Raw genomic sequence first — 55,527 nt, forward strand, 5'->3', positions numbered from 1 at the left:
AGCACTGGACAGCTCTGAAGGACATGGCCGCTGAGGGCCAAACCGACAATTCGGATTGCGCCGCGTTGCCTTCCTTCAACCCGGTGAGGATACCGCATGCTCAACCCCTCTTGACGGATGGAATGCGATTATACAACGGAGCGCTACTTCAATGAGAAGTTCGCCGAATACGACCTCACCGCCAACATTGCCTTCAGCTGCGATGACACCTATGCGCTGGTGTCACTGGTCTCTGCCGGGCTTGGCATCGGCTTTGCACCGGAATGGACGCTTGATCTTCCCAATCGCGGCTTTGAACTGAAGAAGGTAAGCGGGATCGACTTCCGGATCGGGCTTGGGATCGCCTGGAGCAAGGAAGATCCAACCGCTGGCCGCGACGACATCGTCGACATCGCAAGGTCGCTGGCAAGGGCAGGGCGGTAAGGCAACCTTCCTGGACGTCGACGACTGTGTTCTTGCAGCTCTAGAGCTGTCGCGGACATGTCCGATTGGTCTGTTAGGACTGGAAGGTTAGTTGCGGTATCAGCGCCCGCCTTAATGTGGACGTTCTCAAAGATGAGACTGGCTGGAAGGTGCGGCCGAGGGAGTCTGACCGCACTGCGCGCGATCTCGTCGTCAATGGCTTCAGCTCCATGACGTCGCAGAAAGTGCACTGCGAAGAAAGCCTTTGGCTAGTCAAGGAGGGTGCAATGCAGCGAAACGGCGAGCTCGATTTCAGAACGATGTCCAAAGCCGTTCGGGCGTGGTTTCTTTACTACGAGGAGAGCCCTGATGAGAGGGCGTCGAACGTGCTATCCAGCGCGGCGATAGAATTTTACAACGACGGCTATCGTAGTGCTGAGGACATCGCAGCAATGCTGATCGGTACCTACGTCGGACTGTTTTCGACGAGAGTTAACGCTCCAACCTCGCTGGCCATCCACTAGGTAATTTGGGCACTCGAAGCCGACATCGCGCGGTTTGCCAACTTCGACTGGATTGCCTCAAGTGATTTGACGCTGAGCGAAAATTGCCGGCAGAGCATCTCCTGAGTCCTGTCGTCAGGGGGCAACTTGCCCGCCAGCGCCACAAATATCTTTCCCGTCCGCCACGCGTCGAGCGAGCTCGAATGGACTGTTTTCCGCCTTAGGCCGTCTGGCATTTCTCGGTCGATGCCTAGCCATGCACTCAGACTTGTGACGCCCGGCGTCACGGGCTGCCGCGCGGGAAGGGCGCACTTTGCCATACGGTAGGTGCAAATTATCCGTGCTGGGAATTCGATAATCGATGGGTCACCTTCGCCGAGCATAAGCAAGTCGCCAGTCATATCGTGGGCGACAACGACCCGGCCAGAAAGTTTGCAATCTCCTCTTTGACTTCCGTGAATTTCGGGGCAGATCGCACCTTTCGGTCTCCAATCCCGTGCTTCACTCTCGCGAAATAGCTAATCGGGCGCTCGGGATTGATCAGCCAATGGTGCTCTCGCACGAACGCACCGTGACTAAACTCGCAAACGGAAATCTCTACGGGCCGCTGGTTTTTGTTACCGTCACCTTCAATATCCAAAGCTAGGAAATCACCTTTGGCTAGCTCGGAGAGGCGAAGCATTCTGTATCCTGGGAAACATTTCGAGGGCTGCCATACTTACAGAAAAAGTCTGCGAAGACCAACTGCCCTGACAGGCGGCCATGCGTCAGACAGCTCCGAGCATGTTTTTGCCGTTAGTGGAGCGAAGCTTCTAATGGCCAAGCGCATTCAGCTATTTGAACCGTTTCTTGTCGGGCGTCGCCATAGGGTGCCGTAAGGTCAAGATTCCACTGCGGGCCTTCGACAAGTGGCGCCGGAGAAGCGTCGACAGAGGCAGCGCCTTACGGATATGACGACACTCATTACGACATATGACGCCGCCGCCACTCGCGAGCTTCCTGGCGGTGATTGTCTAGTCCGCAGCCGAGGACTAAGCGGGCCTTCACGTTTCGGTGTTTTCACCATCATGTGTGTAACAAGGTCGGGCTTTCTCACGTAGTTCCGGTAAGTAGTATATTCAGTGGAATATATTGCTCCAAGCAAGCGGACCTAGTGTGTCACGTTAGGTTAGGAGAAGCGAATATGTTTACCAGACGTCTGTTGTTTCTTAGTGTGGGGCTCTCTGTCGTGGCATCGCGCTTTGGCTGCGATGACGGAGAAGCAGTCGCGGCGCAATTCTTCCCTGTCTCACATTCCGATGCAGAGTGGAGAAAGATTCTCACGGCCGACCAGTACTCTGTGCTGAGGCAGGAGGGGACCGAGTATCCCTTCACCAGCCCACTGTTGAACGAACACCGCAAGGGCAATTTCGCCTGTGCGGGCTGCGATCAGAATGCCTTCTCTTCGACCACGAAGTTCGAAAGCGGCACCGGCTGGCCAAGCTTCTGGGCACCGCTCAAGGGGGCGGTATCGACTAGCCAGGACAGTTCAGGGCGCATTGTGCGTACCGAAGTTCACTGCAGCCGTTGTGGCGGCCATCTCGGCCACGTCTTCGACGACGGTCCAAAGCCGACGGGGCTGCGATACTGCATGAACGGCGTTGCCATGACTTTTCACCCGGCCTGATGCTTGCGAGATAGACTTATGCTCCTTTTCATCCTTGCCTATCTCGGCGTTGCGCTGACGATTGTCAGTCCCTGTATATTGCCGGTATTGCCTTTCGTTTTCGCGCGCGTAGGCCAGCCCTTCCTTCGCAGCATGCTTCCAGTGCTCGTTGGTATGGCAGCGACCTTTGCGGCCGTAGCACACTTGCTGCGGTTGGTGGCGGTTGGGCGGTACGGGCCAATGAGTACGGCCGCCTTACTACCGCGGCTGAATGAATGGGGCCTGACTGGAAATTGGACCGTCGGTGCAGAAGACTGGGCTGAACGATATGAACGGCAGCATCTATTACCGCTTCCACGCCCGAGACCTGCATCTGGTGCTCCGGCCGGGAGCGGACGGAAAACCGAGGTGATGATCGACGGCAAGCGTCCGGGTGACAGCCATGGTGTCGATATCGACTCGGAAGGAAACGGTACGGTGACAGGTCAGCGGCTCTATCGACCCGTGCGCGAGGCCGGATCGGTCGCGGACCACACGTTTGAAATTCGGTTCTTGGATCCAGGTGTCCAAGCTTATGCGTTTACATTTGGCTAGAGGAGATCGCTACGATGCACATTTCTGACAAGAAAGCAGGAAGTTCTTTGCGTCTCATTATTCTCGGCGCGGCGGTGTTTTCGAGTGTCGGCGCCTGTTTGGTGCTGCCGGCGTCGGCCACGGAGGAGGCAACGGTGATCCCGGCGCCGGTCGAGGACGAGCCGGTCAGCGCCGCGTCCGAAACCGCCGTTCTCGCCGCAGGCTGCTTCTGGGGCGTCCAAGGCGTTTTCCAGCATGTGAAAGGGGTCGTGAGCGCGACCTCGGGCTACGCCGGTGGCCCGCAGTCCTCGGCACAGTACGAGACGGTCAGCACGGGCTCGACGGGGCATGCTGAATCCGTGGAGGTTGTCTTTGATCCAAGTAAGGTCACCTACGGCCATCTGCTACAGATCTACTTTTCGGTAGCGCACGACCCAACGCAACTCAATCGCCAGGGGCCGGATACGGGCACCCAGTATCGCTCGGCGATCTTCCCGCAGACCGACGCGCAGACCAAGGTCGCCAAAGCCTACATCGACCAGTTGAACCATGCCCGCGTCTATGATGCTGCGATCGTCACCAAGATCGAGCCAGGCAAGAGCTTCTATCCGGCAGAGGCCTATCATCAGAATTTTCTGACGAACAATCCGACCTACCCGTATATCGTGATCAACGATCTTCCAAAGATCGAGAACCTCAAGCGGCTATTTCATGAGGACTTCCGGCGCGATCCGGTTCTGGTCGCAGCCGGTGGCAATTGACGGCGCGGGTTAGCCGAGCTTTACGGAGCGCGGATGCCGGAGGCAGTCAGCAATGGCAAAACGGCATCCACCATGAATTTCAAGGCCGCAGCGTCTCTCGCGTCGTCCAGTGATGCCTCGAACTCCGCGAGTTCTATCCCCGCGATCTGTTGTGCCGGAATCCTTTCAAAGATGCCACGCAACGGAAGAAGAAAACGTAGCTTCGTTCAGTTCGTGCGAAATATTCGACGCTTATAGGCGGCCACTGTTAGGCTGCGAGGCCGCGCGCTGAGCATCCGTGTGAATTCGACACATGAAAAGTATGCCGCCGAACGCAGTGCTCGATGCCCGGATGAAACTGGTTGCGAGGCTCCCGGCGACAGCCAAGCCGACGAACACGAAGTTTTGTAGCATTTCCTAGGGCGTAGCCTTGATGTAGATTTGTCCGCACAATCCAGAACCTCGACAAATCCCGCGACAGTTTCCATAGAGGCAATCTACAGGCGAGCGGGCGACAGCGGGGAAAGAGCCTAGTTCAAGGTGGGACATGATTGTCGCTCGTCGACCTATCACGCGACGATGGCCGCATTTGATCGCAGTCGCTTTGGCGTTCTTTCTTGATTGCGGATTGCCAAAGGTTGCGGTCGCAGATCCTGTTACTGACGATGGTCGCGCTTTGATGGCGGCCATCGGGAAGAATGATTTTCTTGTCGCTCGCACGATCTTACGTCGCGGAAACGTTGACGGAAATGGATATGCTGACGGGCGGTTCAAGCGGAGCTTTTTAAAGGAAGCTTTGCTGACGCAGGCTGATGATCGTTTGATTGACCTGCTGATGGAGAATGGCGCGAACCAAGAGGGATGGGACTATTTCGCCGGTCGTTCCTCGGGTGCCTATGCTGTCGCCGTCGGTGGCGTCAAAAGACGCGGTGCAGAATCTACGCTTCGGATCATAAGGGCGCTCAGGAGCAAAAAGTTCGAACATATCCGTGGGGTGAAGGAGAACATAAGCCTCCTTTCAGTCAATGGGCTTTCACGCCCAGATTTTCTGTCCATCGTTGACGAGTTGGCTGCCGATGGAATTGACCTTAAGGGAGAGTTTCGCAACGGGACGCTCAAGATGGTTCGAGTTTTCGATACGGGCTTGGAGGCCACCTGGCCGGATCTTCTCAAGATAGTTGATGTGAATGAGGCCGATGCATCAGGCAATACCGTTGCGAGCGTATACGCCGGGGCCAATTGCACGGTGGAGAGTTGGCAAGAAGACAATCCAAACTGGTTTTGCAACGAGGATCCCGCCAGGTTGAGGAAGATTGAAACCGCCGTCCTTTCGCCAGCGTTTAAGGGAGACACCCTTCTCCAAAAGGCCGGAGGCTGGACCACGTTTGACCATCTGGGCTTCACATCCGGTCAAATTGGGAGGAATTGCTTCAGCATTCCACGCGACGTCAGTCCTGTTCAGGATGACATTCAGGACTTCCTGAAAGCCACCTTTTCTACAGAACTATCGCAGTGGACACCTGTGAAAGACCCGTCATGTTCGGTGCGCGGTTCGACCCTCATTTGCAAGTGCCCGCGGCCGTGAACCATGCAAAGGACGCTCACCACGAGAGATGCCTCACCGCCAACCGGGCACCTTGTGCCAATATTTTCAGCGCATGGGGCCAGTAACCTGGCCAGGCCTCTAGCCTACTCGGCGACCAGCCACCATTCTGAACGGTGAAGCGCCGGACTCCGACGAGGAAATGCCACCACTTCGGTAAACTTCAGCACCCACTATGTGGTCGCGAAGGGAAAGCTGCATGTCGGCAATGTCTTCATGCTTGCCTACGATCTCTATTTCGATGGGCACGCAATCCGCAGCTAGAACTCATCGCACGGCACCATAGCCTGCAAACTCTTTTTGGGGCACTGCACTGTGACTGACGGGAAGGGCAGTAACTGAAGCCAGCGCAGCGGCCAGAAGAAACATGCGCTTCATCGGTGTCGCCCCAAATTGCTGAAGACTTCAGGATACAAGCGCGATGTGAAGAGCTCAAAGTGCAAGATCCCGGCGCCCCGGGACACATCTGAAATGGAAAAGGCCCGGCACATCACGCGCCGAGCCTTTCATTGGGCTGGTCACTAGTTGGGACTGGATTCCAGCTTGCGCTGACCGGCTGAATGGCTGAATGGTCATCGCATTCCCAGAACTGCTGAGCGTGCTTTAGGTTCCCTGCGATGAGAAAGCGAAAGCCCGGCAGGGAGGGGGTCCCGCCGGGCCTACTGTGGACCAGCATTTGGGCGATGCATTGGTCCTTGCAGCGTGTTGGGATCGCTACGGTTGGAGAACTGATGGCGGCGAGAAAAGTTCCAGTTAGCTGCGAAAAGCTCGGTGAGCGTCATGATAATTCGATAATCTCAAGCGACGAACGTAAAAGAACGCAATTAAGTCAATTGGATGTCGCGGATATATGAGAGCCGCGATTGCGGCCATCGCCACAAGCATTCAGAGTGTTGGACGCCGGCCCCCCTAGTTGAGGGCCACAGAATTGAATCTTGACCAGACGTGATCAGGGATCGGCTCCTTGATCCCCGCCACCAAGCCCTTGATACGTTGGGCATCGGTGGTTCCAAGCAAAGCGGAAGCGACTGATGAATTCGCAAGAGGAAATTGCAAGGCGGCGCTTGCCAAGTTGACGCCTGACTCCCGGGCGATTTCCTGCGCTGTCTTCGCAAAAGGCGCTAGAGGATCCGAGACGTCACGCTCTTCATTGTCCTCAAGAAGCGTTCCCCCGTTCAGAATCCCTGCAACGATCAGGGGCGTTTGTGTTCGCTGGCACAGTCCCAAGAGACGAGTTCCGGCGGTCCGATCGATCAACGTGTAGCGGCCCGTGAGCATGATGCAGTCGAGCTTGGCCCGCTGCATTACGTCAAGGCATACGCCGACATCGTTCACGCCGATGCCGAAGGCGGCAATGTCTCCATTCGCCTTTAGTTCGTCCAGCGCCTTGACACCACTTTCAAGGAACTTGGCAAGGTGCCGTCGATAGTCCGCGCGACCAAGGGTAGGGGCCTCGAGATCATCAGCCAGTAGAATGTCGATTGATGACAATCCCAACCTGGCCATGCTGAACTCGAAGGAGCGCATCACGCCTTCATAGGAGTAGTCGTACGCGATGTCGAAAGGCATCACATTCGAGGGACGCCCACCGACCGGCGTCAGGATCTTGCCGACCTTGGTGGACAGGACGTAGGACGACCGTTCCTGCGTTCTGAGGAAGTCGCCGAGCCGCCGTTCGGAAAGCCCCAGCCCGTATCCGGGAGCTGTGTCAAAATAGCGGATCCCGCAATCCCAGACCGCTTCCAGAACAGCCTCGCAATCCAGAACACTGCCGAGGTCGCCAATGCGGCTGGCGCCATACCCGATTTCTGACAGTCTGAGCGGCGAGGCGCCAAGTTGACGAAATTTCATTGACGATTGATTCGAGGAGCTGGTTGACCACCTTGGTCCCAGACTTTGGAATGTTGAAGCGGGTGTAGAGCCCGAAATAGTAGCCGTCAAGGAACAGGCGATCATCAACCCGGAAAGGCGTATTGGACGTCGTCCACTTCATTTCTGGAAGCAGACAGTGGATGCAGTGGCGAAGACCGTCCTTGTCCAGGCGAGATCGTACAATGCGTTCAAAGGGGTGTCTTTACGTGCCGTCCGCCGCATCCGGCGACGCATGGCGGCGATGGCCTGTAGGTCGAGGGCCATGACGACAGACAACGACCGCTTTTCGGCGAGCTGATGGCCGTATCAAGCGCGTTGAACCCACACACGCCGGGAGGCTACCTCCATCGAAGGTAGCTGCTCGTCGACCATGTTGCTTCCGGGCGCTGACCGTTGTGATAATGTCGCACCGGAGGCGCCGATGGACCAGGATTTCATCGCATCGATCTACGAAGCAGCAGTCATTCCCGAACTGTGGAAGGGTGGCGGACTGCTCGATCAACTGGCACGTCGCAGCCATGCCCACGACGGTGTTCTGATGGGCGTCTCGCCGGACGGTGATTTTCGTTGGATCGGGAACGACTCCGCCGTTCCGAAGATGAAGGTCTACATCGCAGAGAACTGGGGCTCAAAGAATCCATATCTCCTGAGCAAGGAGCGAACCCGCAGATTCTCTGAACCGCGATTCCTGATGGATACGGACATCATGACCTACGAGGAAATGATGGCGAGCGAGTACTATCAGGGCTTCATGCGACCGCATGGATGCTTCTGGCATGCCGGAACGGGCATAACTTCACCTTCCGGAGATATCATCAAGCTCTCGATCCATCGCAGTTTCGAGGAAGGCCCGCTCCCGAGCACGGTCACCGCATCGCTGACGGAGATAAGGCCACACCTCGCTCGCGCCGCTCTCCTGGCGTCGCGGCTGAAGTTCGAGCAGATCAAGTCGACGATCGACGCAATGGAAGCGCTTGGCATTTGGGCTGGCGCCCTCAAGAACGGTCGGCTGGTCGTAGCCAATCAGAGTTTCCAACGCCTGATCCCGAATACCATGCGCGACTGTCGACATCGGCTGGTCATCGACCAGAAGACAGCCGACTTCCGCTGGGAGTCGCTGCTCGAAGCGGGCGTCACCAAATACGGCGGCTCCTTCCCGATCGCCGCACAGGAGGATCAGCTTGCAATGGTCGTCCACGCGCTTCCAATAGCCGGAGCCGCAAACGACATCTTCAATGCAGCCGATCTGCTGCTGGCCATCACGCCCCTGTCGAAGGAGGCAACGGTCGACGAAGGCATTCTTGCTGGCCTCTACGACCTCACCCCTGCGGAAGCGTCCGTCGCCCGCGAGATCGGCCTCGGGAAGAGCGTCGACGAAGTGGCGAAGACCCGCGAAGTCTCCGTGGGGACGATACGAACCCAGCTTCACGCGGTCTTCGACAAGACGGGTTCGAAGCGGCAGGCTGAGCTCGCTCGGCTGATTTTCGGTCTCGCCAAGTTCGGCGACTGAAACGTTCGTCTATCAAATGATATATGCGCGCCAACCCACCTTTTGATAGCCTGCACTGTGGTGGCCGGAGGGTGCCCTTGCGGCGTTGACGAGGGATTTCGTCGGAAAGTGTCCGGCCACCGATTTGGACAGGAATGCCCGAGCTGGGCCGTTCGAGCTGTGGCCGTTGCGCGCGCATTGTGGCGCCGTTTGTCGGTCCAGGTCGAACGCGGTTTTGATTCTGCTGACAACTGGAGGTTATCATGAGACCGATCATTGCCTTGGCAGTGCTTGCTGCCGTCCCCACCATGGCTCTCGCTCAGGCCGCGCCCAAAGGCGCCGCGCCAATTCCGGCGGCCGAGATCAAGGAAATGCTCTCCGGGAAGACATATAATTTCACCGAGAAAGGCCACAAGGGCGAGAAAGAACCGATCTCCTGGTACCTTGGCGCCGACGGCAAGATGCTGGGTTATACGGGAAACGGACCATCCCATGCCGCAGGCACTTGGTCGACAGCGGACGGGAAGCTTTGTGTCTCGGATCAGTGGGCCGGAGCATGGGGAACGAACCATTCCGACGAATGCCAGCTTTGGGCGCGCGATACCGCGAAGCCGAAGGTTCTATACCGCGCGGAGCCGAGCAAGGGCGGAAGCTGGACGAAGTTCACGCCGAAGCTGTCCAGCGGCGACACGATCACCCCGAAGATCGAGGCCTTGAAGGTAAAGCTGGCGAAGCAATAGCAAGCCGGACCTTCGCTCCCTGTCTTTTTCAGGCGCGCGCCGGACTCCCCGAAAACAAGGGAGTCTGGCGAATGTCCTAGGTCTCCTCATTTCGCTACTTGAGTGAGTAACGCAGCTTCCCGGAACTGATTGAATCCTCATGAGCTTCCTTGTGACGGAAACAGGAGGATCACACCATGGTAGCCACACCCGGAGGCCCCCGTCAGCCTTCTCTTGAGTTGTAGGGGAGCGATTCCGCAGGGTTCTCATAATTGATGTAGAACCAATCGCGGCTCGGGACCGGACACGTTGGTCGGCGTCAAGCTCCTTATCATTTTCGTCAGGCGCAACGACGAGTGACATGCCAAAGTTCTCGAGGAGATCGATCGTCCCCGTTCAGATTCTCGTCCGGGTGGTTTTCTGCGCCAAGGGAGCTAGAGGTAAGCTTCTCCCAGGTCCGATGATGCACTCGGCAGCATAGTCTGTCTTGCGACCCATCTGGCGTTCGCTACCACCGAGGGCTTAAATGCTTTAGGTTTCGATGATTGCCGCCATGACTGCTTCGCGCCGCCAGAAGCGGACATCGTGGCGTCGTAAAATTTCTCTATTTCTTCCGACAATTTAATCATGGCCGTCAGGGTATCGCCAATGGGATGGGAAGCACTCGGAGAATGGGGTGAAGACGCGGTTCGCATCGAACGACTCACGGGTGGAGTTGCCAACGACGTGTGGAGCGTTCGGGTCCACGGGCAGATCGCAGTCGCTCGCCTCGGCCCCAGGACCGACGCCGATCTTGCATGGGAAACCGTACTAATCCAATACCTCGACAGTGAAGGCATGCACGTTCCAGTGCCGATCCCGACAACTGACGGTCGGCTGTTCGTGGACGGTCTGGTGGTGATGAAATACATGGAGGGCGGACCGCCCGAGAAAGAGTCCGACTGGCGTCGAGTGGCCGACACGCTCCGCGATCTGCATCGGTTGACACAGGGCTGGCCGCAGCGCCCAGGCTGGCGATCGTCGACCGACCTCCTTCACGCTGAAACTGGAACGAGGATCAACCTTGCCGCGATGCCTCCCGAGGGCGTTATTCGATGTCGAGCAGCGTGGGCGCGGCTCATCGAACGTCAGACATGCGTTGTCCACGGCAACCCCAACAACCCTGGCAACGTCCGCATGACCGCCGATCGGGTCGCGTTGATCGACTGGGACGAGTCACATGTCGACGTTCCCGACCTCGACCTGGTGCTGCCCGGCAACGCTGCCGGTCTCGACGACGACGCGCACGACATCGCCACGCAAGCGTCAGCCGCATGGGAAGCCGCCGTCTGCTGGCAGGACGAGTACGCCGTCAAGCGGCTCGCCGAAGTTCGAGCGGTCTGAGCAGTTTCGGCGGATCGATGGGAATTGACCATCGCGCATGGCCGAAGGCTCTCCGACACGATCTGCGCCTTAACGCGTCTGGCCAATGCCGGTGCACCTCACGTCCAGACTTCCTGGTCGTGAGCTCATCCATGAAGGCGATCACAGATCAGGGTGACGAGGACAACGGGGGGCTTGAACTCCGGTTACGCTTAATCAAGGACTCCACCCCGGGTCCATATGCGCGCTTGTGCCGGCTATTGCGGGAAGGCTAGACCTGCTTAGTCTGCGTTGGGTCACCTACTGGTCGTGATCACCATCCGGAAGCGTGCCGCTCCGCTCATCATCCGCTCATAAGCCTCTGCGGCCCGCTCCAGCGGCATCGTTTCGATCATCGGACGAACGTTGGCGAGAGCGCTAAATGCCAGGGTGTCTTCCGAGTCGCTCGACGTCCCGGATGGCCATCCCTGAATTCCGCGACGTCCGCCAATTAACAGGAATGGCGAGACTTCGATTGGCTCGGATGACGCGCCAAGCACGATCATCTTGCCATTGACCGCCAGCCCACCAAGCACCTCGCTCATCGCCTTCGAATTGGTGACGGTCGACAGGATCACGCGGGCTCCACCCAGCTTTCCCAATTCGGCCGAGACGTCTTGGGTGGTGCTGTCGAGATAGAGATGAGCACCGAGCTCACGCGCCAATGGCTCCTTGTCGGCTCCCCGCGCGATAGCGACCGTGCGGCAACCCATTTTCGCGGCGAATTGTACGCCGAGATGACCGAGCCCGCCGATGCCGAGCACGGCAACCGTGTCGCCTGCCCGAACGCCGCTGTTGCGCAGCGAGTTGTAGGTCGTGATCCCGGCGCATAGCAGTGGAGCGGCCTCGGCTGCATCGAGCTCATCAGGGATTGCGGCTAGAGCTTCAAATGGTGCGACCATATACTCTGCATAGCCGCCGTCGTAACTGATGCCGGGAATTTGTGCGTTCTGGCAGGTTACGAAATCGCCGCGCCGACAGGACGGGCAATGCCCACAATGACCTCCGTGCCAACCAACACCCACCCGTTGACCGGGCTTCCAGTTGGGCACGCGCTCACCGACCTTATCGATCACGCCAACCACCTCGTGACCCGGCACGCGTGGGTAGGCGATACCGGGAAACGCTCCCATCATGGTGAAACTGTCACTGTGGCATACTCCGCATGCCTGGACCCTGATCAAGACCTGCCCAGCGGTCGGGGTCGGAATCTCGCGTTCGACCATTTGCAATGATTGATTTGCGGCTTTTACTTCAACACAGCGCATGCTCGGCATTGAACCCTCCTCAGATTTCGTTGTGCCAGGTTCCACGTGTCGCGACGTCGCCACAGCAACAGGCCTTGGTCCGCGTAGCGGCATCTAGCGCGATCGACAGCCTCTTCAATCTGGTGACTGGCGCAAAGTATAAGGACGAGGGAGCAACGAGGTGACGGTGACCAATGAACGCTGTCGTTCCTGGGCCGAGACAATGCAACTATTGCAGGTCAGCGATACGTGCCTGTCCAGGACCAATCAACGCTACCTTCACCTGCGCCCTCGGCCAAAGGAACCTGTTTCGTCAAACATCACTTGCAGGGTATCTTGCTTGTAAGCATAAGAGTTTTCATCGTAATTTTCTCGAGACATAATGAAGATGGACGCTCCTGCCGATGTGCCATCATCCCGCAGCAAACCGGCTGCCTTCACTGGTGGGGCGGTAATCGGCGCACTTGGCGGTCTAATTGGACTCGGAGGGGCGGAGTTCAGGCTTCCTCTTCTGATCGGAGTTTTCAACTTCGCGGCCCTGGAGGCCGTCATCCTCAATAAGGCGATGAGCCTGGTTGTCGTGGCGTCGGCGCTTCCATTCCGCGCGGCGACGGTGCCGTTCAGCGAAATCGGCTCCCACTGGCCGATCCTGGTAAATCTGCTGGCCGGAAGCTTGGCGGGCGCATGGTTCGGGGCCGGATGGGCGACGCGTCTCAAGTCCGAGACCCTCTACAAGATCATCGCCGCGCTTCTGGTCGCCATCGCTCTGGTCCTGATCGTCGGTCACAATGCCACTGCAGGCGAGCCGCTTCTAACGAGTGGTGCCCAGCTAGCCGCGGGCGTTGTTGCAGGCTTCGTGATCGGTCTCGTGGCGTCCCTTCTCGGAGTAGCGGGCGGCGAACTGCTGATCCCGACGCTCGTGCTTTTGTTCGGTGCGGACATCAAGCTGGCCGGATCGCTGTCGCTCACCGTCAGCCTGCCGACAATGCTCGTTGGCTTCACGCGATACAGCCGTGATCAGAGCTTTTCGGTACTGGGACGCAACAAAATGTTCGTGATTGTCATGGCGGCGGGATCGATCGTCGGCACGTTCATCGGCGGCTTGCTGCTGGGGATCGTTCCGAATGCGGTTCTTCTGCCCGCGCTCGCTGTGATCCTGCTTCTCTCCGCCGTCAAGGTCTGGCGGCACAGGTAGCCTTCAGACCGACTTCAACTGCACTCTCTGTTCGAGCTTGGCAGCGTCTTCCTTCCGCTCGCTGTAGCGGTCCGTGAGGTAGGACGAGGCGTCGCGGGTGAGCAAGGTGAACTTTACCAGTTCCTCGCAGACATCGACAACACGGTCGTAGTAGGACGACGGCTTCATCCGTCCGTCGGCGTCAAACTCCTGATAGGCCTTGGCGACAGAAGACTGATTGGGGACCGTGATCATCCGCATCCAGCGGCCGAGGATGCGAAGCTGGCCGACGGCATTGAACGACTGCGAGCCGCCAGATACCTGCATTACCGCGAGCGCCTTTCCCTGCGTCGGCCGTACTGAGCCGACGGCAAGGGGAATCCAGTCGATCTGGGACTTCATGACGCCAGTCATCGCGCCATGGCGCTCGGGGCTGACCCATACCTGGCCTTCGGACCATTCGGAAAGTTCACGAAGTTCCTGCACCTTGGGATGGCTGACGGGAGCTTCATCTGGCAGGGGGAGGCCCTTGGGATCGAACACCCGAACCTCGCATCCCAGTCGCTCGAGCAGACGGCGCGCCTCGAGAGCGAGAAACCTGCTGTAGGAAACCTCCCTAAGCGAGCCATAGAGGATCAGGATGCGCGGCTTGTGTGTCGAGAACCGCGGGCGGAGCGCTTCGAGGTCAGGCTGGCGCAGATGCCGCTCCTCGAGAGCCGGGAATTCCTCAGACAACGCGTTTTCCCTTCTCGTCGAGAACCTTCTCGCCGTCTTCCTTGGTGAAGGCACCTTTGTGGGTGTCCGGCAGGATATCGAGCACAGCTTCAGACGGCCGGCTCAACCTCGTGCCGAGCGGCGTGACGACGAACGGACGGTTGATCAGGATCGGGTCCTTGAGCATGGCGTCGAGCAATTGGTCGTCTGTGAGTGCCGGATTGTCGAGGCCAAATTCTTCGTAGGGCGTTCCTTTCTCGCGGATCGCCTGACGCACGGTGAGGCCCGCATCTGCGATCATTTTCACCAGTTCGGCTCGTGACGGCGGCGTCTTGAGGTATTCGATTACACGCGGCTCGATGCCCGCATTGCGGATCATCTCAAGCGTGTTCCGCGACGTCCCGCATGCGGGATTGTGGTAGATCGTGACGTCCATGGTCATGTCCTTTCTGTGATGGTGTTTCGGGATACGGCGGGTGCGGCCTCGTACCAGCCCTTGGTGCGGTTCACGATCCAGACCACCGACAACATAACGGGAACCTCGATGAGGACCCCGACAACAGTCGCGAGTGCGGCTCCGGACTGGAAGCCGAACAGGCTGATGGCGGCCGCGACCGCAAGCTCGAAGAAATTGCTGGCTCCGATGAGCGCGGACGGACCGGCGACGCAATGCTGTTCGCCCGATATCCGGTTCAGCAGGTAGGCCAGTCCGGAGTTGAAGTAGACCTGGATCAGAATCGGCACCGCGAGCAAGCCGATGACGGCGGGCTGCGCGATGATTTGCTCGCCCTGGAACCCGAAGAGCAGGATCAAGGTGGCAAGGAGGGAGAGAAGAGAAAGGGGCTGCAGCCTTGCCAGCAAACTGTCCAGGGATCGCGTCGTGCCATCAGCAGTCAGGCGCTTACGAACGATCTGGGAGATGGCGACCGGGATGAGGATATAGAGGACCACCGATATCGCCAGAGTATCCCATGGGACCGTGATCGCCGAGAGGCCCAATAGCAATCCGACGATCGGTGCGAAAGCGACGATCATGATGGCGTCATTGAGGGCTACCTGTGACAAGGTAAAGTGGGGCTCGCCCTTCGTGAGGTTCGACCACACGAACACCATGGCGGTGCACGGCGCGGCCGCCAGAATGATCAGACCAGCAATGTATGAGTCAATCTGGTCGGCCGGGAGCAGTGGGCGGAAAAGCCATCCGACGAAAAGCCAGCCGAGAAGTGCCATCGAGAATGGCTTGACGGCCCAGTTGACGAAGAGGGTGACGCCGATCCCGCGCCAATAGCTGCCGACCTTCGCCAGAGAATCGAAATCGATCTTCAGCAGCATCGGGATGACCATCAGCCAGATCAGCACGGCGACCGGGATGTTCACCTTGGCGACTTCGGCCGCGCCGATCGCGTGGAAAACGCCAGGCATGACATGGCCGAGCGAAATGCCCACCACGATGCAGAGGAAGACCCAGACAGTGAGGTATCGCTCGAACGTGGACATATATCACTCGGCCTTTGCGGATATGACGGACGCGCCTTCAAGCGAACCGATCTGGCGGACGTGCTGTTCGAGCGCCATGCGGTCGATGGAAGCCAAAGGCAGGTTGATGAAGGCAGTAATGCGGTTCTTGAGGAAGCGAGCCGCCTGCGCGAAGGCGCGCTGGATGTCGACCTCACTTCCCACCACGGCGGCAGGGTCTTCGACTCCCCAGTGCGCCGTCATCGGGTGACCAATCCAGACCGGGCAGGCTTCACCAGCGGCGCTGTCGCAGACGGTGAAGATGAAGTTCATTTCGGGCGCTCCGGGTTTAGCGAAGACAACCCAGCTTTTTGACGAAAAGCCTGTCGACGGATAGCCGAGGGCGTCCAGCTCCTTGAGCGCGTGCGGGTTCACTTTGTCCTTTGGTTGGCTGCCTGCGGAGAAAGCCCTGAAGCGACCAGCGCCTTCCTTGTTGAGGATGGACTCAGCGAGGATTGAGCGTGCGGAATTGCCCGTGCACAGGAAGAGCACGTTGTAAGTCTTGTCGGTCATGGTCGTATTCCGTGGTTAGGTCGCAGGCCGCCTGGTCAGTTTCATGATCGTCGCCGACGCGGGACAGAGCCCCGAGAGCTGGCGGGTGGAAAGGATCGCGTGGGGAACTTGATCGCGGTCAACAGCCGCAAAGCCGAGGTGCTCGAAAAACCGTGCAGCGTTGGTGGTCGCGAGATAGACGGCGGAACCGTTTGGCGTTCGCGCGATCGTCATTACCGTGAGGCGGCGGCCATATCCCTGTGACCTGAATGCCGGTAGGATTACCATAGACCGCAGGAGAACAGCATCGTGCGAGGCCGCTTCGATCCCGGAGTAGCCAATGATCTGGTTCTCGGTGTCAGCGAGCCGGAAGTATGATCGCCCCGGTTCGCCGATGTCGTCGATCGGTAGCCCAGCTGCCGCAAGACCGGTCGTCAGCTCGTCAGAAACACTGATCGGATGCAGTTTCAGTTCACGCACGGCCCGGTCTCCGGCGAACAGCAGGGTGTGAGATCGGCGATCAGCGGAGCGCACAGCTCTGCATTTCCGCCGCAGCAGTCCTTGAGCAGAAAGAGCGTGAGTTCGCGGAAACCTTCCAGATCCGCCCGGTAGATGATCGACCTGCTGCGTCGCTCGCTCTTGACGATGCCCGCCCTCGAAAGGGTCGCAAGATGGGCGGACATGGTGTTCTGGGGGACATCCAGCATTCGCGCCAGTTCCCCGGCCGGAATGCCGTCCGGCTCGGACTTCACAAGCAAGCGGAAGGTTTCTAGCCTTGTGGTCTGCGCCAGGGCGGCAAGCGCCGCAATTGCCACTTTCGATTCCATATATCCAGAATAACGGATGTATTTCTAGTGTCAACTGCTACCTGCGGACACGCGGCGTACCGATACGTTCATCGACGAAATGGCTCGCAACAAGTGTCTCGCCAAGCGTGATCTGCCGAGCTCTGCCGCCGAGTTTTAGGGCCTTTAAAGCGCCTTGGTCATTGACGGGTTAGGCGATCAGCACTATGCGGTCCAGGCGTCACCCTCCGGTGAATAGCGCGGCGCCGGCAACGGCAACGCCCAACTCTCCAGTCCGCACGTCAATGGGCAACCGCGCCCCGACGGCACATTCCTTTCAATACTCGTTCATCAGGCAGAAGAGGAAAGAATGTTATCGCATAACCCGCTCGAAACCCAATCCTTTGACGCGTTCCTGTTCGACATGGACGGAACGATCCTCGATTCCAGCGCTGCGTCGGAGCGCGTCTGGGGAGGCTGGGCAAGGGACAACGGAATTCCGACGCCGCCCTATCATGGTCGACGGGTGGAGGACACGATGGCTGACCTGAGGGCTTCGGGAATTGATCCGGAAAGGGCTGCCGCTGAAATCACAGAACGCGAGCTCGCGGATCTCGACGGTGTTGTTCCAATCCCCGGAGCGCTCGAGTTCCTGACATCGCTTCCAAGTGGGAAATGGGCGGTGGTGACCTCTGCTCCAAAGGAGCTCGCATTGAGGCGTATTGCAACCGCCGGCTTGCCGCAACCGAAGGCCATCATTGCCGCTGAGAATGTAAGTCGAGGAAAACCGAAGCCCGACCCGTTTCTTGCCGGCGCCGAACTTCTTTCCGTTTCTCCCACGCGATGCCTGGTGTTCGAGGATGCTGACGCGGGGATACATGCCGCGGAGGCTGCTGGTGCCTCTGTTGTTGTTATTACCCACACCAACAGTGCGACGCTGCAGAACAGGCCGGCAGTGCCTGACTACTTGAGTCTGCGCGCCCTGGTTGTGGGGGCGTCACTGGCAGTTGAGCGGACCCAGCGCTGAGTGCAATCACGGCGGGGGACCGAGGGACCATAGGCTGTTATCGGAGGCGGGCGATCGCTTAGACAGACGTTGGCTCGGGGTCTGGGTGGATCTCAAGGCGTGTCGGTCCTCGGTGGATTAACCTTCGGCCCATTGGAATCCGAAACGCGTTGATCGCAGATTGTTTAGCCATCAAATATGATATTGGCTACGGTGAAGATTTCGAACGGCAGCATATGCCGTGAGACGATTGGCGTGCGGTGCGTGTCCAGCGCCTCCGCCGTGGCCTTCACAAGGGTGTCCGCAAGCAACCGGGCAGGGTGGGAAAGGACAACCTTGATAATCCCCTCTGCCAGCCCGGCACGCGTCTCATTGGTCAGTTCGTGCGCGACAACCACGAGCCGTTTCGAGGCAGGACCTCCGTCTTCCCGAAGCGCCCGCATTACCCCCGTTACCCCGCCGCAGGCCAGTTAGAGACCAACCCAATTTTCTCCGGATTTCATCTGGGTGATCGGGACTTGCGGCATCTCGGACGTTGGTCCTGCGTCCCTGGGACTGAAGTCCGGGGGTGGAACAGTGGCCTTTGTTGGCGGTTGATCCCCAGCGGGATTGTCCGCTGTCAAAGGAGGAAAACGTCATGGATCTCAAAATGGTAGGAACTGCAGCCGCGGTGCTCGTGGCCTCGAGCGGAGCCTTTGCGCAGTCGGTAGTGGCACCGGAGAAGGTGATCACCTTCGTACAGAAGGCTCCGGCTCCGACAACGCGGGTCGTCGTCGAAGAAAAGATCGTGGTTGGCCAGCCCCTTCCGGAAACCGTCGTGGTAACGCCGATTCCGGACGACCCGGATTACGCCTATGCGATTGTCAACGACGAGCGCGTGATCGTTGAACCTACGTCGCGCAAAGTCATCCAGCTCATTCAGTAACGGCCTCATCGTCTGAATAGCAGACGGCGACCGCCTTCCTCAAACAAAGGGCACACATGCGCCGCGTCGAAGACGCGGAATGCCATGTAGTGCCCAAGAGGGTGGAAAACACCATGAAACACAATCATCTTGCCGTGCTCCTGGCGGCCCTTTCCCTCAGCGTCTCGCCGCTTGCGACCATACCTGCGGCGGCCCAGAACAGCACTAAAACCCGAGGGGGATCGCAATCCGAAACACAGACGGGCACCAGCTCGACCGACACCAAATCAGGCGCCGAGGTCGACCAGTCGCAGTCTGGCACCAGCGCCACCGGGGACTGCACCCCCGATGCTTCGGGCGCATGTCCACAAGGTAAGGGCCAGTCTTCGCAGCAAAAGAGCGGCGAAGGTTCCGACATGCAGAAGAGCACGACGCAGCAAACAAACGACAATTCCTCCACCAGTGGAAAGGCATCCGGTAAATCTTCGACTGAAACGAAGTCCAAGACCGGTGAGAAAAACGCCTCCGGCGGCACCGCCGCCGAGCAGAAGGCCAAGCCTGGCAGCAGCGACGCTGCGGCAGGCACGGGGAACGCAACGCAGGATTCCAAGACGTCCGGCACGAGTGGCGATGCCGCCAAGCAGTCCACCGATCAGAACAGACCAACGACCAACAAGAAATCGACCGAGACCAACGTCAACAACAACACGACGACGAACAGCGACACGACCAGCACCGAGACCAACGTGAACGTCACGGTCGAGCAGAAGACCGAGATCCGCCAGGTGATCAAGGAAGTTCATGTCGCGCCGGTGACGGAGGTCGACTTCATGGTGTCGGTCGGAACCAGAATTCCCAGGAAGGTCCATCTCCAACGGCTGCCGCCGCGAATTGTGAAGATCGTACCGGCGTACCAAGGCTATCGCTTTTTCATCCTTGCGGATGGCCGGATCGTCATCGTCGATCCAGATGCGCTCACGATCGTCTACGTCATCGAGGTCTAGCAGGCGGTTCCCGGCGGCGTTTTTTCGCGTCGTCGGGCCACTGGAGGATTATGAATGATTTACAACGAAGACAAACCTTCCGGAATTGCATTTCCCTTGATCATCATACTCATCGCGATGGCCGCAATCGTCGGAGGTCTCGTGATGACGGAGCAGCACACAATGTCGGCGCGAGTGTTCGTGCCGCCAGCTGCAGCAGGATCGTGACGCCCGGTGAAAATCTCATGTCATGCTTGAAGATCAGCTGCGCATATTAGGCTCAGGGTCTCTTATTGCGTCGACAGGCCCTTCACGCACCGTGCCCGGAGGACGGGCTGCGGATCGATCATAGTGATCTGGGGTTTCGCATCCTCTTGCTCACGGACGAAAATGACAAACGGCATGTTAGGCGAATGAATTGTTGGAGTGCGGGGCCGCCGTCATAACAACAGGCGCGGGCGTGACGCGGCGACGACCTTTAGCCTGTCAAGAACAGCATCGACCTTTGCAGTCAGTCCGTTGCCGCCTAATCCGATTTTTACGTCACGAATAGCCTCGCTGCTGTTCAGTCTTTCAAAGGCACCATGTCCCGAAACGTCGACGTAGCATTGGCATCATATGCCACCTCAACGGTCTCGGCGTGGGTAGCGCAGGCGCGAGCCTTCGTTGGCGGGACGGAGTTTGGCTGTACGCGTATTCTGAGTTGGCGAAGGTCCAGGTGTGCGCGAACAGCCGAACGTGGCCGATTTCGTGCTCGAGTTGCCGGGGGTGTCAGGCCGGCATCGCCGGAGGCCATTAGCCGATGTAATCTATGGACGTGCCTCGCGAGGCGCCCCAGTCAACTCGTTCTACAGCAGGATCCAACATTCTCCGTCACAGCAAAGATAAGGCACGTCGTCGAATTCGAGGATTTCGCACCCCTGGCGAGTCATTGCACTCGACTTTGCCATTCGTCTTGTGGGCGCGGACGCTTTGACCTGAGCGAATAGCTGCATGAAAAGAACCGCCTGGGCATTATCTTTGTCGGGTTCAGCGAGCGTAATCTTTGCAAGTGGATGCTGGTGATCTTTGCATTTCACATTGCGGATATGTGATACGGACGAGATCAAGGAAACGGGAATTGATATCCATTGCTCGCACGAGCGCGCAGGTGAAAAATACAAAACAGAGCTGTCCTTTTCATCGACTTTGACGAGCCCATAAAGCGTTAAGTCAAATGGCTCAACGAGCTCGTTGGCAGCCAACTGCGAAATAAACTCAGATGGTTCGTACGTACGCATACAAATAACCCTCCAGTTCGATGTTGCTCGAGTTGATTGCGGGCCGGTATCTGCTCACGGCCAAGCTATTTCGAGAGAGCCGAGGCAGTCGCGTTGCAGCGACCTGGCTATAGTCGGCACAATGGTCTCGTCGGCCGCATTTGGGCCGTGCTCATAAGAGCACAACCGGCCATAGATGACACGTACGCCAATAGCGGTACGTGCTGCCATCGCTGATTGAAAGTCGGAGAAGTCAATGGATCGCGCGAAGTTCTTCGCCGCGCTGCGCCCTCGCACGTCTGGCGTTTTCTGCCCGTCGCTCAGTCAGGCGCAGGTAGCCGGCATCACGGCAGGCGCCATGACTGAGCGCGCACGCGGATCAAGACCGAGGCCATGCAGATCTACGTCAACGCGCAGGCGCAAGTCCCAACTGGCCGCGGCTGGTGGTTTCCGCTGCTGTTCCAGGTTCCTGCTGGTCGAGGCTGCCTCTACCTCAGACGTGGCCGTAGCGGCGCTCCCACCTCCACTCGATGGCTGGATGGGGCATCGTCGATTCCCTCTTCATCGGCTGGTGACCGGATCATGGCGAAATGGCGCAAGTAGCAAGGGTCCGACCTTCACAGGTGGCCGGACCCTCCAATTGCCGCCTCGGGGCATATGAGCACGGCGGCAGCGAGATAGTCGATCGGAGGCCTCCGGTCAATTCATGAAACCAGTGCATGCGCATTTAGAAAGGGCATTCGGGGCGGCGATAGAGACCAGTGATGGATGGGCAGATCGGGAAAACGCCGACGAGCTGACAACGGTGTGGTCGTCTAATTTACACCCGCCCAATGACGGGGTAGGGTGCCTGCCGACAACAGACGCGGTCGGGGAACCGCCGAATATGGGCGATGTTTCAGGCGATGCCGCCACATCTCGCGATTTTGCCTCTCTGGTGATCGGCGCGACAGCCGCCCAGATCATCGGCGGACTCGTCCCTCAAATGTCGCCATTTGTTGTCGCTGGATTGATCGACGGTCTCTCGCTGTCGGAGCGCGATGCGGGTTTCGTTGCGTCCGTCGAATTGCTGTCTCTCGCGACTGCGGCGATCTTGATCGCACCGTTCTTGTCGCGGTTTTCCTATAGACGGACCAGCCTATTCGCGGTTGTTTTAACGCTGTCTGCGCAAGGCGCATCGATCTTCGCCGCCGGATGGAGCTGGCTCTTGCTTTTGCGTGGATTGGCGGGCATCGGGGAGGGGGTTCTCTACGCGATTTCGCTCAGTATCGTAGCTTCTCACTCCCGGAACCCCGAAAAGATTTTCGGCTACTTCCAACTCGTCTGGGCGATAGGAAGCGCTGCGCTCTTCAGCGTCGGAGGTGAAGTCACCGCCGCGTTCGCACACCGTGGCATTTTCACTCTCCTTGCGGCAACTTCCCTTGCATTCGCACCGCCACTTTTGCTCGTCCCCGGCGTCCGCGCAGTGAAGGACGGCAGTACCAGTGTTGCCGCAACCAAGCCTCTGCTCGGAGTTTTGCTTTTTGCCGCAATCGTTCTGTACGTGGCCGTTTCCGCCGGGCTGTTCGCTTTTAGCGGACCACTGGGCGAACGGGTCGGCCTTGATACCAGCGCGGTCGGATACATACTGACTGCGTCCACACTCGTTGGGCTGGTGGGAGCAGGTGCGGCCACGGTGCTTCACGTCCGCTGGGGCAGGGCAATTCCCATCACGGGATCCTGCGTTGGTTACATCCTCGTCGTTTTGGCGCTCTGCCTCTGGCCTGACCCGGTGGCCTACAGTATCGCGGTCATTGTATCGGCCGTCCTTTACTACTTCTCGCTGCCCTATCTATTCGGCCTGGCTGCCGCGCTCGATCCCAGCGGACGGTGGGCGGCAACGGCAGGTTCTGCAAATCTCCTCGGATTTGCAGCAGGTCCTGTTGTTGCGGGTGTCGTGATCGGGGCTTCCGGCTATGCGGGCTTGGCGGCGGTTTCCAGTGCAATGATCGCTGCCGCCTGGGTGCTGGCCATGTACACAATAGGACGCGGCTACAACGGTCGGAACCTTCCCGAGCACCTGCCGAGCTCGGTGGCATTAGACCTGTCTAGTCGAACACCGCGATCGGCAAAGTGAACGCGACAGTCGCGCCCACCGTCTCGTTGTTTTTTACCCAAAGACGGCCCCCGTGGGATTCCACCATTGAGCGGCAAATCGGGAGTCCCATCCCCATCCCCGTGCTCTTCGTCGTGAAGAACGGCTCGAAAACGCGGTCAGGATCGCTGAATCCGCTCCCGGAATCCTCAACGGAGATGACAACGGCCTTGGGACCATCTCGATCTGTTTTTATCATCAACGTCCTCAAGGGGTTCGTGCTGTCCATCGCCTGAATTCCATTCCGGATCAGGTCGACTAAAACCTGCAGAAGCGTTGGATCGAGTTCAGTATCGATACGGGTTGTTGTGGCGGCAATTTCGTCCGACATGAGACTCAAAACCTCGTCGATCAGATGGTTCAAATCCTCGACTGTTCGCGTTTGGGGCCTGTGCTCGAACAGGGCGCGGATTCGACCGACGACATCCGTGACCGCGCCAACGTCCGCGGTGATACGTTCCGCAGCACGCCTGCCCCTCTCCACGTTCGGTGGGTCGATCGACAGCCATCGCCAGCAGGCCTCGCAGTCAGCGGCGATCGCTGCAAGCGGCTGATTGATTTCGTGGGCGATAGACGCCGAAAGCTGTGACAGGTTGGCAGCTTGCGTTGCCTGCGCCAGCTTTTCCGCTGATCGGCGCAGCGCCGCCGTCGCCTGTACCTGATCCTCGATGTCGTGGCATAGGCCGAACCATTGGACTATATTGCCGTCCTGATCCCGCAAGGGTTCCGCTCGACCCGACATCCATCGATAAGCGCCGTCCGCACGAAGTAGACGATACCTCATTGAGAATCTGTCCCCGGATGCCAGGCAGCGGGTAAGCTCGGTACCAACGGCCTCGACGTCATCCGGATGGAAAATTGTGTCCATAACGGACTCGAGAGAACTTACGTTGGATAAATCAAGGCCGAGAAAATCGGCCATGCGCTTGTTGACCAGGGTCGTCGTTCCGTCAGGCGTCAACCGCCACAAATGGCTTGGAACCATATCGACGAGTAAGGATAGCTCGAGCGTACGCGCCTTCAGCTCCGCCTTTTGATCCTCGATGTCTACGTTCTGACCGTGCCACGCCGTTACCCGGTGGTATGTGTCCCTCGATGGCCGTCCCTCGGTACGAAACCATCGATATTCACCGTCTGCGCCCCGCAAACGATGCTCGCTCTCGAAAATGTCACCAGTATGCAGCGAATGTCGCCACTTGGCGGCCGCGGCCTCGCGGTCGTCCGGATGGACCCGAGACAGCCAGTCAAACTCTTCGTTCGAAGACCCGACCGCGAAGTACTCTTGCATACTGGGGTTGCTATAGGTGAACTGGCCAGCCGAACCCGTTGACCACACATGGCCAGGCAACGCTTCCACAAGGTCACGCAGCTGCGCAAAATCGCGCTCCCTTCCGGATAAATCAACCCTCGACAGCGCCTTGCCTTCAGACATTGGCTCCTCCGGTCAAAAAAACACTAAAGCCCACCTTTCGCTCGGTTTGGCGATCAGGCGGCTTGTTGAAGGGATGGCGTATTATACGCTGAAGGAACGCTTCTTCAATCCGCCAGCCGTGCCGCATGAAAAAGCGTCCCTATGGTGTGCCGCTACCAAACCTCGGAAGGAGAATACCCCAACTTCAGTTTACTTGTTGAGGCCGCGCCCCCGCCGTACGAAGGATATCACAGTCGCTCGATGCGGCGCGATATGGAGGTTCCTGAAAGAGGTTATGGAGATGGACAACAATCCCGCCAACTCGGCTTCCCTGATCTCTTCTTTACCCGGCATCGAACCGGGGGAGTGCGAGGTCGCCGAACTTCTCACGGAAATCGCGCTGGAGGTCGAAACGATGATGGGTCCAGATATCATGCTGGATATCGTTGCACGCTCAGCCATTCCCCGCGTGAGTTGCTCGCGCGACCGACTTCGCGACGCCGTTATCCAACTACTAGCGAACGCCCGCGAAGCATTGCCAGCGGGCGGAACGATTTCAATCGAAGCTTCGAATAACCATCGTTCCGAGGCAAAAGCCGTGGAACTTCGCATTGTCGACAACGGCATTGGCATGGAACGCGAGACCCTCCGGCGTGCTGTCGAGCCGTTTTTCACTACGAAAGCTACTGGACTTGGGGGCCTCGGCCTGACGATCGTCGGTCATTTTGCCGATGAAATCGGAGGACGGTTTCATCTTCACAGCGAGCTGGGCATCGGTACGCGCGCAACACTGTTCCTGCCTCTGTCGGGCGGGCCAGCGAGATAGTGTTCTAAGCGATGGCCCAATTCCCGGAAATGAGAAGGAGATGTCATGAAACCGTCTAAGAAGACCGTCAACTTCGGAGTTCCGTGGGAATCGGCCTATGGCTACTGCCAAGCGATCCAAGTCAATGATATCGTTTATCTTTCCGGGCAGCTCAGCCACGACAGCGACGGGAACCTCGTCGCTCCTGCCAAACCCGATGCATCCGGTCGTCCTTTGAATTTTTCAAATATGGAATCTCAGATGCGGCAAACCTACGCCAACGCCGCTGTACTCCTCGAAAAATTCGGAGCTACGCTTGACGATGTGGTCGAGGAAACGCTGTTCGTTCTGGACGTCGATGCCGCCTTCGCGGTTGCCGGAAAGGTCCGGAAAGAAGTGTACGCGACAGAGCAGCCGCAGTGCGCCAGCAACTTGATCGGAATTTCACGGCTCGCCTTCCCCGAGCAGCTCATCGAAATCACGTTTCGTGCAGTTTTGGCCTCTGGCTGACTTATTTCGGCCGAGGCGTCTCAGTGTGCTCCACCACCCGCGGAAAGCTGGCCTGGCTTCTTCAGCAGGAGCGACGCTAGCAATGCAGCGACGAGCGCCGCTCCCACAGAAAAAACGTATCGCTGAACGTCATGATGGTTGCCTGCTGCGGGACCTTGAGGGCGATGGTCACGATAGCCTTGTGCGTCGCAGCGGCTTGGTCGCTGACGCCGTGGTTCATGTAGTAGGCCGCCAGCTTGGCAATATGGCTACGCAATGTCTCGTCGAAAGCGCTTATGGAGTTCGTCAGGATGTTGGAGCCGCCGTCGGTCACGGTCTTACGCGCCCGGCGGCCGGATTTATCTGAGTCAGGCCGCGGCTTGTGAGCGTTGCGCGTGCTGCGTCCTGAAGTTCGAGCGTTCCGAGCTTGGCGATGTCTCACGGCACCAGTGCCCGGTCATCGACAAGTGTGCCGAAGTACCGCGCCTGAGGATCGACAAGAACCTTCCGACTATCACCGATGGAAGCGAGATATTCGATCACGAAGTCACTCATCGGTTTTTTCTCGGGTCCGGCTATTTCTAACGTTCGGTTCTCGGCGGTAGCGGTCGCCGCTTCCGCAACGAAGCCTGCAACCTCGTCGGCGGCTATCGGTTGGAACGCGCCATGAGACACGTGGACGGCTCCGTCGACCGTAGCGCTATCAGCGATGCCTCCCAGAAATTCGCGAAACTGCGTCGACCGCACGGTCGTATAGGGAGCGCCATCCTTCCTTATAAGCGCTTCCTGTGCGAGTTTCGCCCTGAAGTAGCCGTTCTCCGGAGATCGCTCGATCCCGACGATGGAGAGCGCGACATGGTGGCGAACTCCGGCGGCACGCTCCGCCTTGAGCAGATTGGTCGTTGATGTCTCGAAGAACGAAAGCACGGCGCTCGGTTCCCAGGAGGGGGAGTTTGTGACGTCTATTACGACGTTTGCGCCAGCGAGCGCGCCGTCGAGACCTTCGCCCGTGGGAGTGTTGACACCAGTAGACGGAGAGGACCGAACTACCTCGTGCCCGCGTTTCGCAGGCGCTCGGCAACTTTCGTCCCGATCGGCCGGAGCCTCCGACGATGACGATTTTCATGGGTCCATACCTTGTTTTGGGGGCGGCACATCAAAGTTCGGATGTGGCCGCCCACGATCAGAGAAGAGTCACGCTCGTAACCCTAATCGGTAGCGCCGTCGGGTATTGTAAGTTTCGTTTCGCCAGTGTCGACAACGAAGACAGCGAGAATTTTGGCAGGCTTCGTATCGCTGGCATTGGCGCTGACCTGGTGGTGGTCGCCGGGGACTTCGATCCAATTTTCGCCGGTCTTGTAGATTGTCACCTTACCGTCGTTGAGCTGGCTCTTGATCTCGCCCTCGATGACGGTGGCGTAGATGAATGCGCTCTTGGCATGGGTATGCGACGGGTTATGCCCACCCGGCCCATATTCGACGAGCACGCCGCGCATGCTCTTGCCGGGCACGTTGGGGAGGGGGTGGTCGAAGACCACGGAGACTTTGGCGTTGTGAGGTTTGTCTGCCGCGACGGCCGGTACTGCAATCAGGGCCGAGCAAAACAAAAAGGTCGCGAGCTTTCGCATCATGCTTCTCCTTCGCTTTTGATCCTGCCTATGACCGGCAGGGATCGTATGCGACCTACGACGAGGAAGAATAGATATACCAAGGTTGGTAACCGCGGTCGGGAAAAGGACAGTCGATAACGCTTGCCTTTGATCACGCGGGACGAAGGCTTTGGCGGCCAGTGGGTTCTGTAGGAAAGCATGGTCACTGAGGCCGTGGCGCTCGGTCGCCCCAAATGAGCCCCCAAACCTAAGCATACCTCGACCACATCTCGTTCCCGATCTAGGGTTCCGATCGCGACCTATGACCGACAGCTCTCAACAACCCAATCAGGAGCCTATCATGTCGACGGTAGACGCAAGACCGACCACCACATCGATCCCCGGTGCAATGCTCGGTAACCCGCGGGACGAGCTGGTCCCCTCGCGCTATGCAGTGCGCGTCGGCGACATCGACGTACTTGTGATCAGCGACGGCGTGCTGACGCCGCCGGCCGAGTCAATGGCCACCAACGCCGACCCAGCGACCCGTTCGGCTTGGCTGGACGACATGTTCTTGTCGAAAGAGGCTTTCGACTGGGCTTTGAATGCTGTTGTCGTGCGCAGTGGCAGCCAGACGATACTGATAGACACCGGTCTGGGGGAGGAATATCCGGACTTCCCGCGGGCGGGCTTGTTCGTCCAGCGGCTGGAGGCGGCTGGAATCGATCTTGCGGCCGTGACCGACGTCGTCCTCACCCACATGCACTTCGACCACGTTGGCGGATTGCTCGCTGAAGGCGTGAAGGAACGGCTGCGCACGGACCTGAGGGTTCACGTGTCGTCCGCAGAAGCCGAATTCTGGAAGTCACCCGACTTCTCTCGTACGGCGATGCCGCCGCCACTTGTGGAACTGGCACGGCGTGCGTCTCTCGAATTCTTGGGTGAATACAGCAGTCACCTTCGAACATTTATCGACGAGGCCGAGGTAGCACCGGGCGTCGTCGTCACTCGCACGGGTGGCCATACTCCAGGACACAGCGTTGTCCGCCTGACGTCAGGTGGCGAACGACTGATGTTCGCGGGCGACGCCATATTCCCGGTTTCGTTCGAACACCCGGAATGGCATAACGGCTTCGAACACGATCCAGAGGAAGCAACCCGCGTTCGGCTTCGCCTTATGCGCGAGCTTGCGACGAACGGCTCGTGGCTTGTCTCCACGCATTTGCCATTCCCGTCTGTTGGCCGAGTGGCGGCGGCTAACGATCTATTTCGCTGGGTTCCGGTGTGGTGGGATTTCTGACGGCTGAAGCGCATTAACTCGATAACTGCCGTGTTTGATTCCGCTTTCGTGGCTCGATCCCGGCTCGTTGTAACGCCCGCTTGATCTGCGGCTAAAGCGGGCGTTGTTCGGAGCAAGGGCGGCACTCGTGGGGCATGATTGATTTGCGCTTGACCTCAACGACAATCAACCTCGCGCTCAACTTTCCGATTTCTGACATACTACGACACGGGGACGACGTTGATCGATACCTATGTCGGGCTGGCTGCGACGTGCGTCAACGCGCCATCTTCCGCCACCGGTGCACCGACGCATCCGCCCGCGCTATGAGTGACGAGTAGCTGTAGTTGCACTTTTCGATCTCTCATGCCTAAGACGCGCACACACGATCCCATAAATCTTTAATGCCGGTGTCGGATAGCTCGACTCTTGTTCGTCCTTGGTGAGAAAGAGGAGGATCCAGAATGAACGATGAAAAAGCCCCCACCAGCGACGATGAAGCAATTGCCGCGATGTTGATGATGCGCGCGACCGCGATCAGGGAAAGAAACGCCAAGGATGCATTGTCCTATGACGCTGAGGATTCTGTCGAGTTCTCGCTGGCGCCGCCGCTCGTTCATCACGGAAAGGATAAGGCTGGTCTCCAAGCGTGGTTCGACACCTGGGATGGTCCGATCGGCGGCGAGGTCGAGGATGCAAAGCTGACAATCGGCGTCGACGTAGCCTTTTGGAGCGGGCTGGTCCATATGACGGGTACGAAGACGGAGGGGACAAACGTTGATCTCTGGTTCCGGCAGACGCTCGGGCTCGTGAAGCGCAATGGCCGTTGGTTGGTTGCCCACCAGCATGAGTCTGTTCCGTTCGCAATGGATGGCAGCGGTCGCGCTTTGCTGGATCTGAAGCCCTGACGGAGCCAGAAGGAGCTCCTCCACAAGCGGGTTTTCCGAGGGAGTCAATCCGCGCTTGTATTGTAGCGAGCTATCATTGCTGCCTCCATTGAATGATCTGGTCGATACTGTCGGAATAGCGAGTAGTGGCTGAACACGAAGTCCCTTGATCGGCCGGAATTACGGCGTCGATCTCAGGCGATGACTTATAGAGATATGTCAGACGCGCAATCATCGTTTCGTCCGGAAATGGGAGGGTGCCGTCGCGGAAAGCCTTCACCGCGATGACGGTGCCAAGGACTGCGAGGATGTCGTTATTCTTTCCGGCTTCACGGGCCACCGTGATCAGATTCCAATCGCGGTATCCTTGGAGAGAGCGGGGCCGTTGAGGAGATCGGACGTTTCGACGCTAGGAAACAGCGGGAAGGAACCCGCCATAACACCGGAATTGGGGAATGTTCCAGTCGCGCGGGACAAAAATAAGTGCCCCCGCAGGAGTGCTGACAAGCGGGGCAACTAGGCAGTTTACAGTTTTGAAAAATGGAACAGCGGAGACCGGAATATCTTGCCGTTCCATCCGCCGAAACGAATCACGCGGTTATTGGTTCCAGAGGCCGAGAATGCGCAGGGCCGGAATGCAATCGCAGCCTCTCGGGACGGGACGCATTCGTAAGGTGTCTCAACAAGGTGATGCGCGCTCGCTAGGGTACACCGGTCGTCGCCTGGCGCTCTGCGCCTTACTTGTTCTTAAGTAGCCAGACCTTCCCGGCCATCGTGATCCCGTAGACGTCTTTCGAGGCGTCATCGTCGAGATGCCGCCGCTCTAGGAAGCCATGTCCATTTAGCTCATCCAAAGTTTTAGCTGTTACGGACTTCACTTTCTGGGGCCGTTCCTTCCAGCGGTCAGACTTCGCGTAAGTCACCGTTGCATTCTGGTGCGTCCATTTACTCGACGGTTGCGGATATAGATCTCCGTCCTTGGCGAGTTTTAATGCGGCAATCTGCGATGGGGTAAGCTCAATCATGTTTAGGGAACCTTTGTCGTTTGAAGACGTCGTCCTAACACAATCCATTGGCTTTGCACGCCCAGTGCACAGTCGAAAGCATGGGCGTCCTGCGTGCGACGGATTACCTGAAAAATCGCTCCAACCGCACCCGCGAGCCAGCACCATTCTAAACTGGTGCCCGAGATAGAAGGTGCCGAAAACACCGATGATAGTGACAACCTCCCAGTGCGCCTCCCAAACCTGAAAAATGCACATAGGACGTTGTCATCAATTTGCAGCTTGACGGTGTATTTCCGTGTCGCTTCGATGATGGGTGTCTGCTTTCCGCTGTTAGCTTGCCGCATCATCCTTGCTGCGCATCGCGTTCTCAATTGGCCGTTTAAAGCTGCGAACCTTTCCACTGTCGCAACTATTGGCGTCATCCGCAGGGTCATCGACCGCAAGCGGCTCGTCTGCGCCATTGGATCATGACCACCTAACGAAGCTATGCCCTGCCAAGATGCTTCGGCCAGAATTCCTGATGTACTTTTGCGGCTTCGTCTTGAAGGTTCGTCGGACCAACCACGGTGACGACGCGCGCGCCGGTTTGCAAAATCGACCGGCTCGGCACGTTCAACCCGATCCCAGCGATCTCGCCAAGCCGCGTTTCCGAGACGCAAACACCATGCGCCCGATACCCGACCAGTAAATTGCCCCCGAGCACATCGCGCAAGGCTCCGTGCTGGTGTAAATCGTGCAGTGATCGAGAAAAGCAGGATCGTAGTGCTTCGCCGCCAGCTTAACCAGATTCATCTCGGCGTGGTTGGTCATGTCGTGGCCGCTATAGACACTGTTTTCAGCGCGCAGGATTATGTCGCCCTCCTTGACCAGCAGCGACCCAAACGGTTCGTCGCCGTGTTCCACCGCGGATTTCGAAAGTGCAATTGCCTCGTGCAAAAATGGCTCGTGGTTCTCCATCGAAACCTCCCCAAACACTAGAGCGGCTTGAATTTGCCTTGAATCGAAGGGATTTCCAAGGTGCTGCTAATGATCCTGGCGGATAATTTGGCCTCCCGCGCTTCGAGATCGGCGACACCGTGGGCGGGTAACGAGTGCCGATACCCACCATGCTCTCCTTGAGAGGTTGCCGAGGCCGCATGTTGTCGATGATTTTGGTCTCCGCTCCCCCCGAGAGTAAAAGACATGCCGACGTGATGCCCCATCACGTCAAGCTCTCTTTAACCGCGTATTCCTTTGCCCATTGTCATATCGGGTTGAATTGTTCTTGAGCTTTCACTTTAATCGCCTGATGGCAAAGTCACCGCCATTAAGGCCACTCCTGGCAGACGAAAATGACGACGGTTTAATTGAAGTGAAGGTCGAGCAAACTGCCACGATGGTTCCAAGCGGCCATTCCATCGTCGCGGCCTTACGGCTGGGTACCGGTTGACGGATTTGCCGGAGCGGCGGCCGGCGGGCTTGCGGGAATCACTGGCTTCGGAATGGATCGAGAAATCGGGGGCGTTGTGGATGCCGTTGAAGTTGGGTCGTTTGCCGTGCCACCCCACTGGATCCATACAAATGCGGCTACCAGAATGATGGAGGCGAGAGCAATCCAAGGACCCCAGGCTCCACCACGACGTTCAAGTGGCGTCGTGCGAAGATCGAGGCCTTTCTCAGAATTAGGATCATAGGGCATTGCATTTCCTCCATTGATGGAAGGTAAATGGCGTTACACGTCGTTTGTTCCTACAGGCACGCACGATCACGCGCGTGTGACTACTGATTAAGAACAGTCAGCAAATTTAGTCCGCAGCTGAGCCCATGTATCGACTGTGTCCCGATGCTTTTTTTAATCTACGTTTTGCCCATGCCGACCGATGGATAAAAAGCAACATGGCTCGAGAACACGTTCATCAAACGGCGGTGGGGCAATGATTGGCACCTTTTCAGGTGACCGGCGCAGTTCGGGTTGTTGCGCTCGATGGCCTGCCGGTACCCACCGTGGACAGCCTGGTTGCTGAGTTGAATGAGCGGGACGCAAGGGGTTGGCCGCTTCTCAGGCGCTTCCTCGACCAGCATTGTCACGTTGGCGCAAGTCGCGACGACTGTCACTGCAATAAGCATACCGTCAACGGCTTCACGGCGATGCCAACTCTTCGGTTTTCCGCCAAGCGATCACGTCTATGCGGATATCGCACAAGCGTGGCAGAGTCCGATCTTCGAAAGTGGTTCTCCGAGGTGTCGTGCCGGCAGCTACCCATCCTTCCCAAACGGCATTCATTTCGTCAAAACCCATGAGATCCCGAAGCCAGATATTTGCTTGAATCAGTTCGTCCCTATCGGTGCCCGCCTCTTTGAGAAGGGCATCAATGCGATGAAGAATTTCGGTCGTCTGCGCACTTACGCTGTCCCCCGCGGCGGAGCTGGCGATCTGGCCGATAATATGGACTGTTTGGAGTGGCGCCTCCTCGTCCACGGACGAGTGCTCGATAGCCATCGGCCGGTATCCTTGTTTCACTTGGCATGCCGGTAGATTGCAGCCATCGCGCCAGTTGAACAGGCTGTTTTATTTTTCACGGCTATAACGGGTCGTTATTGGCGGTCCGCCATGGCGGTGTGTCGTGACACGAACTCGACAAGATAACGGACGCCCTCGGATGCCTCGGACTGGGCATAGAATCCAATCTCGATCCGCACTGCGCCAGGTAGGTCGGCGGCCTTGTCCAGCGCACGACATCCCTCGGGGATAGTGGCTTCAAGCATAGGACCGACACCAATGCCGACCCTTACCGCCGTTGCCATGGCGACCAACGTGGACGCAACGCATGCCGTCTTCCATTTTATGTTCCGCTGCGACAACGTCGCGATGGTGCGCACATTCCAGGGGCAGCTCTCATCAAACATGATCACCGGGAGCGGCCTGCTTGCGTCGACCACGAAATCCGATCTGACAACCCAGGAGAGATACTCGGTCCAGATCAGGATGGGTTTCCGATTGAGGACGGTGATATCGCAAACAACGATATCGAGTTTCCCTTCTTCAAACATCTCTGCCAGACGCCGGTTGGGCTCGACGATTATGTCGATGTCGACCTTGGGGTTCTGAGCCCTGAAGTCACGAAGGATATTTATCAGTCGACTGGCGGCGAAGTCCTCGACGACTCCGAGACGGATGCGCCCTAGAAGTATCTTTCCGGTGAGCCTACGGCCGACCTCGTCGGAAAGGACCACGATCTCTCGGGCGTAGGCCACCATGATCTGGCCGTGAGCGGTGAGCTCAAGTCCCTTGGACGACCGGGAAAAGAGCGTTACTCCGACGAGCTCCTCGAGCTTGCGGATCTGCATGCTCACTGCCGCTTGAGTTCGGTGCAATTTGGCAGCAGCGCCATTGACCGTGCCGATTTCGGCGACCGTCAAGAACGCCCGCAACAAGTATGAATCGAGATCAAGCATTAGGCGGGTTCTTCGTCTGCGTTAAACCAGCCGTGCGACGGTCTCCGTCTTCGGCTAAGCTGGACATTGTACGATCTGAAGTTCATGCGCAACGGCCAGAAGCTTTGCCGTCGTGGTAATGTCATAATCGCCCCCCACGCCCAGCCCTATAAGGTTTTCTGAACGGACCCGCTGCTGAATGCTGCAATGGGAGCGACTTGAGTATCAGAAATCGTTATAGGCCCTCACGAAATATCAAGGTTGTAAAGCCTTTTGGCTCGGCGAATGATGGCATCTCGGATCAAACGGGGGAGCTTATCTTGACGATTGACCAGGATTTTCTGGAGGACCTACGCCGTCGCTTCGGCAATGCCGCCGGCGGTGAAATGCAGGACCCACACTTTCGCGAAGTTGCGGCAAGCGTCTTCAAGGATGGCGACAGCCGCAAATGGCCGTTTGCCGATCCGGCGACCTTCCTTGGCGCGTCCTTCATCGAGAACGGCATCAGGCCGGAGGTTTTGGAGGCCCTTGATGTAGCTCTTATCGGCGTGCCAATGGACCTTGGCGTAACCAATCGAGCCGGATCACGGTTGGGTCCGAGGGCTGTCCGGGCGATCGAACGTGTCGGACCCTACGAGCATGTTCTTCGGGTCGCGCCGATGGGCAAGCTCAAGGTCGCTGATGTCGGTGACGTTCCGATGAGAAGCCGCTTTGATCTCGCCGGTTGCCACGCCGACATCGAGGCCTGCTACCGCATGGTCGCAAATACCGGAGTGATCCCCTTGTCCGTGGGGGGAGACCATTCCATTTCCGGCGCGATCCTCAAGGGATTTGCAAGCCGTACTCCCGTTGGAATGATCCACATCGATGCCCATTGTGATACGGCCGGGCCATATGAGGGATCCAAGTTCCATCACGGCGCACCGTTCCGGGAAGCTGTCCTCGCCGGTGTCCTCGACCCCAAGAGAACGATCCAGATCGGCATTCGAGGCGGAGCCGAATACCTCTGGGAATTCTCTTTCGCTTCAGGCATGACGGTTATACACGCCGAGGAAGTCGCTGAGATGGGGATCAAGGCCGTCATCGCGCGCGCCCTCGAGGTTGTCGGTTCCGGCCCGACATATATCAGTTTTGATGTCGACAGCCTGGATCCCGCCTTTGCGCCGGGAACCGGAACACCGGAGGTTGGTGGATTGCTTCCGAGAGAAGTTCTCGCCATGCTGCGCGGTTTCCGAGGTGTTAATCTCGTCGGCGGCGACGTGGTGGAGGTTGCTCCGCAGTATGACGCGACTACCAATACTGCCCAGATAGCAGCACAGGTGCTGTTCGAATTGCTTTGCCTTGCCATGCTCAGTCCGTCCGCACGCAAGCGGGCCGCTTGAAACAGTCGGACCTGTCGTCAAAATCCAGAACCAAGAAAAAGGGAACATAAAATGAATATGAGCAAACTAGGAAGAGCCATCGCCGCTGCTGCCGCATTCACTCTGGTCGGGCTGTCGGCACATGCCGACGACCTCGCCGACATCAAGGCCGCCGGCCAAATCAGTGTCGGCATTTTCTCTGATTTCCCTCCATTCTCGTCGGCCAGCGCCGACATGAGCCTCAAGGGATATGATGTCGATGTCGCCCAGAGCATTGCCGACAGTCTTGGTGTGAAGCTCAACCTCGTAAGCGTAACCGGACAAAACCGAATTGCCTATCTGAACGACAAGCGCGTCGATATTCTGATGAGCGTCGGCTTTTCCAAGGAGCGTGCTGAGGTCATCGATTTTGCTGCTGCCTACGCCCCGTACTACATCGCGGTCATAGGCCCGGCAGCTGTCTCGATCAAAGGCAAGGATGACCTTGCCGACAAGACGATTGCGGTTAACCGCGGCACGCTCGAAGACACCTCGTTGACGGCTGCAGCACCGGCATCGGCAACGATCCAGCGCTTCGAAAACTACAATTCGGTCATACAGGCCTTCATTTCTGGTCAGACCGAGTTGATGGTGGTCGGAAACGATGTTGGAGCGCAGGTCCTTGCACGCCAGGACGCGTTGAAACCCGAGCAAAAGTTCCAGCTCTTGACGTCGCCTTCGCACATCGCCCTCCGCAAGGGCGAGGAGGGTCTCAAGAGCACCGTCAATGACGTAGTTGCCAAGATGATCTCCGAGGGGAAACTCGACGCAAGCTCGAAGGCCTGGTTGAAGACGCCACTCAACCCTGAAAATCTCAAGGATTGATCGAAATGAGTGCTCCTCGCCGTGAAAGGATTGGCGATGTCCTATAGCCTTGGCTTCGACTGGCTCTGGGGCGGTGCAGGAGCGCTCGCATATGGTGCGGGCATGACGCTTTTCCTGATTGCCTGCACCACCGTCTTCGGGACGGTGCTAAGTGTCTTCGGTGCTGCTGCGCGAAGAGGTCGGTTCGGCTGGTTGCGCCGGGCAGTTGGCATCTATGTTGAAGTGATCCGAAACACGCCGTTTCTCGTCCAGCTGTTCTTCATCTTCTTTGGCCTTCCAAGCATTGGAATCCATCTCGATCCTGTAACAGCGGCAATCCTCGCCATGACCCTCAACATGGCGGCCTACACGACCGAGGTCATCGGCGCCGGCCTGGATGCGATCCCGAAAGGTCAAAGCGAAGCTGCCCTCGCGCTGGGGCTGAAGCCGAGACACGTGTTTTTTAAAGTCGTCTTGCCCCAGGCGCTAAAGGTTATCTTCCCGGCCCTGACAAGCCAGATCGTCATCATGATGCTGGAATCAGCCGTGGTCTCACAGATTTCCGTCCGAGAACTGGCGCAGGAGGCCGACCTTTTGCAGGCCCGCACTTTTCGTTCATTTGAGACTTATCTGGTCGTAACGATGATCTATCTTGCCATGTCGGCGAGCCTCAGGCGGTTTCTGATCGCTGGCGGTCGTCGGTTTCTTGGAGCGGGAATATCATGATCGAGTTCACGTTCTGGGATATATTGCGCAATCTTGCCTTCGCGACGCGTTGGACAGTTCTCTTGTCGATCGCCGCATTTGTCGGCGGGGCAACTGTCGGCATAGCAATCCTCTTTGCTCGGATATCGCAATCCTTTTGGCCACGGCGGCTTGCGTCAGGCTACATAGCGCTTTTCCAGGGAACTCCTCTGCTCATGCAGCTATTCCTGATGTTCTTCGGATTGCCCATGTTGGGCTTCCGGATTGAGCCGTGGACTGCGGCGGTGTGCGGGCTGACGCTTTATGCCAGTGCCTATCTGGCCGAGATTTGGCGGAGCGGCGTCGAGGCACTTCCACGTGGCCAGTGGGACGCGGGCGCAAGCCTTGGTCTGCACCGCCTGCAGGAACTTCGGCTTATCATCCTACCACAGGCGTTCCGGATAACTCGCGCGCCGACCGTCGGGTTTCTGGTGCAGCTGATCAAGAGCACCGCCCTGACGTCCATTCTCGGCTTTGAGGAACTGATGAGGACAGCAAATGCGATCAACAACGCCACGTTCGAGCCCTTCAAGGTTTACGGCCTCGTTGCTGCAATCTTCTTTGCCCTGTGCTATCCGTTGACTGAGTACGCGCGAAAGCTCGAGAGAGGCGCCCCAATTCGTTGATAACGGGTTAGGGAGAGATCTTACGGATTTCCTGCATCGCACCAGCCATAGATTGAGACCATCCGTTAGCTGGGCTTCCTGCCGGGCCTCTACTTTGCCGGCCTTGACTTTGCCTCCACGCTCAATTCAGGCATCATCTTGGCGATCGCCGAGGAAGCTCCTCGCCTTATCGAACCTATCGCAAGGCATTTATGACGGGCGAAGGCGTCGCCGTCAGCCAATTCCTGGTGCAGGGGCCATTTGTGTCCGTTTCATCCCCTTGGCGACATTGCCGTTGAGCGACGCAAAGGGCTCCAGTGACGGCAGCCGCGACCGTTGGATCACCTTCATCTCTTCCGATTTCAGGTAACTGTCAGCAACTCTCTCCAAAACGGGTGTTCTGCATCGGAGAGGTAAAATTGACGAACATGCCTGCACATGTGAGCTCGCTGCGGCCGAGGATTGGAAGCATCCCGCTCTGCGTACTGACAAGCTGCTACATCCTACTATTCTGCAACAACACGTTCTGGAGGAAGGCAACTGACTATCTCGGAAGCGGAAGCGGTTCGCTATGGGCGTTGTACCTCGCGTTGTCGGCGCTGTTCATTGCTGTAATTACTCCATTTTCGACCAAGTACCTCATCAAGCCGTTTTTGATCTTCTTGATCGTCGTCGCCGCCGTGGCGTCCTATTTCACAGACACGTTTGGGGCGGTTATCGACAGTGACATGATCCGCAACGCGATGGAGACAACGCCTGCGGAAGCGCAACACCTGATCACGTTCGAATTCATTGTTCACGTTGCGATCTTCGGGATCGTGCCATCTCTTGTGATCGGCTGGGCAAAGATTGATCACCGCCCGTTCCTGAGAAAGGTTATCTGGAACCTGACAGCAATCACCGCCTCACTCGCGATCTTCGGAATCTGTGGCGTGACCTATTCGAGGGAGTATACCGCTACCGTCAGAGAACGGCGGGACATCACAAAGAGCTTCAATCCCGTCACGCCGATTGTCAGCACGGTTCGTTACTTCTTGAACGCAGGGAAAGAGGCATCGATTGTGGTTCAGCCAGTCGGTGCCGACGCTACGGTCAGGCCTCCCGAACCGCCTATCAACAAGCCGCGGGTTACGATAATTGTCGCCGGCGAGACTGCGCGCGCGGAGAATTTTTCGCTTGGTGGATATCCGCGCGAAACCAATCCGCGCCTCAAGGCCGCGAACGTCATCTATTTTCCAAATACAACCAGCTGCGGCACGGCTACCGCGACCTCCATTCCCTGCATGTTTTCGCGGTTCACTCGTGCGGATTTCACCCACGCAAAGGCTATGGCGAATGAATCACTTTTAGACGTGCTGGCTCATGCAGGAATTGGCGTTGCCTGGTTCGACAACAATACGGGCAGTAAGGGCGTTGCTGATCGTGTCCAATACCTCGACTTGGCGAATTCGAAAGATCCGCAATTCTGCCAGGGAGGCGAGTGCCTGGACGGCATCTTCCTGGACAAGCTTGATGGCTGGTTGGATCATGTCAAAGGCGATAGCGTTCTGGTACTCCATCAGCTGGGCAGCCACGGACCCGCTTACTATCTACGATATCCCGAACATCAAGGTAGGTTCGTTCCCGACTGCCGTACCCCGTTGCTTGGCAAGTGTTCGACCGGAGAGATCGTCAATGCCTATGACAATTCGATCCTCTATACGGACGACTTCATCGCGACCGTCATCGACCGCCTCAAGTCCCGTTCGGGCAAGATGGCGACGGGCCTGATCTACATGTCCGATCATGGGGAGTCCCTCGGCGAGAAGGGGCTCTACCTTCATGGAACACCGTATATGTTTGCTCCCTCGCAGCAGACACATGTGCCGTTCCTAACGTGGTTTGACAACGACTTCAGTAAGTCGATGGATCTGGACACGGCTTGCCTCCGAAGAGATGCACTTGCCGCGACGTCTCACGACAACCTGTTCCACAGCGTGCTCGGTATGATGAACGTGGAGACGTCGGTTTACGACAAGCGGCTCGACGTATTCGCAAAGTGCAGGAGTCGAAATTCGTGAACATCGCTTCCACGCGACAGCAACACAACAGATAGGAGCGCGATCCTGTGAACGTGCTTGTCGTCGAGGACAACATCAACATCGGAGACGCGATATCGGCCCATGTGGTGGCCGATGGGCATCGCGTTGATTGGTGTGTGAACCTCAAGGACGCTGCCTGTCGGCTCACATCGAAGAAGTATGACCTGGTGCTTCTCGACCTGCGCCTGCCGGACGGCAATGGCCTGTCTCTTCTGCGGGACATTCGTAGGGGAGATGACAAGACCCCGGTTATCATTATGACGGCACAGGACCAATACAGCGATCGACTGGCGGGAATTGAGGGAGGGGCGGACGATTTCCTCGTCAAACCTTTCGACCTTGACGAGCTTTCGGTACGGATGAGGCTGGTCAAGCAATGAGGCGCGCGATCGGCAATGCGCGTGCGCGATTGAGCTCGAAAATTGCCTATAGGGCTATACCCTTCGCGTTACTCCTATTGGCTCTCGCGGTTCTCTTCTACTTCTCGGTCGAGGTAGGTGAGGGCGATACGCTGGCTTGGGATCAGGCGTTCCTGCTTGCGTTGAGGCACGCTGACGATGTTGCCCTGCCGCTCGGACCTGCGTGGATAACAACGACGATGGTGAACTTCACGAGCCTCGGTGGCGTTGCCGTTCTTCTGTTCATCACGCTGGCCACTATCGGTCTCCTGCTGGTTTCACGCCGGCCCGTCGAAGCGCTGTTCCTTTGTGTTGCGCTTGCGGGCGGCTGGCTTTCCAGCAATACTCTGAAGCTATGGGCGGCGCGGCCCCGCCCAGACGTCGTCACCCATTTGGCGGCGGTCGGCGATGCCAGTTTTCCAAGCGGTCACGCGATGGTTTCGGCGGCAACCTATCTGGCACTGGCAATTGTCGCCTCCCGATTTCTGTCTGCGCCAGCCCAGAAAGCATATATATTCATGGTCGCTGGCACACTTATCTGCACGATAGGCGTCAGCCGAATTTACCTCGGCGTACATTATCCAACTGATGTCCTCTTCGGGTGGTGCGCGGGCTCCCTTTGGACGTTCGCGTGCTGGCTCACTTTCAGGCGGTTTTTCCGCCATCGATCTGACGGAGACGCTTTCAGGTAGCCGTCAGATTACTGTGACCAAATCGTGGCGCGCCGGGTGTGCTTTGGGGAAGAAAGCGCGCCCATATAACATTGATATACATGTGGAGCGGATATGACCGACCCGTCTAACCGTCTTGTCTTGCATACGAATTCGCGCGACGAGGTGTTTGCCGACGAACGCGATTCAGTTGCGGACTTCTCGTTCAATTCCACCGTCGCGAACGTATTCGATGACATGGTCAGCCGCTCGGTCCCGTTCTACGGGGAAATGCAGCGGATGGTTTGCGAGTTGGCCCGGGATTTTGCTCAGCCTCAGTCCAACCTCTACGACATTGGTTGCTCGACGGCCACGACGCTCCTCGCACTCGACCACGTCGTCGACAACCACGTGGACTTCGTCGGTATCGACAACGCCCCGGAGATGCTCAAAAAAGCTGCCGAGAAGATCGAGGACTCGGGAACAAACCGATCTATCGAGCTCGTCACAGGCGACCTTCACCGCGGCTTCTCCGTGGAAAACGCCAGCGTCGTGACGATGTTGTTAACTTTGCAATTTGTACGGCCGCTCTTTCGCGAGCGGGTCATGAAAACGATCTACGACGGTCTTAACGAACACGGATGCTTGCTGCTGATCGAGAAGTTGACCAGCGAGGACACGACCTTCAACAGGCTCTTCATCGACCATTATTACGACTTCAAGCGGCGTAACGGGTATTCCTCGATCGAAATATCAAAGAAGCGGGAGGCGTTGGAAAACGTTCTCATCCCTTACCGCCTCGAGGAGAACACCCAATTGCTCAAAGAGGTGGGCTTCAAGAGCACCGAAGTGTTCTTCCGTTGGTATAATTTCTGCGGCATCGTCGCGGTCAAGTGAGACAAGAAGCCATGAAGGATCTCATGCTGTCGATCGGGAATTTCTTTTTCAAGTATCGAAACCAGGCGTTTCCGCTCATCATCGTCGTATTGTTTGTTGCTGTACCGCCGGCCGCGACGGTTCTGGGCAGTGCGACGCTCCAACAGTGGAAAGATGCCGCCGCACTGCTCATCGTATCCGCGGGTTTGATACTGCGCGCAACCGTGATCGGTTATGCCTATATCAAGCGTGGCGGCCTGAATAAGCGGGTCTATGCCAAGGACCTGGTCACGGAAGGCATGTTCGGTGTTTGCCGCAACCCGTTGTACGTTGGGAACATGCTCATTTACTCCGGGCTCTTCCTGTTCCACGGCAATCCAGTGGTCGTTGCCGTCGGATGCTTGTTGTTCGGGTTTATCTACCAGTGCATCATTTACGCCGAAGAAGAGTTCTTGGCTGACAAGTTCGGGGAGGCCTACAGCGCGTACTGCCGGGACGTCCCCAGGTGGGGGCTCAAGCTGAGTGCATTCTCGGCATCCACGGAAGGAATGGCATTCAATTTCAGGCGCGTTATTGCCAAGGACTACTCGACGATGTCGTCTACGCTGATCGCGCTGTTGGCTACCGAGTTCTACAGGGTGGCGGCAGATTCCATATCGGATCAGGAGCTCTCTTATGCGATGGTGCTTGTCGGGCTTTTCATTGCGGTGATTGTACTTACTGGTCTGGTGAGCTCGATGAAGAAAATGGGTGTCTTTGACGAGCTGAAAGCGGCACGCTGAAATCTCTTTCGCGCGAGTTTCCTCGGGCCGAACTGCAGGGCTGGCTAAGGTTCTGGAGTTCGGTTTTGAGTTTTTGGGGGGCGCGGGAGAGTGTCCTCGCACTGGGCGATCTTGAAGATCGTATCGACTGGCCTGCTGCCGGTTTTCACCGACGAGCCGACGACGCCGAGGATTGTCTGCCTGCCGGGCGTTCTGTCGTGAACGGCTTCCACATATGGTAACCCCCTGGGTGACGGTAACTGAGCGCTTCGGGGCAGCCAGAATGCGGAGGAACGTATAAGTGCCCAGTGTGGTGCTACTAGCCTGATAGCTTGAACAACCCGCGTGCACGATTGACCAGCTTGGGCCCCGCGGAGCGTCTCGGCATTTCAAAAATGATGTTTAAGAGGCGGCGGTAGCTGTCGTCGGGAAAGGTAAGTGCTGTAGCTCCGTGCCAGGCCGACGACGTGTTCTTGAAGAGAAAGCTGTGGTTGTCGGTGATGCAAGCTGCAGCCCTGGTCTCGAAATCCGCGAAATCGGGACGGGCGAGGCTTCGGCTGATTGACTGGTGGATCAGCATATGCAGCATCGACTCCAGCGCGCGAACCTCGCCCTGACGGCCCTGCAGTAGACGAGGTGAAGGTTGTTGCGGACATTCTTCAAATTCGGCTACGATCGCGATTTCGCTCGGCCCGTTGTCCGGAATGGACGGCCTAGGCGGAGAGTCCAAAGTCACTATATGCGGCGACCTGGCCTGCCCCTTGGCGGCCGCCAAGTAGAATGAACGATCATGGCGCGTCGCTTCTGGTGTGATGCCGTTCTATGCGGTCGGCGTATCTTCTGCGTGCAGTTCGAAATGTCGGCCATTTCCCGGAAAGTGACGTTCCTGAAACGGTTATATGGGTCAGGCGGTTGGTGGGCGTCATCTCGATGCGAACCGGAGTCCCTCTGAAGCGATGGCGGGTGCCACGACAGGCGACCATGTTTCGGCCGGCCAAAACCCTTTGAGCTTCTAGTCCTAAGAGATCGCCACCGCCGGGGCAGAGTTCGCCGATCTTCGAGGACGGCACCCGTCGCACTGTGCAAGACGGATGGATTGGCGAGTCGGCCGAAAAATCCAGCCTAACCCCTTAGCCCGAAGTGAACTTCCAGATTTTCCCAGCTCTTATCCATGGCATATGCTGCCGAAAGACGAGGGATACCCACATGGCCAAAATAGTAAGATAGCTGCCGCTCGGCGGCTTCTTCGTCGCGCCCAGCTATCCGACTGACGTACAGTGCTGAAGCAAGTCCCGTACGATCTGCACCTGCCTGGCAGTGAATCAGGATAGGCTTCGGAAGGCTTGCCATGAGTGCCACAAGACGGTCGGCCTGCTCAGGTGTGAGAACCTGGGAGGCCGACATCGGGTAGTCAACATGCTCGACGCCAAGTTTGCCCGCGGTCGCGAGTTCCGCGGAATACCATGTTCCCTTGTCGCCACTCGCACGCAAATTGATGATCGATTTGATATCGTGGCTGGAGACATACCTCTCAAGTTGCCGGGGAGTTGGTTGAGCCGAGCGATACCATTGCCCTTCAACCACTGTGTGGAAATTGCCGGAAAGTTGAAGATAAAGCGGATAGCAACCCACCGCCGTTCCCACAGCAATCAGGCAAGCGAAAATCACCGAAGTACGTTTTGACATCAATGTTCCGCAGGTTTTGACAACTCACGGCCAAATGCCAGCCGAAGCTGACGGAGGCCTGAAGGACAGGGACTAGAGTGCTGGAAGCTGCACCGAAATCTTCACGCCAGGACTATTATCCTCAATCTCGATCCGCGCCCCGTGCAGATCGGCTATCGCCTTCACAAGGCTTAGTCCGAGACCGCTTCCCGGCCTCGTCCGGCTTTTGTCGAGGCGGTAGAGCCGTCGGAATACCTTGTCGCGCTCGGGGGCGGGTATACCGGGACCAGTGTCGGCTACCGTGATGACCGCGATCGGGCCATCGCGCCGCAGGGAAACGTTGATAACGGTGTCCGGAGGGCAATGCGCAATGGCGTTCTCAACCAGATTTACGACCATTTGAACCAGCAGTTCGCGGTCTCCATTGATGTATGTCTCTCGGCACGGCTCGACGATCAGCCGTTGGCGATTGTCCTGCGCGACATCGGTGTAGACATCCTCCACGAGATCAAGGAGTTCGCCGAGCCCTACCAAGCTGAAGCTCAGGCGGCGCGCGCCTGCTTCAATCTGTGAAATGCGCAACAGCGCTTCAAACGTCGCGTTTATCTGATCGCACTCGTCATGCGCCTCGTCGAGAAACCTCGCGACGTCATCTTGTTCGCCGTGTGCTTGGCGTGCCTCCTCCAGGGTCAGACGCAGGCGGTTGAGTGGTGTCTTCAGTTCGTGTGCGATGTCCGCGCTAACCTGGCGCATACCTTCGACCAGTCCTGCAAGCCGAACGAGTGCGTCATTGATCTGCTTGAAGACGTGGTCGAGATCATCATCCGCGTTTCGCAGCGGTATCCGGCTTTCCAGCTGCCCATTTGACACTTCCAGCATCGTCCGGGCAACGCCATCCAGGCGCTTTTGCGCCCGGCTCGCAAGGAATATGCCTCCGCCGACCGCCGCAAGGACAGCGAGGACCGCAGCCCAGATCAGGCTGACGAGCACCGTCCTCAGCATGGAGTCCATCTGCGCGAAGCTCCTGCCGACAACGAGCGTATTCTGGCCCAGTTTGGCTCCCTGCAGCCGGTAGACGGTGCTACCCTTCAAGCCGAGATCGGCCGATGTTACGGTAAAGACGCCCTCCGGAAGTATCGGCGCCTTGAAATTGCCAGCCAGTTTCTTCCCGGACGCATCAATCAAGGAGTAGACGCCGTCGTCAGCCGGTTTGAGATTAGCATAGCTATCGAGGGTGGTGACCAAGTCCTCAATGTCGTCAGGCGCATAGGTCGAAGAAATGACCTGGAACGTGTCGTTCAGCGCGGTGTCGAGCTGCGCGTTGAGGCCGTTGCGGAGCAGGTGATACATGATGCCACCAGTTGCTACGACCGTCAGGATGAACAGCAGCGCGAACGATAGCGCCAGGCGAAACGGCGTGCTTCGTCTGAGGTTAGTTAGGCGCATGCAGGCTATATCCGGTATGACGGACCGTGTGCAGCAACTGCGCTTGAAACGGCTTGTCAATTTTGGCGCGAAGGCGGCTGATGTGCGTTTCAACGACGCTGGTTTTGGGATCGAAGTGGAAATCCCAGACCTTCTCGAGCAGCATGGTCTTCGTAAGCACGCGACCTTCTCCTCGCATCAGGACTTCGAGCAGTGTGAATTCCCTTGGTTGAAGCTCGATTGCCTGTCCAGCGCGCCTTGCCTGCCGTCGGATCAGGTCGAGTTCAAGGTCGGCCACCTTTAGGACCGTCTTTTGCTCTTGCACGGGAGGGCGTCGCAAGAGCGCATTGACCCTTGCGAGCAACTCCGAGAAGGCGAACGGCTTCACCAGGTAGTCGTCGCCGCCCGCGTCGAGCCCTTCGACCCGATCATCCACGCCGCCGACCGACGTGAGAAACAGGGCAGGGGTGCTGACCCTGGCAGCGCGCAGTGACCGGACGATCGACAAACCGTCCAATCCCGGAAGCATGCGGTCGACGATGACGACATCGTACTCTTCCCGTTGTGCTTGGAAGAGGCCGTCTCGCCCATCCTTCATGACATCGCAAACATGTCCCGCCTCTCCGAAGCCCTTGGCAAGGAAGTCAGCTGTCTTGCGATCGTCTTCGATAACTAAAATCCGCATCAGATTCGCGTGCCATAGTTTCCTGACCGTTATCTGAACCACTGGCTTTTCGCCGATCTTTCGGAAAGCACACGGATCCGAAACGTGACCGATTTCGCGACCTTACGAAACCGTATGGTTGTGGCAAGGCGCCTGTATACGACGACGCATAGTGTCCCGCTACTGCCGCTCTGGGCAGCGGAGAAATCCTCAAAGGACACTCATCATGAAAACGATTGTTGCCGCCGCTGTTCTTAACGGGGTCGCTGCGCTTGGCTTCCTCGCTCTCTCCATTCCTGCGCATTCGGCTGTTCCCTGTGAAGAAATGCTGAAGGACATGCGCGCTGCCAAGGCCGGGGCGAAGCTCAGTGACGCAGACGTGCAAAAGGTCAACGACCTCGAAACGAAAGCCGTTGAACGCTGCAATGCCGACGATGACACCCGCTCGGACAAGTTCCTTGCCGAAGCAATGAAGATCATGGGCAAGTAAAGGAGCGGGCAGATGAAAGCGCTGGCACAGACCGCCCCGATAAACAGGGTCCCCGAGGTCACCATTGATTTCTGGTTGATCAAACTCATGGCTGTGACGATGGGCGAAACGGCAGCGGACTATCTCGCAGTCAACCTCGGTCTAGGCCTGACGGTGACGTCGGTCATCATGACAGCGGTTCTCGTCGCGGTCGTGGCAATTCAATTCGCACAGAGACGCTATGTGCCTGCAAGTTACTGGGCGGCGGTTGTGCTGATCAGTGTTGTCGGTACACTCATCACGGACAATCTGGTTGATAATTTCGGGGTTCCGCTCGAGGCAACCACAATTGGATTTTCAATCGCACTCGCTGTGACGTTCGCCGTCTGGTTTGCGTTCGAACGCACACTGTCGATCCACACGATCTATACGACGCGACGCGAGGCGTTCTATTGGCTGGCTATCCTCTTCACATTTGCACTGGGCACGGCAGCGGGGGACCTGATCGCGGAAACGTTTGACTTCGGCTACCTGACGACAGCCCTCCTCTTTATGGTGGTTATCTGTGTTATTGCTGCGGCCTATGCCCTCGCGGGCCTTAATTCAATCGTGGCGTTCTGGCTTGCCTACATATTTACCCGCCCGTTGGGTGCCTCTTTGGGTGATCTGCTGTCACAACCACTTGAGTACGGCGGGTTGGGCTTCGGAACGACCTACACGAGCTTGCTCTTCCTCGGGCTGATCGTCGCTATCGTGATCTATATGACGCTGTCCCAAAGCTCGAGCGAGCCGACAGAAGCAACCCGTTAACTGTCGCAAAAGCTCATCGTCAGTCCGATTACCGGTTCAGGTGTTTGTCAGGCTATGATGAATATGGAACAGCCTCAGGCTTCATTCGTTGAGATTTTCTTATGGCGCACGTGAGCCAGTCGTCCTATACGCCAGCCCCTTCGGCCACGGCAGTACTCGCATTGATCGTTGCATGGTTCGCCTTGCTAGCCGCGTTCTATCTCCATCCTTCCCTCGACGTCGAGGTGTCCTCGTTCTTCTTCGCCGGCCCACTATGTGAGGCAGCTCTTCCCGATTTTGTCTGCGGGTACTTCCCACTTCGTCGACTGCAGGTCGTCGAACACGTAAGGCAGATACTGTACGTGCTTCCATACGCAGCGGCAGCGCTGATTGTCGTGGTCGGCGCGAGTGGCGTTCTTTCAACGGAAATCCGCAAGCGTATTCCGATGGGCAGGCTGGTGGTTGCGATCGTAAGCCTTTGCTTGGGGCCGGGATTAATTGTAAACGGGTTTCTGAAAGCCTATTCGGGTAGACCTCGGCCCGTACAGACAAGTCTTTTCGGCGGCCCCTTCGATTTTGAAGCAGCCGGGACGTTCGTTGGTGAGTGTGCGAAAAACTGTTCCTTTGTCTCGGGCGAAGCCTCCGGGGCAGGGTGGCTGCTCTGTCTTCTCTTCCTGCTGCCGTCCCGTATTCGCCTGTGGGTTGGACCGCCATTGGTCGCAGGCTCGTTGACGATGGCAGGTTTACGTGTCGCAGTGGGTTCGCACTACGCGTCTGATGCCTTGCTTGGCTGGCTCTTGGCGATCATTCTCTTCATGGCATTGCTGATTGTCGAAGCCCGGATTGCCGACAAGCTGAAAGTCGGCTGGCCGCGGTGAACGCCCGGCCTATACGGCGCGGCGTGTTAATCCGGGAGTTCTGGCGGGTTCGCTCGAAAGCCTGTCGTAACCGCTGCCGACAATCGATGGTCATATCGAGCTATCTCGCACACATGGCGTTTGTATTGAGGCTCTCTCGCATTCAACAAACGGCTCGCATGTGCTAGGGACAGACTATGAAAATCCTGATCGTTGAAGACAATAAGGAACTTGCCGATTGGCTCGGTAAGGCGCTTCGGCAAGCCCAGTATGCAGTGGACATCGCCTTCGACGGCGAAGATGCCGAGTTGATGCTCAAGGTGGCGAGCTATTCGGTCGTCATTCTTGACCTCTCCCTTCCCAAGATCGATGGCATGACGCTGTTGAAACGCATCCGCCAAAATGGCGAGAAGGTGCCCGTGATTATTCTGACGGCCAATGCCAGCCTTGACGGTCGGGTAGCCGGGCTTGATGGCGGCGCGGACGACTACCTCGCGAAGCCCTTCGAAATCGCCGAACTGGAAGCCAGGATCAGAGCGGTCGTGCGACGCGGGCAAGACAGGGCCGCGCCCGAAATCATGGTGGGCGATCTGAGATTTGCTGGCTCAACGCGTCAGTTCTTCATCGGCGGTGAACCGCTAGCCCTTACTCCGCGCGAACACGCGGTGCTGGAATACTTGGTTATGAAGGTGGGGACCACGGTGTCAAAGGCCACGCTGTCCGAAAGCGTATTCGGTTTCGATGACGAGGCCGACCCGACTGCAATCGAGATTTATGTTCACCGTCTGCGCAAGAAGCTTGAGAGAAGCTCAGCGCAGATCGCGACGTTGCGTGGTCTAGGCTATCTGCTCCGAGATGCACAGTGATATGCGGCTGGCGTGGTACAACTATCCGCGGTCGGTTTTCGGGCGGCTTCGCGAAAGTCTGCGAGCGCAACTGCTTGCGTGGGTGATTCTGACGCTCTTCGGCGCGATCTGTTTCAATCTTTACGACAGCTTCCGAACCGCAGACGCCGCTTCGAAGCTTGTAACAGACCATACCTTGCTTGCCTCGGCCCGCGTCATCGCGGAAGCGGTTCGCGTTGACGCAGGAGGTACCGTTGAGATTGATGTCCCGCCTGCGGCAATCGAAATGTTCGATACCGGATACGGTGACCAGGTCTTCTACCAAGTCATCACGGCCTGGGGAAATCTAGTCGCGGGATATCCCGAACTGCCATTGCCGACTATTGAACGGGTAGGGCAGGATCGCGCCTTTCGTAACGCCGGGGTACGAGCGCTGACGTTGAATCACCCGGTTGTTGGCCTCCCAAAAGACGGCGAAATCGCCGTGACGGTTGCGGTCACCCACAACGCTCAGTATGCGTTGCGGCGCCGTCTATGGTTCTCGGATTTCACGAAGCAGGTTGTCCTCGTGCTCCTCGCGGGCGTTGTCACGATTATTGGTCTCCAGCGAGGCCTCGCTCCCGTGCTTAGATTGCGCGATGCGGTTCGTGAGAGAGGTCGAGATCGGCTCGACCCTTTGTCACCGTCGATGGTGCAATCCGAGCTGCGCCCATTGGTTCTCGCGCTCAACGACCATATGGAGCGGGTCCAAAACCAAATGGCCGCTCAACGGCGATTTGTCTCGAACGCAGCACATCAACTCCGCACACCCCTTGCGCTCATTTCAACGCAGGCGAGCGTTGCGGCAAGGGAGAAAAATACAGAGCGCCGCGGTGAGGCCCTACAGGCGCTTCGCAACAGCACGCACCAGATATCGCGGCTTGCCAGTCAGCTCCTGACCCTGTCCCGCGCAGAGCCTGGAAGCAGACGGCCACGGACAGACGTTGTCGATCTCGTCACCGTTGCAAGAGAGGTACTCGGCACGCAAGCCGAGGAAGCTCTGCGCCGTGGCATCGACATCGGGCTGGAGGAAAATGGTTCCGTCGACGTTGAGGGCGACGGCACCATGTTGCGGGAGATGCTGGTAAACCTCGTTGACAACGCCATCCGCTACACGCCTGCGCCTGGCCGGGTCACTGTGGCTGTAACGCGACAAAATGGGACAGCCGTGCTTCGTGTCGAGGACAACGGGCCGGGAATTCACCCAATGGAGCGCGAGCACGTCCTCGAGCGCTTCTATCGCATTATCGGCACCGAAGGGGAGGGAAGCGGCTTGGGGCTAGCCATCGTTCTTGAGGTTGCGACGGGTGCCGGTGGAACCGTTCGGCTGGATGACGCCAAGGGTGGCGGACTGGTGGTAACCGTTCGGCTGCCTGCAAGAGCCAAACACTGAGCGTGTCAGCAGGCCCCAACATGCTCAGCCTCGCAGGAGACCAGGCTGACAGGGCAAGGTCGTCAAGTTGAAGGCGTTTCAGCCACCCGGAGGCCGGACTGTCGCAACAGATGGTTGGCTAGCACCAAAAAAATAGGGCCATCGATAGTCGAGGCCCAAGGTGTGGAGGTTTGAAGACCTCCAGAGGGGAACGGTCGGTGCATGGGATGGGAGGTATTACCCACGTTAATCACCGACTGCACAACATATACGGGCATCTTGTCGATAAAGCAATGGACCGGATCCATCTTTGGGCAACTCTGCGCAGCCGACTAACACGCATAGGTAAGCATCGGACCATCCTGGTTTTCAATGCTGGCGCTGCATTGACGATAAGCGACGACACACTGCGGTTGTCTACGTCAGCAGCTGGCCCTTGGCAGGGTTGCATCAGAAAGGGTCTTACAAGGGGCTGGCTGCCCGCGACGAAAAGATGCTGCCCCAGTTGCTGCGCTGGATCAGTAGGCGGGTCGGAGACCTCGTAGCTTTGGTTCTTCAGACATGCCGTCGCCGAGCGCCGAATTTGAACGACGGCTCTCTGCGAAAGAGGAATTGCTGGGCGTTTACAGGTGTCTGATGATGGCCATCTATTGCTTTAAATCAATAGGTTATTGCGGTTTACGCAAGAAATATATGAGGCCGGGCCCGTACGAACCCAGCCCCATGGTCCTTGGGAGGACTAGCTGCTTATTGCGTGTCGATATGCTGTTGCGGACGCCATTTGGCGAGCCTGTTTTCAATCAACGTCATGATGAATTCGGCGAAAAGCGTAACGACCATCACAAGCAGGATCGCGGCATACATTCCAGCAGCATCGAATGTTCCTTTTGCGATTGAAATCAGCTGGCCGATGCCGAACCGCGCACCGACGAACTCGCCGACAATCGCACCGATAATCGCAAAGCCGAAGGATACGTGCAGGCTGGCGAAGATCCAGCTCATGGCGGAAGGAATCACAACTGTTCGCGTTACTTGCCAGTCAGATGCTCCCAGGATGCGAGCGTTGGCAATCATGTTGCGGTCCGCCTCGCGGACGCCCTGGAAGGCGTTGGCGAACACCACGAAGAACACCATGATGAAGGCGAGAGCGACCTTGGACGGCAGCCCAAGGCCCATGATCATGATGAAGATCGGCGCGAGGACCACACGCGGGATCGAGTTGATGGCCTTGATATAGACCGAGAAAATGTCCGACAGGAACTTGTTGCGGCCAAGGCCGATGCCGACGAACACGCCGGTGATCGATCCCGCGAAAAACCCGATCAGGGCTTCTTCCATTGTGACCCAAAGATTGTACCAGAGCGAGCCTTCGGTGGTCCCTTGGGTCGCCCATTCGTAGAGCCGCTGCATCACCTCGCTGGGGCTCGAATAGAAGAACGGATCTATCCAGTGCATGTTGGAGGAGAGCTCCCACATGCCGACGACCGCTACCAGGATGAATACCTGCCAGAAGAGAACGAGGTTCTTCCGGCGCTTTATGGCTTTCAGCGCAGTAGCTTCAATTTCGGCATCAGAGGTGCCGGCGGAGAAGATTGGCGCGGTTCGGGCCTCGAAAGTCGTGTATGCCATGTCTGATTTCCTCCCTTAGGCTGCTTCGCTTGCGCGCCTATAGCTGGTCTCGACCTCTTGCCGCAGGTCGTCCCAGATCGTCTTGCAGTAGTCGATGAAGGTCTGGTCATAACGGATCTCAGACACAACGCGCGGGCGGGGCAGGTCGATCGTGTAAACCGACTTCACGGTCGCCGGACCTGCGGTCAGCACGTAAACCTTGTCGGCGAGCGCGACGGCCTCCTCGAGGTCGTGAGTGACGAAAATGACTGATGCTTTCCGATCCGCCCAAAGCTTCAGGAGTTCTTCGTGCATTACAGTGCGGGTCTGGACGTCCAAGGCCGAGAACGGCTCGTCCATCAGCAGGATTTCAGGTTCGTTGATGAACGTCTGCGCGAGCGAAACGCGCTTGCGCATTCCACCGGACAACTGGTGGGGATAGTGATGGATGAACTTGGATAGCCCGACGCGTGCGAGCCAATCCTTTGCGCCTTTCTCGGCTTCAGCCCGCGACTTGCCACGGAAGAGCGGGCCGGACATGACGTTGTCGAGGACATTTTTCCAGGGGAAGAGAGCGTCGGTCTGGAACACGAAGCCAACACGAGGGTCTATGCCGTTGATTGGGCCGCCCATCAAGCGAACCTCACCTGCACTAGGCTTCGCAAGACCTGTGACCAGATTGAGAGTGGTCGACTTGCCGCAACCCGTTGGGCCGACGACCGCGACGAACTCTCCGCGGCCAACCGTCATGTTGAAATCGCGCAGTGCCGTCAATGACTTTCCGGTCGGGGAAACAAAGCGACGGCTAACATTGATCAGCTCGATCGCGGGGATCTGCTTGTTGTCCTGATTCATGATGATACCTGTGCGTGGTTTTGAGGGCGCACACGCGATGCCCAGGGTGGGAGCCACTTCCGACTGGACGGAAGTGGCGCAACGTGACTTACTTTACGTTCTTTACGAACTCAGTCGTGTAAGTCTTTGACAAGTCGATCTGCTTGCCTTTGACGTTCTTCGAGAATTCCGAAAGGACCGCCAGGACTGTCTTGGGACCGTCTTCCGGCATCACGCCGTCCGGCGTGAACATTCCCTTGCCCTGGTCGAGTGCCTTGACGTACCCGTCCTTGTCGCCGACGTAGAAGTCCTTAGGCATCTTGTCAGCGATTTCGGCCGCCGAGTGCGTGTTGATGTAGCGGAGCGTCTTCACGAACGCATTGGCCAGCTTCTGGGCCTCGTCCTTGTGAGCATCTGCCCAGGAGGTTTCGACGTAGAACGATGCCGCCGGATAGGTGCCGCCAAGCGCCTGTCGCGTCGCCTCGACGGTTCGCATGTCGACGAGGACAGTTGCTTCTCCTGTCTTCAACATGCGCGAGATCGTCGGCTCGGTCGTCATCCCACCCTGGATCTGATCCTGCTGCATGGCGGCGATGAACGTCGCGCCTGCGCCTACGGGGATGGTGACGACGTCGCCGGGCTGCAACCCAGCCTTCGAGGCCATGTAGAGGGTCAAGAAATTGGTGGACGAGCCAAGGCCCGTTACGCCAAGGCTCTTACCTTTGAAGTCTGCCGGCGACTTGATGTCCGGTTGCTTCGTGGAGACGAGCTCAACTTCACCTGGTGCCTGGCTGAACTGGACGATGGACTCGACGAACTTGCCCTTGGCCTGAAGGTCGACACAGTGGTCATAGAAACCAACAACGCCCTGGACGGCTCCGGCGAGCAATTGGTTCTCGGCGTCGACGCCTGCGGCTTCATTCAGAAGCTCGACGTCCAGGCCTTCATCCTTGAAGTATCCGAGGGACTCGGCGAGCTTTGCGGGCAGGTAGATTTGCTTCTCGTAACCGCCAACCATGATGGTGATCTTGTCAGCGGCGCGGGCCGTGGATGCACCAAACGACGCGGCAGCGATCATTGCGGAAAGAGCGATGCTATTAAAAAGACTGCGTGACGAACGCATTAAGATCTCCTCCAGTATGAGTTACGCATCGCCTGTCATCACGATACAAGTGCTTCCTCCACGATGCAGCTCGTTGGTAGCCGCTCGAAGCTTTCAACTAGCTTTCAGTGGTTCGGCTAGCGCGATAGGGCCTTCGTAGAAAGGCACAATCTTACGAAAGCGTATAATCGTGGACAGAGTGCGGAGATTTTAAGGGCAGGTGTTATTTGCGATTGCCACGATCCCCGAGGCCTCGATGAGTTTCGTTCCCGCCCAGAAAGCATCACACGCCCGGCACGTGCCGGTCCAGGCCCCACACCTTTCTGATCAATCTCGATCGGTCAACGGATCGGGGAAAACGCATGGCATTTCTTCTCAGCCACATCGGACTCGCTTTCGAAAGGGTATCGGCGATAGATGGGCCAAGTTCCAGCATCCGATCGACTTCGACGAGCGCGGCCCGCGACACCGACGCAGACCAAATCCCTACGAGATTGGCTGTTTTCTCGGCCACGTCGAGTTGGTAATCGGCCCGTTTTCAACGGACCTCCACAGTAGAATTCACGCGGCCATTTCCGTTTCTTTGCGGGCTTGACGCCGCCGATGCCCATACTGGGCCGTTCGTTGTTGTAGGTCCATGGCCGCTGCGTCGCAAATTTCGGTGCCCGCTCAATGCCTTCTCGATTTCAGTGGGACAACCGTGGGCGCTTTGGTCGCCTTCTAGCGACGGCCACATCAACGCCTTTAGGACTGCGTTGTCTCGCGGTGATATCGAGCCTCGTCGGCTGTAAGCGGCTGCCCCCGGTTTGACGACGCTATCCCGCCCGTCGCCTTTGGCAACACTATCTCGAAGATCGCTCCCCGACCTTGATGGTTCTGGCCAGAAAGCTCCCCTCCAGCGCGTTCTACGATACGGCGAGAAAGAGAAAGGCCCAAACCCATACCCGAAACTTTAGTCGTCGAAAATGGGACAAAGAGGGTCTGTAGCATATTCTCCTCGATACCAGGTCCCCGATCCCGTACTCGTATAGAAATACGATCGTCAGTGCGCCGAGCGCTGATCGCGACAATCCGGTCTTTGGCGTCAAGATGCTCGCCCACCTCCAACGCATTGCGAACGAGATTGTAAACGACCTGTTCAAATTCAACTCTGCCGATTTTGCAAAGCAGCGGTCCCTCGTCGAAATCGAGTGCGATTTCGAAACCACACTCGGCGAACAGAGCTTCCATGAGGGTGACAACCTCACGTATCGCCGCAATGATGTCGGTGCAGGCTGTGTCTGTTGGCTTCGGGCTTACGAAGCTTCGAACATTCCTGATGATTTCGCTCGCTCTCTGCGCGTCTTTCACGTTCGAGGAAAGAATACTCGTCACGTTCGCCTGGGGTGTCGACATGGCATCCATCAACTTCACACCAGTTTGGCTGTTGATGAGAATGGCTGTCAGTGGCTGAATCAGCTCGTGAGCAATTGCCGCTGCCATTTCCCCAATCGCGTAG

Annotated in this window: 57 protein-coding genes and 6 pseudogenes (1 of these 63 only partly in view); 35 read left to right on the forward strand and 28 right to left on the reverse strand. The window is 57.7% G+C overall.

All coding sequences use genetic code 11. The features are described 5' to 3' along the window. Positions 1-135: 135 nt before the first annotated feature. A pseudogene (locus tag C934_RS0123490) lies at positions 136-423 on the forward strand (LysR family transcriptional regulator substrate-binding protein); the annotation flags it as partial. A 266-nt stretch (positions 424-689) separates the two neighbouring features. Beyond that, complete coding sequence (locus C934_RS0123495; protein WP_026372020.1) at positions 690-926, forward strand: hypothetical protein; 237 nt, start codon at positions 690-692, stop codon at positions 924-926. 376 nt (positions 927-1,302) lie between these two features. Here C934_RS0123495 and C934_RS0123505 read toward each other — a convergent pair whose 3' ends face one another. Then, positions 1,303-1,587, reverse strand: a complete 285-nt coding sequence (locus tag C934_RS0123505) for a 3'-5' exonuclease (RefSeq protein WP_018859037.1) — start codon at positions 1,585-1,587, stop codon at positions 1,303-1,305. 501 nt (positions 1,588-2,088) lie between these two features. On the opposite strand from C934_RS0123505, the gene msrB reads away from it, so the two are divergent. The 5 genes and pseudogenes from msrB (at position 2,089) to C934_RS0123535 (ending at position 5,448) form a co-directional block, all read left to right on the forward strand. Further along, positions 2,089-2,571: a peptide-methionine (R)-S-oxide reductase MsrB gene (gene msrB / locus C934_RS0123510; RefSeq protein ID WP_018859038.1), complete on the forward strand. Its 483-nt coding sequence runs from the start codon at positions 2,089-2,091 to the stop codon at positions 2,569-2,571. 18 nt (positions 2,572-2,589) lie between these two features. Then, positions 2,590-2,807: pseudogene (locus tag C934_RS36495) on the forward strand (cytochrome c biogenesis protein DipZ); the annotation flags it as partial. Beyond that, positions 2,791-3,144: a hypothetical protein gene (locus tag C934_RS33995; protein WP_198011831.1), complete on the forward strand. Its 354-nt coding sequence runs from the start codon at positions 2,791-2,793 to the stop codon at positions 3,142-3,144. The pseudogene C934_RS36495 and the gene C934_RS33995, both read left to right, overlap by 17 nt. Before the next feature lie 14 nt (positions 3,145-3,158). Further along, positions 3,159-3,884, forward strand: a complete 726-nt coding sequence (gene msrA, locus C934_RS0123520; protein ID WP_018859039.1) for a peptide-methionine (S)-S-oxide reductase MsrA — start codon at positions 3,159-3,161, stop codon at positions 3,882-3,884. Positions 3,885-4,452: 568 nt separating this feature from the next. Next, positions 4,453-5,448 (forward strand): hypothetical protein, encoded by a 996-nt coding sequence (locus C934_RS0123535; RefSeq protein WP_245267996.1) that lies wholly within the window; start codon positions 4,453-4,455, stop codon positions 5,446-5,448. 927 nt (positions 5,449-6,375) lie between these two features. On the opposite strand, the gene C934_RS0123545 is transcribed toward C934_RS0123535, so the two are convergent. Next, positions 6,376-7,407, reverse strand: a complete 1,032-nt coding sequence (locus C934_RS0123545; protein WP_245267997.1) for an aldo/keto reductase — start codon at positions 7,405-7,407, stop codon at positions 6,376-6,378. A gap of 352 nt (positions 7,408-7,759) precedes the next feature. Here C934_RS0123545 and C934_RS0123555 point away from each other — a divergent pair, with 352 nt between their 5' ends. From C934_RS0123555 to C934_RS0123565, 3 genes are all read left to right on the forward strand, one after another. Next, positions 7,760-8,848, forward strand: coding sequence for a helix-turn-helix transcriptional regulator (locus C934_RS0123555; RefSeq protein WP_018859043.1), 1,089 nt, complete (start codon positions 7,760-7,762; stop codon positions 8,846-8,848). A 242-nt stretch (positions 8,849-9,090) separates the two neighbouring features. Beyond that, positions 9,091-9,567 (forward strand): DUF995 domain-containing protein, encoded by a 477-nt coding sequence (locus C934_RS0123560; RefSeq protein WP_018859044.1) that lies wholly within the window; start codon positions 9,091-9,093, stop codon positions 9,565-9,567. A gap of 627 nt (positions 9,568-10,194) precedes the next feature. Next, positions 10,195-10,929 carry a phosphotransferase enzyme family protein gene (locus C934_RS0123565; protein WP_018859045.1) on the forward strand — a complete coding sequence of 245 codons (735 nt, stop codon included), beginning with the start codon at positions 10,195-10,197 and terminating at the stop codon, positions 10,927-10,929. A 275-nt stretch (positions 10,930-11,204) separates the two neighbouring features. On the opposite strand, the gene C934_RS0123570 is transcribed toward C934_RS0123565, so the two are convergent. Then, the gene (locus C934_RS0123570; RefSeq protein WP_018859046.1) at positions 11,205-12,224 is read right to left on the reverse strand and encodes an alcohol dehydrogenase; all 1,020 of its coding nucleotides are present in this window, start codon (positions 12,222-12,224) and stop codon (positions 11,205-11,207) included. Between the two features lie 352 nt (positions 12,225-12,576). Here C934_RS0123570 and C934_RS0123575 point away from each other — a divergent pair, with 352 nt between their 5' ends. After that, positions 12,577-13,389 (forward strand): TSUP family transporter, encoded by an 813-nt coding sequence (locus tag C934_RS0123575; protein ID WP_018859047.1) that lies wholly within the window; start codon positions 12,577-12,579, stop codon positions 13,387-13,389. 3 nt (positions 13,390-13,392) lie between these two features. Here the strand turns inward: C934_RS0123575 and arsH are convergent, their stop codons facing one another. Genes arsH through C934_RS0123605 form a run of 6 tightly spaced genes read right to left on the reverse strand, consistent with a single transcriptional unit; the run spans position 13,393 to position 16,916 of the window. After that, positions 13,393-14,103, reverse strand: coding sequence for an arsenical resistance protein ArsH (gene arsH, locus C934_RS0123580; RefSeq protein WP_018859048.1), 711 nt, complete (start codon positions 14,101-14,103; stop codon positions 13,393-13,395). Next, entirely contained in the window at positions 14,096-14,524 is a 429-nt protein-coding gene (gene arsC / locus C934_RS0123585; protein ID WP_198011832.1) for an arsenate reductase (glutaredoxin), read from the reverse strand. Before arsC ends, arsH begins: the two co-directional genes overlap by 8 nt. Next, entirely contained in the window at positions 14,521-15,579 is a 1,059-nt protein-coding gene (gene arsB / locus C934_RS0123590; RefSeq protein ID WP_018859050.1) for an ACR3 family arsenite efflux transporter, read from the reverse strand. Before arsB ends, arsC begins: the two co-directional genes overlap by 4 nt. A 3-nt stretch (positions 15,580-15,582) precedes the next feature. Beyond that, positions 15,583-16,110, reverse strand: a complete 528-nt coding sequence (locus C934_RS0123595) for an arsenate reductase ArsC (RefSeq protein WP_018859051.1) — start codon at positions 16,108-16,110, stop codon at positions 15,583-15,585. A gap of 15 nt (positions 16,111-16,125) precedes the next feature. Then, a complete protein-coding gene (gene arsN2, locus C934_RS0123600) occupies positions 16,126-16,569 on the reverse strand; it encodes an arsenic resistance N-acetyltransferase ArsN2 (protein ID WP_018859052.1) in 444 nt (147 codons plus the stop codon). Next, positions 16,557-16,916: an ArsR/SmtB family transcription factor gene (locus C934_RS0123605; protein ID WP_018859053.1), complete on the reverse strand. Its 360-nt coding sequence runs from the start codon at positions 16,914-16,916 to the stop codon at positions 16,557-16,559. Before C934_RS0123605 ends, arsN2 begins: the two co-directional genes overlap by 13 nt. Before the next feature lie 328 nt (positions 16,917-17,244). Between C934_RS0123605 and C934_RS0123610 the strand changes: the two genes are divergently transcribed. Then, entirely contained in the window at positions 17,245-17,901 is a 657-nt protein-coding gene (locus C934_RS0123610; protein WP_018859054.1) for an HAD-IA family hydrolase, read from the forward strand. Between the two features lie 164 nt (positions 17,902-18,065). Here C934_RS0123610 and C934_RS0123615 read toward each other — a convergent pair whose 3' ends face one another. Then, complete coding sequence (locus tag C934_RS0123615; protein ID WP_026372024.1) at positions 18,066-18,323, reverse strand: hypothetical protein; 258 nt, start codon at positions 18,321-18,323, stop codon at positions 18,066-18,068. Positions 18,324-18,517: 194 nt separating this feature from the next. On the opposite strand from C934_RS0123615, the gene C934_RS0123620 reads away from it, so the two are divergent. The 3 genes from C934_RS0123620 to C934_RS35260 all read left to right on the forward strand — a co-directional run bounded on the left by C934_RS0123620 (position 18,518) and on the right by C934_RS35260 (position 19,995). Next, the gene (locus C934_RS0123620) at positions 18,518-18,805 is read left to right on the forward strand and encodes a DUF1236 domain-containing protein (protein WP_018859056.1); all 288 of its coding nucleotides are present in this window, start codon (positions 18,518-18,520) and stop codon (positions 18,803-18,805) included. A 113-nt stretch (positions 18,806-18,918) separates the two neighbouring features. After that, entirely contained in the window at positions 18,919-19,788 is an 870-nt protein-coding gene (locus C934_RS0123625) for a DUF1236 domain-containing protein (protein WP_018859057.1), read from the forward strand. A gap of 54 nt (positions 19,789-19,842) precedes the next feature. After that, a complete protein-coding gene (locus C934_RS35260) occupies positions 19,843-19,995 on the forward strand; it encodes a hypothetical protein (RefSeq protein WP_018859058.1) in 153 nt (50 codons plus the stop codon). Between the two features lie 620 nt (positions 19,996-20,615). Here C934_RS35260 and C934_RS0123640 read toward each other — a convergent pair. After that, complete coding sequence (locus C934_RS0123640) at positions 20,616-21,047, reverse strand: hypothetical protein (protein ID WP_018859059.1); 432 nt, start codon at positions 21,045-21,047, stop codon at positions 20,616-20,618. Positions 21,048-21,912: 865 nt separating this feature from the next. On the opposite strand from C934_RS0123640, the gene C934_RS0123645 reads away from it, so the two are divergent. Next, positions 21,913-23,142 (forward strand): MFS transporter, encoded by a 1,230-nt coding sequence (locus C934_RS0123645; RefSeq protein ID WP_018859060.1) that lies wholly within the window; start codon positions 21,913-21,915, stop codon positions 23,140-23,142. Here the strand turns inward: C934_RS0123645 and C934_RS0123650 are convergent. Then, entirely contained in the window at positions 23,114-24,592 is a 1,479-nt protein-coding gene (locus C934_RS0123650; RefSeq protein WP_018859061.1) for a PAS domain-containing sensor histidine kinase, read from the reverse strand. The genes C934_RS0123645 and C934_RS0123650 overlap by 29 nt on opposite strands. 280 nt (positions 24,593-24,872) lie before the next feature. Between C934_RS0123650 and C934_RS35265 the strand changes: the two genes are divergently transcribed. Together C934_RS35265 and C934_RS0123660 are read left to right on the forward strand one after the other, a co-directional pair. Beyond that, a complete protein-coding gene (locus tag C934_RS35265) occupies positions 24,873-25,397 on the forward strand; it encodes an ATP-binding protein (protein WP_198011833.1) in 525 nt (174 codons plus the stop codon). A gap of 45 nt (positions 25,398-25,442) precedes the next feature. Then, positions 25,443-25,886: a RidA family protein gene (locus tag C934_RS0123660; RefSeq protein ID WP_018859063.1), complete on the forward strand. Its 444-nt coding sequence runs from the start codon at positions 25,443-25,445 to the stop codon at positions 25,884-25,886. 20 nt (positions 25,887-25,906) lie between these two features. On the opposite strand, the pseudogene C934_RS0123665 reads toward C934_RS0123660, so the two are convergent. The 3 genes and pseudogenes from C934_RS0123665 to C934_RS0123675 all read right to left on the reverse strand — a co-directional run. After that, a pseudogene (locus C934_RS0123665) lies at positions 25,907-26,184 on the reverse strand (EmrB/QacA family drug resistance transporter); the annotation flags it as partial. A 49-nt stretch (positions 26,185-26,233) separates the two neighbouring features. Then, positions 26,234-26,991 (reverse strand): annotated as a pseudogene (locus tag C934_RS32425) (SDR family oxidoreductase). A gap of 82 nt (positions 26,992-27,073) precedes the next feature. Beyond that, complete coding sequence (locus C934_RS0123675) at positions 27,074-27,493, reverse strand: cupin domain-containing protein (RefSeq protein WP_018859065.1); 420 nt, start codon at positions 27,491-27,493, stop codon at positions 27,074-27,076. Positions 27,494-27,815: 322 nt separating this feature from the next. On the opposite strand from C934_RS0123675, the gene C934_RS0123680 reads away from it, so the two are divergent. Both C934_RS0123680 and C934_RS0123685 read left to right on the forward strand, forming a co-directional pair. Next, positions 27,816-28,754, forward strand: a complete 939-nt coding sequence (locus tag C934_RS0123680; RefSeq protein WP_018859066.1) for an MBL fold metallo-hydrolase — start codon at positions 27,816-27,818, stop codon at positions 28,752-28,754. A gap of 443 nt (positions 28,755-29,197) precedes the next feature. Further along, positions 29,198-29,641, forward strand: a complete 444-nt coding sequence (locus tag C934_RS0123685) for a YybH family protein (protein ID WP_018859067.1) — start codon at positions 29,198-29,200, stop codon at positions 29,639-29,641. Positions 29,642-29,714: 73 nt separating this feature from the next. Here the strand turns inward: C934_RS0123685 and C934_RS32430 are convergent, their stop codons facing one another. The 5 genes and pseudogenes from C934_RS32430 to C934_RS0123725 form a co-directional block, all read right to left on the reverse strand. After that, positions 29,715-29,960 (reverse strand): hypothetical protein, encoded by a 246-nt coding sequence (locus tag C934_RS32430; protein ID WP_018859068.1) that lies wholly within the window; start codon positions 29,958-29,960, stop codon positions 29,715-29,717. Positions 29,961-30,357: 397 nt separating this feature from the next. Continuing rightward, positions 30,358-30,645, reverse strand: a complete 288-nt coding sequence (locus C934_RS0123700) for a hypothetical protein (RefSeq protein WP_018859069.1) — start codon at positions 30,643-30,645, stop codon at positions 30,358-30,360. Positions 30,646-31,111: 466 nt separating this feature from the next. Next, positions 31,112-31,584: pseudogene (locus C934_RS32435) on the reverse strand (nucleoside deaminase). Between the two features lie 1,162 nt (positions 31,585-32,746). Beyond that, complete coding sequence (locus tag C934_RS0123720; RefSeq protein ID WP_018859070.1) at positions 32,747-33,106, reverse strand: Rid family hydrolase; 360 nt, start codon at positions 33,104-33,106, stop codon at positions 32,747-32,749. Between the two features lie 95 nt (positions 33,107-33,201). Then, positions 33,202-34,062, reverse strand: a complete 861-nt coding sequence (locus C934_RS0123725; protein ID WP_018859071.1) for a LysR family transcriptional regulator — start codon at positions 34,060-34,062, stop codon at positions 33,202-33,204. A 299-nt stretch (positions 34,063-34,361) separates the two neighbouring features. Between C934_RS0123725 and speB the strand changes: the two genes are divergently transcribed. The 9 genes from speB (at position 34,362) to C934_RS0123770 (ending at position 42,381) form a co-directional block, all read left to right on the forward strand. Continuing rightward, complete coding sequence (gene speB / locus C934_RS0123730) at positions 34,362-35,423, forward strand: agmatinase (RefSeq protein WP_018859072.1); 1,062 nt, start codon at positions 34,362-34,364, stop codon at positions 35,421-35,423. Between the two features lie 57 nt (positions 35,424-35,480). Then, complete coding sequence (locus tag C934_RS0123735) at positions 35,481-36,266, forward strand: transporter substrate-binding domain-containing protein (RefSeq protein ID WP_026372030.1); 786 nt, start codon at positions 35,481-35,483, stop codon at positions 36,264-36,266. Between the two features lie 36 nt (positions 36,267-36,302). Then, on the forward strand, positions 36,303-36,971 hold the full coding sequence (locus C934_RS0123740; protein WP_018859074.1) for an amino acid ABC transporter permease: 669 nt from the start codon (positions 36,303-36,305) through the stop codon (positions 36,969-36,971). Then, positions 36,968-37,615 carry an amino acid ABC transporter permease gene (locus C934_RS0123745; protein ID WP_018859075.1) on the forward strand — a complete coding sequence of 216 codons (648 nt, stop codon included), beginning with the start codon at positions 36,968-36,970 and terminating at the stop codon, positions 37,613-37,615. Before C934_RS0123740 ends, C934_RS0123745 begins: the two co-directional genes overlap by 4 nt. Before the next feature lie 407 nt (positions 37,616-38,022). Continuing rightward, positions 38,023-39,654, forward strand: coding sequence for a phosphoethanolamine transferase (locus C934_RS0123750; RefSeq protein ID WP_051085614.1), 1,632 nt, complete (start codon positions 38,023-38,025; stop codon positions 39,652-39,654). A gap of 47 nt (positions 39,655-39,701) precedes the next feature. Beyond that, positions 39,702-40,055 carry a response regulator gene (locus C934_RS0123755; protein ID WP_018859077.1) on the forward strand — a complete coding sequence of 118 codons (354 nt, stop codon included), beginning with the start codon at positions 39,702-39,704 and terminating at the stop codon, positions 40,053-40,055. Then, the gene (locus tag C934_RS0123760; RefSeq protein WP_018859078.1) at positions 40,052-40,765 is read left to right on the forward strand and encodes a phosphatase PAP2 family protein; all 714 of its coding nucleotides are present in this window, start codon (positions 40,052-40,054) and stop codon (positions 40,763-40,765) included. Before C934_RS0123755 ends, C934_RS0123760 begins: the two co-directional genes overlap by 4 nt. Before the next feature lie 93 nt (positions 40,766-40,858). After that, complete coding sequence (gene cmoA / locus C934_RS0123765; protein ID WP_018859079.1) at positions 40,859-41,620, forward strand: carboxy-S-adenosyl-L-methionine synthase CmoA; 762 nt, start codon at positions 40,859-40,861, stop codon at positions 41,618-41,620. 11 nt (positions 41,621-41,631) lie between these two features. Further along, positions 41,632-42,381 (forward strand): methyltransferase family protein, encoded by a 750-nt coding sequence (locus C934_RS0123770; RefSeq protein ID WP_018859080.1) that lies wholly within the window; start codon positions 41,632-41,634, stop codon positions 42,379-42,381. A 298-nt stretch (positions 42,382-42,679) separates the two neighbouring features. Here C934_RS0123770 and C934_RS35270 read toward each other — a convergent pair whose 3' ends face one another. From C934_RS35270 to C934_RS0123795, 4 genes are all read right to left on the reverse strand, one after another. After that, positions 42,680-43,135 carry a hypothetical protein gene (locus tag C934_RS35270; RefSeq protein WP_198011834.1) on the reverse strand — a complete coding sequence of 152 codons (456 nt, stop codon included), beginning with the start codon at positions 43,133-43,135 and terminating at the stop codon, positions 42,680-42,682. A gap of 347 nt (positions 43,136-43,482) precedes the next feature. Then, on the reverse strand, positions 43,483-44,046 hold the full coding sequence (locus C934_RS0123785; RefSeq protein ID WP_018859083.1) for a dual specificity protein phosphatase family protein: 564 nt from the start codon (positions 44,044-44,046) through the stop codon (positions 43,483-43,485). A 72-nt stretch (positions 44,047-44,118) separates the two neighbouring features. Next, positions 44,119-45,471 carry a HAMP domain-containing sensor histidine kinase gene (locus tag C934_RS0123790; protein ID WP_018859084.1) on the reverse strand — a complete coding sequence of 451 codons (1,353 nt, stop codon included), beginning with the start codon at positions 45,469-45,471 and terminating at the stop codon, positions 44,119-44,121. Then, on the reverse strand, positions 45,458-46,135 hold the full coding sequence (locus C934_RS0123795; protein ID WP_018859085.1) for a winged helix-turn-helix domain-containing protein: 678 nt from the start codon (positions 46,133-46,135) through the stop codon (positions 45,458-45,460). Before C934_RS0123795 ends, C934_RS0123790 begins: the two co-directional genes overlap by 14 nt. Before the next feature lie 205 nt (positions 46,136-46,340). Here C934_RS0123795 and C934_RS0123800 point away from each other — a divergent pair, with 205 nt between their 5' ends. From C934_RS0123800 to C934_RS0123820, 5 genes are all read left to right on the forward strand, one after another. Beyond that, positions 46,341-46,604, forward strand: a complete 264-nt coding sequence (locus C934_RS0123800; RefSeq protein WP_018859086.1) for a hypothetical protein — start codon at positions 46,341-46,343, stop codon at positions 46,602-46,604. A 12-nt stretch (positions 46,605-46,616) separates the two neighbouring features. Next, positions 46,617-47,393, forward strand: coding sequence for a COG4705 family protein (locus C934_RS0123805; protein WP_018859087.1), 777 nt, complete (start codon positions 46,617-46,619; stop codon positions 47,391-47,393). Between the two features lie 101 nt (positions 47,394-47,494). Next, positions 47,495-48,250 carry a phosphatase PAP2 family protein gene (locus C934_RS0123810; RefSeq protein WP_018859088.1) on the forward strand — a complete coding sequence of 252 codons (756 nt, stop codon included), beginning with the start codon at positions 47,495-47,497 and terminating at the stop codon, positions 48,248-48,250. A 176-nt stretch (positions 48,251-48,426) separates the two neighbouring features. After that, on the forward strand, positions 48,427-49,095 hold the full coding sequence (locus C934_RS0123815; protein ID WP_018859089.1) for a response regulator: 669 nt from the start codon (positions 48,427-48,429) through the stop codon (positions 49,093-49,095). 1 nt (position 49,096) lies between these two features. Beyond that, the gene (locus tag C934_RS0123820) at positions 49,097-50,506 is read left to right on the forward strand and encodes a sensor histidine kinase N-terminal domain-containing protein (RefSeq protein ID WP_018859090.1); all 1,410 of its coding nucleotides are present in this window, start codon (positions 49,097-49,099) and stop codon (positions 50,504-50,506) included. Between the two features lie 726 nt (positions 50,507-51,232). Here C934_RS0123820 and C934_RS0123825 read toward each other — a convergent pair. The 3 genes from C934_RS0123825 to C934_RS0123835 form a co-directional block, all read right to left on the reverse strand. Then, positions 51,233-52,114, reverse strand: a complete 882-nt coding sequence (locus tag C934_RS0123825; protein ID WP_018859091.1) for an ABC transporter permease — start codon at positions 52,112-52,114, stop codon at positions 51,233-51,235. Between the two features lie 15 nt (positions 52,115-52,129). Then, positions 52,130-52,948, reverse strand: a complete 819-nt coding sequence (locus C934_RS0123830; RefSeq protein ID WP_018859092.1) for an ABC transporter ATP-binding protein — start codon at positions 52,946-52,948, stop codon at positions 52,130-52,132. Positions 52,949-53,036: 88 nt separating this feature from the next. Beyond that, positions 53,037-54,050, reverse strand: coding sequence for an ABC transporter substrate-binding protein (locus C934_RS0123835; protein ID WP_018859093.1), 1,014 nt, complete (start codon positions 54,048-54,050; stop codon positions 53,037-53,039). Between the two features lie 287 nt (positions 54,051-54,337). Between C934_RS0123835 and C934_RS35830 the strand changes: the two are divergent. Beyond that, positions 54,338-54,549, forward strand: a pseudogene (locus C934_RS35830) (glycosyltransferase family 25 protein); the annotation flags it as partial. A 224-nt stretch (positions 54,550-54,773) separates the two neighbouring features. Here the strand turns inward: C934_RS35830 and C934_RS33295 are convergent. Then, positions 54,774-55,527, reverse strand: partial view of a sensor histidine kinase gene (locus tag C934_RS33295; RefSeq protein ID WP_156828787.1) — the 3' end only. It continues 938 nt past the right edge of the window; only the last 754 of its 1,692 coding nucleotides appear in the window; its start codon lies beyond the right edge, outside the window; its stop codon occupies positions 54,774-54,776.

It is taken from the genome of Rhizobium sp. 42MFCr.1, from assembly GCF_000377185.1.
Taxonomy (GTDB): Bacteria; Pseudomonadota; Alphaproteobacteria; order Rhizobiales; family Rhizobiaceae; genus Rhizobium; species Rhizobium altiplani.

Excerpts from the sequence above, each read along its gene's own strand:
- C934_RS35265 (WP_198011833.1), top strand. The coding sequence starts at position 24,873 with ATGGACAACAATCCCGCCAACTCGGCTTCCCTGATCTCTTCTTTACCC.
- C934_RS0123745 (WP_018859075.1), top strand. The coding sequence starts at position 36,968 with ATGATCGAGTTCACGTTCTGGGATATATTGCGCAATCTTGCCTTCGCG.
- C934_RS0123785 (WP_018859083.1), bottom strand. The coding sequence starts at position 44,046 with ATGTCAAAACGTACTTCGGTGATTTTCGCTTGCCTGATTGCTGTGGGA.
- C934_RS0123725 (WP_018859071.1), bottom strand. The coding sequence starts at position 34,062 with ATGCTTGATCTCGATTCATACTTGTTGCGGGCGTTCTTGACGGTCGCC.
- C934_RS0123815 (WP_018859089.1), top strand. The coding sequence starts at position 48,427 with ATGAAAATCCTGATCGTTGAAGACAATAAGGAACTTGCCGATTGGCTC.
- C934_RS0123570 (WP_018859046.1), bottom strand. The coding sequence starts at position 12,224 with ATGCCGAGCATGCGCTGTGTTGAAGTAAAAGCCGCAAATCAATCATTG.
- C934_RS0123680 (WP_018859066.1), top strand. The coding sequence starts at position 27,816 with ATGTCGACGGTAGACGCAAGACCGACCACCACATCGATCCCCGGTGCA.
- C934_RS0123835 (WP_018859093.1), bottom strand. The coding sequence starts at position 54,050 with ATGCGTTCGTCACGCAGTCTTTTTAATAGCATCGCTCTTTCCGCAATG.
- C934_RS0123555 (WP_018859043.1), top strand. The coding sequence starts at position 7,760 with ATGGACCAGGATTTCATCGCATCGATCTACGAAGCAGCAGTCATTCCC.
- C934_RS0123650 (WP_018859061.1), bottom strand. The coding sequence starts at position 24,592 with ATGTCTGAAGGCAAGGCGCTGTCGAGGGTTGATTTATCCGGAAGGGAG.
- C934_RS0123610 (WP_018859054.1), top strand. The coding sequence starts at position 17,245 with ATGTTATCGCATAACCCGCTCGAAACCCAATCCTTTGACGCGTTCCTG.
- C934_RS0123700 (WP_018859069.1), bottom strand. The coding sequence starts at position 30,645 with ATGATTGAGCTTACCCCATCGCAGATTGCCGCATTAAAACTCGCCAAG.
- C934_RS0123825 (WP_018859091.1), bottom strand. The coding sequence starts at position 52,114 with ATGGCATACACGACTTTCGAGGCCCGAACCGCGCCAATCTTCTCCGCC.
- C934_RS0123605 (WP_018859053.1), bottom strand. The coding sequence starts at position 16,916 with ATGGAATCGAAAGTGGCAATTGCGGCGCTTGCCGCCCTGGCGCAGACC.
- C934_RS33995 (WP_198011831.1), top strand. The coding sequence starts at position 2,791 with ATGAGTACGGCCGCCTTACTACCGCGGCTGAATGAATGGGGCCTGACT.
- C934_RS0123620 (WP_018859056.1), top strand. The coding sequence starts at position 18,518 with ATGGATCTCAAAATGGTAGGAACTGCAGCCGCGGTGCTCGTGGCCTCG.
- C934_RS0123595 (WP_018859051.1), bottom strand. The coding sequence starts at position 16,110 with ATGACCGACAAGACTTACAACGTGCTCTTCCTGTGCACGGGCAATTCC.
- C934_RS0123830 (WP_018859092.1), bottom strand. The coding sequence starts at position 52,948 with ATGAATCAGGACAACAAGCAGATCCCCGCGATCGAGCTGATCAATGTT.
- C934_RS0123800 (WP_018859086.1), top strand. The coding sequence starts at position 46,341 with ATGAAAACGATTGTTGCCGCCGCTGTTCTTAACGGGGTCGCTGCGCTT.
- msrA (WP_018859039.1), top strand. The coding sequence starts at position 3,159 with ATGCACATTTCTGACAAGAAAGCAGGAAGTTCTTTGCGTCTCATTATT.
- C934_RS0123560 (WP_018859044.1), top strand. The coding sequence starts at position 9,091 with ATGAGACCGATCATTGCCTTGGCAGTGCTTGCTGCCGTCCCCACCATG.
- C934_RS0123795 (WP_018859085.1), bottom strand. The coding sequence starts at position 46,135 with ATGCGGATTTTAGTTATCGAAGACGATCGCAAGACAGCTGACTTCCTT.
- C934_RS0123660 (WP_018859063.1), top strand. The coding sequence starts at position 25,443 with ATGAAACCGTCTAAGAAGACCGTCAACTTCGGAGTTCCGTGGGAATCG.
- C934_RS0123805 (WP_018859087.1), top strand. The coding sequence starts at position 46,617 with ATGAAAGCGCTGGCACAGACCGCCCCGATAAACAGGGTCCCCGAGGTC.
- C934_RS0123740 (WP_018859074.1), top strand. The coding sequence starts at position 36,303 with ATGTCCTATAGCCTTGGCTTCGACTGGCTCTGGGGCGGTGCAGGAGCG.
- C934_RS0123790 (WP_018859084.1), bottom strand. The coding sequence starts at position 45,471 with ATGCGCCTAACTAACCTCAGACGAAGCACGCCGTTTCGCCTGGCGCTA.
- C934_RS0123685 (WP_018859067.1), top strand. The coding sequence starts at position 29,198 with ATGAACGATGAAAAAGCCCCCACCAGCGACGATGAAGCAATTGCCGCG.
- C934_RS0123625 (WP_018859057.1), top strand. The coding sequence starts at position 18,919 with ATGAAACACAATCATCTTGCCGTGCTCCTGGCGGCCCTTTCCCTCAGC.
- C934_RS0123565 (WP_018859045.1), top strand. The coding sequence starts at position 10,195 with ATGGGATGGGAAGCACTCGGAGAATGGGGTGAAGACGCGGTTCGCATC.
- C934_RS0123750 (WP_051085614.1), top strand. The coding sequence starts at position 38,023 with ATGCCTGCACATGTGAGCTCGCTGCGGCCGAGGATTGGAAGCATCCCG.
- C934_RS0123735 (WP_026372030.1), top strand. The coding sequence starts at position 35,481 with ATGAGCAAACTAGGAAGAGCCATCGCCGCTGCTGCCGCATTCACTCTG.
- C934_RS0123645 (WP_018859060.1), top strand. The coding sequence starts at position 21,913 with ATGGGCGATGTTTCAGGCGATGCCGCCACATCTCGCGATTTTGCCTCT.
- C934_RS0123675 (WP_018859065.1), bottom strand. The coding sequence starts at position 27,493 with ATGCGAAAGCTCGCGACCTTTTTGTTTTGCTCGGCCCTGATTGCAGTA.
- C934_RS0123640 (WP_018859059.1), bottom strand. The coding sequence starts at position 21,047 with ATGCGTACGTACGAACCATCTGAGTTTATTTCGCAGTTGGCTGCCAAC.
- cmoA (WP_018859079.1), top strand. The coding sequence starts at position 40,859 with ATGACCGACCCGTCTAACCGTCTTGTCTTGCATACGAATTCGCGCGAC.
- C934_RS0123505 (WP_018859037.1), bottom strand. The coding sequence starts at position 1,587 with ATGCTTCGCCTCTCCGAGCTAGCCAAAGGTGATTTCCTAGCTTTGGAT.
- C934_RS0123615 (WP_026372024.1), bottom strand. The coding sequence starts at position 18,323 with ATGCGGGCGCTTCGGGAAGACGGAGGTCCTGCCTCGAAACGGCTCGTG.
- C934_RS0123770 (WP_018859080.1), top strand. The coding sequence starts at position 41,632 with ATGAAGGATCTCATGCTGTCGATCGGGAATTTCTTTTTCAAGTATCGA.
- C934_RS0123820 (WP_018859090.1), top strand. The coding sequence starts at position 49,097 with ATGCGGCTGGCGTGGTACAACTATCCGCGGTCGGTTTTCGGGCGGCTT.
- C934_RS0123720 (WP_018859070.1), bottom strand. The coding sequence starts at position 33,106 with ATGGCTATCGAGCACTCGTCCGTGGACGAGGAGGCGCCACTCCAAACA.
- arsB (WP_018859050.1), bottom strand. The coding sequence starts at position 15,579 with ATGTCCACGTTCGAGCGATACCTCACTGTCTGGGTCTTCCTCTGCATC.
- C934_RS0123760 (WP_018859078.1), top strand. The coding sequence starts at position 40,052 with ATGAGGCGCGCGATCGGCAATGCGCGTGCGCGATTGAGCTCGAAAATT.
- C934_RS0123575 (WP_018859047.1), top strand. The coding sequence starts at position 12,577 with ATGAAGATGGACGCTCCTGCCGATGTGCCATCATCCCGCAGCAAACCG.
- arsC (WP_198011832.1), bottom strand. The coding sequence starts at position 14,524 with ATGACCATGGACGTCACGATCTACCACAATCCCGCATGCGGGACGTCG.
- C934_RS0123495 (WP_026372020.1), top strand. The coding sequence starts at position 690 with ATGCAGCGAAACGGCGAGCTCGATTTCAGAACGATGTCCAAAGCCGTT.
- C934_RS0123810 (WP_018859088.1), top strand. The coding sequence starts at position 47,495 with ATGGCGCACGTGAGCCAGTCGTCCTATACGCCAGCCCCTTCGGCCACG.
- C934_RS35260 (WP_018859058.1), top strand. The coding sequence starts at position 19,843 with ATGATTTACAACGAAGACAAACCTTCCGGAATTGCATTTCCCTTGATC.
- msrB (WP_018859038.1), top strand. The coding sequence starts at position 2,089 with ATGTTTACCAGACGTCTGTTGTTTCTTAGTGTGGGGCTCTCTGTCGTG.